We start from the raw sequence: 57,671 nt of genomic DNA on the forward strand, positions 1-57,671 counted from the left end.
CAAACCCGGCCGTCGGGATGCAGAAGGTCAGCAGCAGGCGGATGTTGCCATCCTGGCTCTTGATCAGCAGGAAGTGACCCACGATGGCCAGCAACATACCAAACGCGATGCCGCCCAGGGCGTCCGTCAGGAACAGATCCGCGACGTTGCCAAATGTGGGTTCCGCCGTAGTGAAGGCCACCGCAAAAATGGTGGTGAAAACCACCAGGCCGACGCCGTCATTGAACAGGGATTCCCCTTCGACCTGAATGGAAATGGACGGCGGCGCTTTCATCTGCTTGATGATGGCCAGTACGGCGATCGGGTCGGTCGGGCTGATCAGGGCGCCGAAAAGCAGGCAGTAGACCAGCGGGACGTCCCAGCCCATCATGTCCATGATCCAGGAGATGAAGTAGCCCACCAAGAACGTCGACGCCAGGGTGCCAAACAGGACCAGGATCGTGATTTCCCAGCGATGCCGGCGCATGCTGCGCAGGTCGATTTCCAGCGCCCCGGCAAACAGCAATGGCCCCAGCATCCCGTCCAGCAGCAGCGATTTGAAATCAATGGTGCCGAGCATTCTGGACACCGCCACGGCGGTCTGATTGCCAAGGACTTTAACCGCCAGGATCAGCAGCAGCGAAATGACCACTGCCCCGGAGGTAATGGCGATGGTCGTCTGCATGTTCAGGAAGAACTGATTGGCGAAGGCGACCAGCACCGCGGTCGCGGAAAGGAAACACAGCAGATACCACGTATCCATTGATTCTCCCGGATAAGACATCGGTTTATTGTGGGACGGTTCCGTCCGGTTATTCGCGTGATCCACAACTCGATATGAACAGGCTGGCAGGGCGGGACAAGGCGACCGCATGATCAGGTCGCTCTGGCGTGTGCCAACGTCTGGTTCAATAACGTGCAGAACGCCGGGTCACCAGCGAGACAAGGGCGTGCTCGCTAACGCAATAGGGCCCGGCAGCCGCCATGATAGCGAATATCGTGTTGTTTGCGTTCGTCAATCATGACCTGGCTGAACATTTCCATCCGAAAATGGGTAAGGCCATTTCCCTGAACAGGAATACCGAAAAGAGCTGGTCCGAGCCTGCCGGTCTCGCGTAGTCCTTCGGACGACGAATTGAGGAGAGGAGATCCATGCCCGAGGGCCCCGAAATACGCCGCATGGTCGATGAGATCGGCAGCGCGGTTGCAGGACGGACTGCGGAGACCGTGATGTTCGCCTTTGAGCGCTTCAAGTCGTTCGAGCCGTTGCTGGCAGGGCGTCAGGTGACGAGCGTTGAAGCTCGGGGCAAGGCCGTCCTGGTGTTTCTGGCCGCCACCGACGAGGACGGTCCCTGGTGTGTGTACAGTCACAACCAGCTGTATGGGAAATGGATGATCGGCCCGTCTGATCGGGAACCGGCGACCAACCGGCAGCTTCGGTTCGCGATCCTCGGTGCGGAAAAAGCGGCCCGGCTGTACAGTGCGTCGGATATCCGGCTGGTGCGTCCGGATGAACTGGATCAGGTGGACTATCTGGTACGACTGGGACCGGACCCGTTGAACCAGGTCGTCAGCGTGGACGACCTGCTGGCTGTGTTTGAAGACCGGCGATTCCGCGGCCGGAATCTGAGTGGCCTGCTGCTGGATCAGGCCTTTATCGCGGGCATCGGAAACTACCTGCGCTCGGAGATCCTGTTTGAGGCCCGGCTGGCGCCCGACACGCGCCCCCGGGATCTGGACGACGTCGAACGCCGGCGCCTGGCCGAGGCCATCCTGAGGATGCTCCAGCGCGCGTATACCCTGAAGGGCGTTACCAACGACCCGGAGCGGGCCGAACGGCTCAAGCGCCACGGCTGGACCTTCGGCCAACGCCGCCACATGGTGTTCAATCGTGAAAGTCAGGTCTGCCACGAGTGCGATGGGCCGATCGTGAAAACCGCCATGGCGAGTCGTCGATTGTATTTCTGCCCTTCATGCCAACAAAGAGGCCATGTGAAGAGGTAGGGCGATGCGGGGCACACCTGACTTGGGTCACGACCGTGCGCCGGGCTTCGGAGGACCCGCATTCTCAAAGTCGAATCCAGCGGTCATAATTCGGCCTCTTGTTGAACCCGGACCGTTGCCTAGCTTCGACGCGTCGCCGGTTTCTTATTCCTTGCCCGATGAACATAAGGCCAGTGATGTCCAAATCAATTCATGAACCCGGTGCCCACGCGCTGAAAGGCGGGAAAGGAATAACCCGAATCCTGAATTCAACCCGCTATTCCATGCAGGGTCTCAAGGCGGCGTTTCTCAATGAGGCGGCGTTTCGTCAACTGGTGTTGATCAACGTCATCCTGATTCCCATTGCCTGTTGGGTCGATGTCACCCGCGCCGAACGGGCAGTCCTGATCGCCGCGCCGTTGCTTTCCCTCGCCATCGAGTTGCTGAACTCGGCCATTGAAAACATCGTTGACCGGGTGTCGATGGAACTTCACCCGCTCTCCAAACAGGCCAAGGATATGGGCAGCGCCGCCCAGTTTGTGGGGCTGGTGATCATTTCGGTTTGCTGGGGCGTCATTCTGCTGTAGAGGCGTGTTCCGATTTTTGCTCGCCGCAGAACGGCTTACACCGATGCCACCGGGGAAGGGGCCGTGTTCGTTTCTGTGCGGTGGTTTTCGGTAAAGGGCTCCTCTGAAATCCACCCGTGTCGATAAATGTGACAGTCCCTTGAACGCCTGCTCCGCCGTTCCTCGCGGGTGATAGGCTGCGGCATAAGCCTACTCGGTCCTTCCCTCTGGGGGCAGCCTGCTCTGACGACTTTTTACCTGTCGATTTTCTTTACGGTAGGTCGCTTTCTTCCGATCGAATCTTGCTCATTGTCTTAAAAGACAGTGAGTTACGGATATGGCGCGGCAATTGCTCGTTGTTACATGGGGCTCAAAGCCATGCTGTTGTTTCCTTGGCTCATGAGGTTCGTCGTGAAAGGTATTGGAGTATTTACAATGGGCCTTAAACATCTGTTCATCGGAGCTGCGCTGATTCTTGGGATTAGCCCGGTCTCCTATGGTTACCTGCTTGCTGACAACACTGACGTGGGCGGTCTCGATACCTTCGTCGCTGCTACGACCAAGTCCGTTTTGGGCAATGCCAACCCGACAACGGAAGAAAACTGGGTCGAAAGCGTGTTGGGCTACCAGGTCACCTACGCCGACAAGACGGATCCTGTCGATCTCTTCGTGACCAAGGAATCCAGCACCGTTGTCGCTTTCGCGCTGACGTCGATGCCAGGTTTCTATGTCGTCAAGGACGGACAAAACTTCATGCTGTTCAGTAACAACAGCAGCATGGATTGGGGGGTTCTGGATCTGGCCCAATATTTCGGCGTCAAAAAACTGGATGGGCTGACATTCAGCCATGTCACCGAATTTAATGGGCACTCCGTTTCCGTGCCGGAACCGGGATCCAGCGCGCTGCTGGGCCTGGGGTTGCTGGCGTTGGTCATGCTGCGCTTGCGTAGCCGGTCTGCCTCGGTCTGATCGACCTGACCAAGCCAGAGTCTGCGGACAGCATGGACGATTGAATCAGACACGCCAGAGAAAGCCGGCCAGACCTAGGCCGGCTTTTTTGTGTCTCGTCAATGATCGTTTGTCATGACAGCTGGCTCACAGGAGTCGGTCAGCGCTGTGGAAGCAACAGACCGATCCCCTTAATCCAGAATAAATCCCAAACGCCTTGCCTTCAGCACGACCTGCGTCCGATTATCACACTCGAACCGCATCAGCAGATCGGACACGTATTCCCGGACTGTGGCCGGAGCGATGTTGAGTTGCGAGGCGATTTCCTTGTTGGGCAGGCCCAGCGCCAACTGTTCGAGCGTTGCAATCTGGCGCGGAGAGAGGCTGATGGCTTCGGCGGGATCCTGGCCACTGATGATGACTTCTTCGCCGTCCATGATGGCCTGGAAGGCCTGAATCATAACGGCCCTGGAGCTGGTTTTGGCAACAAACCCATCGGCGCCCAGTTGCAACATCTGCTGGATGCTGGCGTGATGATCGACGGTGGAGACCACCACCAGTGGCAGTGCCGGGTGGTTGGCTTTGAGGGTCTTCAGGCCATCGAGTCCCACGGTGCCCGGGATGTGGATGTCCAGCAGTACCAGATCCGTATCCGGATGTTCCGCGAGCCGGGATCGGGCGCTTGCGAAGTCGCCTGCTTCCAGGACGGTCGTACCCGGGAGCGCCTCCAGGACGAGCAGTCGGAGTCCATCGCGATACAGTTCATGGTCCTCGATGATCAGCACTTTCAGGGTCATGAGAACAGCTCACTCCGGTTGCAACGATTCTTTTGCATCGTCGAATAATGGCGCGTCCGGGGCGGCTCCCGTCAATCGGGCCTGTCGGCGCCGCACGGCGATGTTAAGCAGGGCTCGCAGCTGGGACGGTCGGACAACCGGCGTCAATGCAATCCAGTCGCCGGGCAGGGCGGTGTCGGGTTTGCTGGTGCAGGCTGCTACGGTCCCTTGGGCGAACTGTCGTAAGGCTTCCTGAGACAGCGCCGCCTCGCTCAGGCGGGGCGGGTCGCAGAGCAGTACCGACGGTGCCGGGGTGGCGGACTGCGCCGCCTCGATGGACCCGAAGGTCTGCACCGGGCAATGCCATTTCCGGAATCGTTCGCTCAGGTCATCCTGCAGTGTCCGGTCCTGGAAAACCAGTGCCACGATGGGGTTGTCCTCCGGGAAAGTCGTCGTGATTTGCCGTGGCGAGCGTTCCGTCAGGCGGGGGATGCTGATGGTGAAACGGCTTCCACGGCCCGGCTCAGACCTTATCGTGACCGGATGATCCAGCAACTCCGAGATGTGCCGGACGATGGACAGACCGATCCCTGAGCCTTCCGATTGTTCCGATACCGTTGCTGAGCGTTGATAGATGTCGAAAATGTGCTCGTGCGCGGCCAGTTCGATGCCGGATCCGGTATCCAGAACCTGGATATCAATCCGTGAGCCTCGTCGTCGACAGCCGACAACCACCCGGCCGGATGCCGTGTATTTGATGGCGTTGGAGATCAGGTTGCGCAGCATGCGCTCCAGCAACAGCGGGTCACTGAAGGCCGTCAGCGAACAGTCATGAAACGTCAGTCGAAGACCTTTCTCCGCGGCGTGTACCCCGTATTCATGCTGCAAACGTGAAAACAGATCGGCGAGGTGGATGGGCTTGAATTGCGGTTGGATGCCTCCGGCTTCCAGCTTGCTCAGATCCATGATGGCCTTGAAAGAGTCGCGCATCTGCCGATGCGTGTTCTTGAGACGAAAGAAGATTTTCTGGCCGTCCAGCCCCTGGACGTGCGGTTTGAGGTGATCCAGGAAAAGACTCATCGAGTGCAGTGGCTGGTTCAGGTCGTGACTGCTCTGGGCGATGAAGCGGGATTTGGCCTGGCTGATAAACTCGGTTTTCAGCTTTTCCTCCCCCATCTTTTTGATCCGCAATATCAACGCGATCGTGTGCAGGAACATGTGCAGGACCAGCCCGTAAAGGACGAGGATACTTCTATAGGAAGGCCCGATTTCTTCGGTTGGCTGCTGGGAGCTGTGTATCGACAGGAGGACATGGGCCACGGAAAGCATGGGGACGATCCAACCCAGGAGATAAATAATATAGTAACGACCTTCGGTTCGAACCTTGGCAATACCGGAGGCGATAATGACGATCCAGACAACCGCGTAGTTCACGGATATGAGGATCACATTCGTGCGTGCAGAAACGAACATGTTGGCCACACACATCAGCAAGGTAATGACCCCCGCCCCGACAAAGAAGGGGTACCACCCTGCCGATGTCCGTTTGATACGAAGAAACCCGGCCGCGAACAGGAGTTGGGTGATCAGTGTCGATGCCAACAGGATCCAGTAGATGTTCGTTCTTTCGTGGTTCGATGGCCAAAAGAGGGTGGGGGCACCGCTGTGCCACAGATAATAGACCAGCAGCAGTAGCGACGATAAGGCCGCCCACAGGAACACGTTTCCCAGCGTCAGCAACCAGCAGGTGAGACCGACGAGGGTGAGCCCAAGAGCGATACCAATGGCCAGCTTGAAGGCGTAATCCATCTGGGCCGTCCACAGCTTGTAATGGCCGAGGCTCATCAACCCGATATAAGGCTGAATAGCAACAAATCCGGCCTCCAGCTCGATAATGATCTGGTACGACTCTCCCGGACTTAGCGTCAAAGGGATCGCCCGGCCCGTTGTGTTGGTCGCCGTGGTGTCCTTAGTGCGCCCCTGTTCGTCAAACGTCCTGTATTCCTGACTGTGAGGACCGCGGATCAGTACCCTGGGCTGCACATTCCCGAAGTTACTGATGTGTAGCATCCACTGGTCGTTTTCCGTGAGGTTTGTGACATGGGTGTAGAGCCAATAGCGGTGGTGCTGCCTGAAATCGGGTGTCAGTCCGAACGGGTGGGCGTCAGGGGAGCGTTCGGGCGCATTCTCCAACCGTTGCCCGGTTGGTGCCGGAATGAAACCGGACGAGTGCTTCAGGGACTCCAGAGGATACTGGGCGTCCAGTTGACTCAATTTCAACGGGGAGAAAACGCTGCCGGCAGACTGTGTGGGGGCATCGAACGATGTCGCCTGCACGCAAAAACACGCCAGCAGCAACAGCGCCAGACACCCGATCAGGGGTAAACAGCTTGTGGAAAACCGGCCAGTGCGGCGCGAGGCGTGTCGAGTCATGCCACTTCCCAGGGGCCTTCTGGAAAAGTCAGTGGTAGCAACGGATTATCGGGTGGGCTGTGAGTGAAAACGGGCCGGAGTCACCACAGCCGATCGTCGCGAAAGCCGCACACGTTTCGTACTTTACCCGATATCCGTCAGGTACTCACTCTTCTCTTTGGCCTGAAAGGTGCCGCGGTTTCATCGCCACAGGGTGGGATAGGGGCATGTGCCGTCCGGTAAAAGCGCTTCATGAACGGCGCGAGTGTGGGCTTCGCTCAGTGACCTTTGCCGGCACTTTCACCGACCGTTTGCTGCAACGCCCAGCGACAGAACTCTTTCACCGGCATCGGTTTGGCAAACAGGTAGCCCTGAACGCGGTGGCAACCCAGTTCGCTGAGGCGTGTCAGGGTGGCCTTATCCTCTACACCCTCGGCCACAGTCTCCAGATTGAGGGTGCGGGCCAGGGTCAGCGTGTTCTTGACGATCTCCTGATCGTTGCGATTCAAGCACATCTGGCTGATAAAGCTGCGATCAATCTTTAATTCATGGATGGGCAGGCGACTCAGGTAGGCCAGGGACGAGTAGCCCGTTCCGAAATCATCCAGGGCAATCCGGCAGCCTTCATTGGCAATGAGCAGCAGGGAATCGATGACCGATTCCATGTTGTGCATCATCGCCGTTTCCGTCATCTCGAAAATGACGCGGTCCGTCGGGATACCGTGTTGTCTGATGCCCTCAAGGGCATCCGGCACGAAGTGGCGGTCGGTCAGGTTCTCGACCGACAGGTTGATGCTGCAGGTGATGTCCAGATGCTGTGCCCGTAAAGTCTGCATGATTCTCCAGGCCTGGGCGACCACATAACGGGAGAGCAGATCCATCAGCCCCGCATTTTCCGCGATCTCGATGACCTCCCAGGTAGGCACTGGCCCAAACCGGGAACTGTGCCAGCGCAGCAACACTTCGGCGCCGACCAGTTCCTGGCCGGTGCCGTTCATTTGCGGCTGCAGGTAGAGTTCGATCTCGTCATCTTCAATAGCCTGGGGCAGGGCTGTCAGCAGTTCCAGTCGTCGCCGGGCGAACTCGGATATTTCCTCACTGTAGACCTGCACCGGCACCTTTCTCGATTCGCTACGGTCCCGGGCTGCCGACGCGTGCTGATAGAGGATGTCCGTGCTCTTGCCATGTTCCGGGGCGAGCGCCACGCCACAATGCAGGTTCATGAGCACCGGCAGTCGGACCGAATGAAAGGTCACCTCATGGTGCCCGACCACCTGCTCTACGAACGGCTTCAGGTTGCCCTGCAACTGGTTGAGGTCGACCAGGAACGCGGCAGAACCGAACTCCGGAATGGCGATGTAGGCGGGCTGTTTCGCTTCCAGGCAGATACCGCCACCGAGCATCGCCAGCGTATGGTTCAGTTTTTTCATCAGCTGGCAAAACATGTCCTCGGCCAGGTTGTGCCCCATGCTGGATGCAATCTCCTTGACCTGGGGGTAGTGGACCAACGCGAGTGCGACCCGTTGTCCCTGGGCAATCACCGTTTGCAGTTGCTGATTGAGCAGCGCGCCGTTAGGCAGTTTGGTGGCGGAATCGTGCATCGCCTGTTCGAGCGACTGCATTTCCATGTCGCGGACCTGTCGCTCAGCCAGTTGCTGGCGATGCAATGCGGCCAGTTTGCGGGTGCGCTCGTCCTTGATGCGATGGGCCAGGGCGAAGGACAGCAACAGGACCTCGGCTGCGGAGCCGGCCTGCATGGCATGGTTGGTGAGAAAATTCACCGGCAGCAGGTTGAACACGTTCATCAGGTAGAGGGAGGCTCCCAGCGCGAAGGCGGCCCAGGCCAGCACGAAATAACGGGCACTGGCGACACCGGCGGTGAGGGCGGCCAATCCCACAGAGATGACCAGCACGATCACCAGGGTGCCCAACAGACCGGCGAACAGGGCACCGTGTATCGGATCGACCCAGGTGTAGACAATCAACACCCCGGCCAGGCCCGCGGTGATGTTCAGACCGCGTTCCCAGCGATAGGAAATCTCCTGCCATTTCAAAAAACTGCGCGCAAACATCAGGGCACTGAGTGAGACCAGTGCCGTGCTTGTAGGCAAGGCGTATCGGGTCAGTAGCGGCTGGCCGCTCCAGATCCAGGCGCTGCCCACGCCGGAGATGCAGAGCATCAAGAGGCTGATCGCGCCGATGTACAGCACATAGTAGCCGTAGGCCGGATCCCGGATGGAGAGAAACAGGAACAGGTTGTAAGTGGCCATCGCCCCGAGGATGCCGAAATAGATGCCCCAGTAGAGGCTTTCCCGGGAAAAGTCGTCCAGCAGGCGATCCTGGCTCCAAAGTTCCACCGGCACCTGCAGCGAGGAGGCGGACTGGGCCCGCAGGACAAGATTCACGTTGCCACTGAGATCCTGAGGCAGAGGCAGGGCGATCTGATAGCTTTGGGCCTGCTCCCTCTGGGTTTCGGTTTCCTCGCGACTGGTGTGGTAGAACGCCGGCAGCTGGCCGTCGCGCAGGAGATAGAGATCCACCTGCTCCAGCAGGGGGTAGGGAATCACCAGATACCAGGGCTGGTCCAGGGCGTGAGGGATATTCAGATTTGTTTTAAGCCAGACGGACTGATCCGTGAACCCGAGATTCAGTACGTTGCGATCCCGTTTTACCTGCCAATGTGACGGTTGCACAACCTGCTCAAGTGTCTGGCCGCTGCTGAGCTGATAGTCGATGCGATCGTTCAGGCTGTGATGGCCCGTCTCCCCATCGAGAATCACTTCTCCGGCGTTGACGGAAAAGGCGCACAACAGCAGGGCGGCCATCAGTGCTGCTGCCCATTTGCAGAGAGTCACCATAAGGCGTTCCCGTTATCGCTATTCATCCAGCGGTCGGATCAGGCGGCCGGTAAAGCCGAGAAATTCCGCTTCCTGACAGAATCTGTGAAAGCCGCCTTCGGCCACATCCGGCTGTCGAAGCAGGACGAGGGCCTCCACCAGACATCCCGGGATATCCCGGTTGTTCCAGTCCGGCATGCGCGGCCACATCATAAATTGGTCGTGAGACAGTACGATCTTTTCCACCTCAATCTGACTCTCCCGCAGGCGTTCCCGCACTTTCAAACTAATGCAGGGATGAGTGTCATCGGCAATCAGGGCGCCGTTGGGCATGTGCTGATAGAGATCCAGTACCGCGTCGCCCTGATGAGTGAGCGCGATATACAGCGTTTCGTCGTTCAGACGCTCGAGGGAGGCGGTTTGCAGGACCGTCCCCTGATCGGTTTTGATTTCGTTGTCTTCCTCGTAGCGGGGATCAAGGCCAATCACCCTGTCGTACAGGCTGGTGAGATCGTGGCATACAGCATTGCCGATGCGCCCGGCCCCGCCCAGCACGACAATGCTGTTCTGGTTGCGATACTGCGGCCGCTCCCGCATTTGTCGCGCGATGTCCCAGATCATATAGCGCGTGCCAAGACTGCCCTCCACCAGCGGTCGCTTTATATCGATGCCTGCTTTCTTTACGAAGTTGGGCAGTCGTCCGACCAGTGCAATCCGCTGCACATTCGGAAAATCCTCCTGCAGACGCTCCATGTACAGGCGGACTTTGTCGGAGTCTTCCTGCAACTCATGCTCCAGGAATTGCGGGGCGACCATCAAGCCGCGCATGTTTTCGTTGCGGATGACCCCCAGTATCAGGTTGAAGGGCAGGCGCCGCGCCATATCGTCGGAGACATAGGAGCGAACCTGCTTTTCGTTGCCATACACCGCGAACAGGAACTGGGGCCGGACCAGGGCGAGGAGCAGCGAGCGCAGGTAAGTGTTGGCGAGAAAAACCGCCAGACGACGGCTCTTCTTCCAGAGTGTGCGTTTGCTGGTGGCGCTGAGGCGTTGCCAGAGAGGGGCGACGTCGTAGAGGGCCTTCAGCTCATTGCCGGAGAAGCGCCGATCATAGAACTGTAAGCCGATGTGGGTTTTGCCGGAGTGCATCACGGTCGCAGCGACCCTGGTGCCGGTTCGGTCACGGAACTCGATGTCGATGGTTTCGCCGGCACGAATATGCACGTGCTCCGGTCTTTTCAGACGCAGACCACTGGCGGAAATGTCGAGTGTTGTCGTTTCGAAGGTGCGGCCGGCGTGGCTGAAAACGACCGGAATCCGAATCCCTGACCGCAGGTGCCTGCGGTATTCCCCATGCATCCTTATCATGGCTTTTCCCTGATTGACTGAAAAACGGGTCAAATGTCCTGTTTACAGCATGGTTCAAACTGCGAAAGGTCGCCATTTTTAAAGACGAATCAGCCCGTTAAATGCGAGGGAATGTGAAGAGCGCTACCGCGGGGCGCCGGGGCTGGGCTGCCTATGGGTTGAGTTCGCGTTGCAGCCAGGCGGCAAGCTGTTCGCCACGCCGGTGCGACACATAGTGCGGCAACAGCAGGCACAGCCGACCGCTGGTCTCGACCGAGCCCCAGGGGGCGATCAGGCGCCCGGAGGCCAGATCGTCCTTCACCAGCAAGCGAGGGGCAATGGCCACACCCAGACCAGCCAGAGCCCCTTCAATCAGGTAGTAGAGGTGGTCGAAGCCCTGGCCCGCTTCCACGGCTTGAGCCAGGCGCGCCTCATCGAGTCCGTGCGCCTGGGCCCATTGCGGCCAGGCTTGGGGGCGCGAGCGGGTGTGGAGCAGGGGCCTCGTGAATATCGTGGCGGGGTCCTGGCTATCGAACCGTTCGGCCTGATCGGGCCTGGCTACGGCGCAGATGTTTTCCGGGGCGAGTTCGATGACGCCCAGTTCTGCGGGATAAGGCGGCTCGGAAAAAAGGAGCGTGGCGCCGGCTTCGCTGTGGCGAGGGTCGAGTTCACTGTCGCTGTCACCGACTTGCAGTCTGATATCCGGCAGTTCCCGGTGAAGCCGCTCCAGCCGGGGAATGAACCAGCGGGCCAGGAGGCTGCCGGGGCAGTTCAGGACAAAGGGCCCTTCCTCGGAACTGCGTTTGAGCTCGGCGCAACTCTCGCGCAGGCGGGAAAAGGCATCCCCGACACCCCGCTGAAGCTGCTCGCCCTGATGGGTGAGTCGGATGCCCCGGCCCGCCTTGGTAAACAGAGGCGTGCCGAAGTGCTCGTCGAGGCTGCGCAACTGGCGGCTGACGGCGCCGTGGGTGACGTGCAGTTCACCCGCGGCAGCGGTCACGCTGCCCAGTCGGGCGGTGGCCTCAAACGCCCGAAGGGCGCTGAGAGGGGGCATGTCCTGGCTCATAAAGTGTGACTCCAGCTCACATGTTTGTGCAATTCTATCGATTTTTTCCAGCACTTGCCTTCGTTAATCTCATTTCAGTTCACTCAATCAATGAGCAGGCAGGTTCGTTATGAATCCCTATTCCATGCAGCCAGACGTTAACGGCTTTTTTGGCCAGTTCGGCGGTAGCTTTGTGGCGGAAACGCTGATGCCGCTGATCCAGGAACTCCAGACCTGTTACGCAAAGGCACAGGACGATCCGGATTTCCAGGCGCAGCTGGCGTATTTCCAGCGCGACTATGTGGGGCGTCCGAGCCCGCTGTACCGGGCGGATCGGCTCACTGAGCATTTCGGCGGCGCCACGATTTACTTCAAGCGCGAAGAGCTCAATCACACCGGCGCGCACAAGATCAACAACTGCATCGGCCAGGTCCTGTTGGCGCAGCGTATGGGCAAGACCCGCATCATTGCCGAGACCGGGGCCGGGATGCACGGTGTGGCTACGGCGGCGGTCGCGGCCCGGTTGGGCATGCAGTGCGTGGTTTATATGGGCAAGACGGATATGGAGCGCCAACAACCTAACGTGTTCCGTATGCAACTGCTTGGCGCCGAGATCATCCCGGTCAGCAGCGGCACCGGCACCCTCAAGGATGCCATGAACGAGGCGCTGCGCGACTGGGTGACCAACATCGACGACACCTTCTATGTGATCGGTACCGTGGCCGGGCCGCACCCGTATCCAGCCATGGTGCGGGACTTCCAGTCGGTCATCGGCCGCGAAACCCGAGAGCAGATACTGGATCAGGAAGGGCGGCTGCCCGACTCGCTGGTGGCGTGCATCGGCGGCGGCTCCAACGCGATGGGCCTGTTCCATCCGTTCCTGGCGGATGACGGGGTGCAGATGATTGGCGTTGAAGCCGGCGGGCATGGGGTTGAGAGCGGCAAGCACGCAGCCAGCCTGAGCGGTGGTACGCCGGGTGTGTTGCACGGCAATCGCACCTACCTGCTGCAGGACGAGGACGGCCAGATCACCGACGCCCACTCCATCTCGGCGGGCCTGGATTATCCGGGCATTGGCCCCGAGCACGCCTGGTTGCACGAGCAGGGGCGGGTGGACTATGTGTCGATCACGGACCAGGAAGCCATGGAGGCTTTCCAGCTGTGTTGCCGGCAGGAAGGCATCATCCCCGCACTGGAAACGGCCCACGCGCTGGCGGAAGTGGCCCGGCGGGCACCGACACTGCCGAAAGACCACCTGATGGTCGTGAACCTGAGCGGCCGGGGCGACAAGGATATGGCCAGCGTCGCCGAGTACCTTGGCGGTTCGAACCCATCACACGCAGCGGAGATGGCATCATGACACCCACTTCCCGACTCGACCGGCGGCTTGCAGGCACCCAGGCCGAGAATCGCCCGGCGCTCGTGACCTATGTTACGGCCGGTGATCCGGATCTCGACACATCGCTGGATATCCTCAAGGGGCTGCCCGCCGCTGGCGCGGACATTATCGAATTGGGTATGCCGTTTACCGATCCCATGGCGGACGGTCCGGCGATCCAGAAGTCGTCGTTGCGAGCGCTTAACGGCGGGCAGACCCAGAAAAAGACACTGGCGATGGTGCAACAGTTTCGCGAACAGGACCGGGAAACCCCCCTGGTGTTGATGGGCTACTACAACCCCATCTATCGCTACGGCGCTGACCGGTTCCTGCGGGACGCGGTCGAGGCCGGGGTCGATGGCCTCATCATCGTGGACCTGCCACCCGATCACGACGGAGCGTTTTTCCAGGCGGCCCGGGATGCGGGAATCCACATTATTCGACTCGTCACCCCCACCACGAAAGGCGAGCGGCTGAAGCAGGTGCTGCGTGAGGCGTCCGGATTTGTCTACTACGTTTCCGTGGCCGGCGTGACGGGTGCCGCATCGCCCACCCAGGAGAGCGTGGAAACCACCCTGGCCGACATCCGCAAACACACGGATCTGCCCATCGGCGTGGGTTTTGGTATCCGCACGGCCGAAGACGCAGCTGCGATTGGCCGGTTCAGTGAGGCGGTGATCGTGGGGTCAGCATTGGTAAGCTGTGTGGAACATGCCCCATCGCCCGGTGCGGCCAGGGACGCGCTCCACGACCTGACACGCGACCTGGCCGCCGGTGTTCGTCGGGCCCGGTAAATCCTACGGCGCCATGCGCCTATTGTGGTAGCGTGAACCGGCCTCACGGACGGCGGACGACATCGCCACGGCGTACATCAGTGCGCCAATCACGGCGCCCAGTAGCCAGGCGTAACCGGAGAGCTGGCTCATCTCCTCGACCCAGACACTGGAGACCGAAAACAGGGCACCGATCAGGAAGGCGAAGAGGGCTTTCTGGTTCCAGCCGGCCTCGTAGGCGTAGGCGCCTGCCGGATCGCTGCTGTAGAGGTCTTTCAGCTTGAGCTGCTGCTTCTTCACGATGAAGTAGTCCATCACCATGATGCCGTACAGCGGGGCGAGGGTCGCGCCAAGTGTGTTAACGAAGCCGCTGATGCCAATCCGGCTGATAAAGCTGACCCAGAAGCCGCCGATCACCAGAGCAAACAGCGACGTGATCCAGCCGGCCCGTTTGAAGTTGAGCCGGGCCGGGGCCATGTTGGCAATGCCGTTGACGGCGGGAATGAAGTTGGCCACCAGATTGATGCCCACCGTGGCGGCAAAGAACGTCACGGCAGCGATGACGCTGAGCAGGGCGCTGTCGGTGCGCTCCACGATCTGCGACGGGTTGACGATTTTCTCGCCGTAAAGCACGGCAGCGCCGGCGGTGATCAGCAGGGCCAGCGCGGAGAACAGCACCATGTTCAGGGGCAGGCCGATCAGGTTGCCGAGCATCATGGAACGGTGGCTGCGGGAGTAGCGGGAGAAGTCGCTGAAGTTGATCATTACCGCCGCAAAGTACGCCACCATGGTGCCCACGATGGCGATAAAGCCGGTGAATTCACTTTGCCAGGTCGGATGTTCCGGCGCGAAGATGGTCTGGGCGGCGTCCCACAGCTGGCCATCCGACTTCTGCCACAACACCACCAGCAAGCCCAGCATCACCAGATAAACAAAAGGTCCGGCTAAATTGAGGAAGGTGCCGACCCACTGCATGCCGCGAGAGAAGATGGCGATCTGCAGGCACCACACCAGCAGGAACGAAATCCAGCCCAGCAGCGACAGGCCCATCCATTCCGACTCGCTGTGATAGCCCGTGATCGTGACCAGCAGCAGATAGAGCGCCGTTGAAGCGAAGTACGTCTGTGCGCCGTACCAGAACACGGCTACCGTGGCCCGCAGAATGGACGGCAGGCGAGCGCCACGGGTACCCATGCTGGCCCGGGCCAGCACCGGATAGGGAATGCCGTGCTCGACGCCCGGCTTGCCAGAGATATTGACCAGAAACATCACCAGGACACTGGCCGTCAGCAGCGCCAGAAACGCCGTCCAGCCCGTCACCCCGTAGGAAATGAACAGGGAGGCCACCAGGGAATAGCCGAACAGGCTCTGGATATCATTGGCCCAGACGTTAAAGATCTCAAACCAGCCCCACTTCTTTTCCTCCGCGGGCAGCGGAGTGAGTGAGTCGTTGTGGAGTTCATCGGTGACACTTCCGGTGTGTTCGCTGGCAGCGGCCATCGTGCATTCCTCGGGGTAGTTGATGGAGGACATCGGACTGGCACGTACCCAGCATGGAATATGCCAGCCTTGAGCCCTCAAAGGCCGTGTCCGTAGCCTCAGAGCGCCACAAAGCGAGGCAGAGTCGCCAGGTGACGTCCCGAATGTGCACGATCATGGTGCTTCGGCCAGGTTCGCGCCGGTCCACGAATGGCTGGACCGGCTATGGCGATTCCGATAGATTCCGTCCTTTCATTCGCGATAAAGGGAGTTTGCGAATATGAGCCGGCGCTTGAGGGAGAAGTACGAGGACGTCGATCTGACACCGGGGCAGGGCAAGGGCAGTGCCACCGTGTCCATATTCTTTGGGGCGATGGCGTTGTTGGGTGCTCTTTGTTTCCTGATGCCGGAGCTGCTCACCATGCCCGAATTCCGAGCCGCCTATAATCCAGAGGTGTTGCGCTATGCGTTGCAGGTGAGCATCGCCATCAGCGCCGGCTTCGGGCTCTACGCCATGGCTCGCCACGAGTCCCCCGGCTATGGGCTTACCGGTATGGTGCTGGCGCTGACCGCGGCGTTGCTCGCGTCCGGTCGCATTGAAGCGCCGGACATTGACAGTCGTGGCCTGTATGTCGGGCTGGATTATTTCGTGCTGACACTGGTGGTCCTGGCCCTGGTGTTCATTCCACTGGAACGGGCTTTTCCCAAGGACCGCCAGCAGAGCATCCTGCGCAAGGGCTGGATCACGGATCTGAAGTATTTCATGCTGAGCCACATGGGCGTCCAGTTGATCAGTTTCTTCACGGTGATTCCCATCCAGGTGTTCCTGCACAGCGTCACCACCTGGGAGTTCCAGCTCTGGATTGCCAGCCAGCCGTTGTGGCTCCAGTTCATCGAAATCCTGTTGGTGGTGGACCTGGGCACCTACTGGATCCACCGGGCCATGCACGAAGTGCCGGCGCTCTGGAAATTCCATGCCATTCACCACTCCACCGAACAGATGAACTGGCTGGCGTCGTCCCGCCTGCACCTGCTGGAAATCCTGGTGAACCGCTTTGCCGGCTACCTGCCCATCTTCGTTCTGGGCTTCGCGCCGTCGGCAGTGTATGCCTACCTGATCTTCATTTCCTTTCACGCCATCTTCATCCACGCCAACGTGCGCTTCCGCTTTCCGGTCCTGCGCTGGATCCTGGCGACGCCGGAATACCATCATTGGCACCACTCATCGGAAGATGCCGCGATCGACCGGAACTACGCCGGTTTCCTGCCCATCTACGATGTGCTTTTCCGGACGGCGTATTTGCCCAAGCATCTGGCGAGCCGTTACGGCACGGTGTCTGATGATATTCCGGAGGGCATTGTGGGGCAGTTCCTGTTCCCGTTTCGGGATTGGTTTCGCCGCCACTGAGCGCAACCGGTTTCGCGGTGGCGTTTCCTTCTGGATGGACCCCGAGGGGAATGTAAGAGATGTCTTACGTTACGGCGGGAGTCGGGCTCCCTTCCTGAAGATTAACTTTCTGTTAGGATCTGGCGCCTGAACCGTCACCGTGAGGCCTCCTGGCCCACGCCATAAACTCAAGATATCTCAAGGATGAACATGCAGTCTGAGGCTTTTTCCGATTCGTCGACGTCGATCTCGGTACGCAAAATAGAGGCGGGACCACCCCTGAGCTGGGTGGTCGATTCTTTCAGGCTCCTGCGTAGCCACTGGAAAACGTTGATTCCCGCCTACCTGATCGTGACCCTGGCGTCCGGTCTGCTGCAGTGGGGACTCGCATCACAGGCCCATCGCCCGGGTGTCGGGTTTTTTCTCATGATGCTGATTGGGCTGTTCGTTGCCATCGTGCTGCAGGCCGGTATGTCAGCGGTCTTTCATGGCGCGGCGGAGAAGCAACCGCGCATGGGTGATGTATTCCGGGGTTTCCGTGGCCGCATTCTCCTGGGCATGGCCCTGCTGCTCATCGCAATGATTCTGGTGACTCTGGCAATCGCCCTGGTGGTATACCTGTGTATCAGCCTTCTTGGATCCGGCGATTCGTTGTCAGGTCTGATGGGGCCGCAGCCGGGTTACGGCAGCATCATGGGGGCGTTGATGGGCGGCAGCAGCCTGATCCTTGCGGTTGGCCTGGCGGGGATGGCCGTGTTGATGGCGTTGTTTTGCTACGCGATGCCGCTGATTATTATCTCGGGTGAAGGGGTTCTCTCGGCGATGAGCAACAGTTTCCGAGCCAGTTTCAAGAACCTGTTCGTGCTCTGTATCTTCGGGATGAACGTTACAGCGGTCTATTTCCTGACGATGATTGCTCCAATGATCGGTGGTGCGCTCAGCACGTCATTGATCGTCTTTTTCATCGTGATGGGTCTGGTCTCATGGTTGTTCGGCCTGGTGGCCAATGGGGCCTATTACCTCTCGTTTCGGGATGTGCTGCTGGTCGACAGGTCTGGAGAGACTGCGTCCGTGAAGTGAATGCCCCGGGCGGATAAAGAAAAAGCCGTGCGTCGAGACGCACGGCTTTTTCGTGGACGGGGAAAGGCAAAAGCGGTGGAGGCTCTGCCCTTGCACCGAACGGTGTTCAGAGACCGTAGGCCCGGGAAATCGCTTCCTTCTCGCCGGACTCAACCAGCTTCCGGTAGGCCTCATTGAGGGCGTTCAGAATGTCCGGATCGGAGTCCTTGTTGACTGCCAGGTACATGGGCGTCTCTTTGAAGACCAATACGCGTTTGAGATTGGTGACATCCGCCGCATCCGCCGCCAGGTAGGGGCCGGCCAGGCCATCCGCAACCCACAGGTCGATCTGATCTTCCACCAGACGACGGGCGTTCAGGCCGTTGTTACTGATGGCCAGCACATCAAAGCCCTTTTCCTTCAGGTAGTTCGTCATGACGTCGCCTTTGTAGCCGCCGATGCGGTACTTGCGCGCGTCGTCCAGGTCATCGAGTTCAATGGACGATCCCGGTTTGGCGAACAGGGTCCACTTGATGGATGACAGGGGGCCGACCCAATTAAAGAAAGGCTCGCGCTCATCGGTCTTGGAGACGCAGTAGATCCCGTGGTTGGGATGCTCTTCCGTCCGGTTCAGGCCGTAACTGAGGTCGCGTAGCTTGATGCTGTGCTTCAGGTCGGTCTTGGCCAGCAAAGCCTTCAGGACATCGGTACACAGCCCGGTGATGTCGTCGGCCGAATGGGCAAACGGCATGCCGTTGTTGGTCATGTTGTAGGGCGGGTATTGCTCGGTGTAGACCCGCAGTTCCTCGGTGGCGGTGGCGCAGCCGGTCATCAGCAGCAGACCCAGTATCAGCCCGACTCTTCCTTTCATGAACTCGCTCCAATAATGAAATGACGGTAATGAGAGCACGGCATCATAGTGAACGGGCGTTCAGTCGGATAGGCCGGTTTCTGCTTCTTTACATTTTCACAACATGCTGAAACGCAAAGGGAAAGTGGCCCATGGAGTGGGTTGCAGGTCAATTCGTAGAAACCGGAATGAGTCGGGTTCTGAAGAGCGGGGACGGGCTAATCCCGTGGATCAGCCCGTTTCATGGACTAGGCCAGGTGGTGCACCGCTTCCATCCCGTAAACCGGTGTCTTCAGCCCTTCCTTGCGAGCCTTCAACTGCAGGGCGAGGTACAGGGAATAGTGGCGTGACTGGTGCAGGTTGCCGCCGTGAAACCACAGTGCCTCCTGCCGGGTCGGTTTCCACATGTTGCGCAGCTCGCCTTCCCAGGGGCCCGGATCCTTGGTGGTGTCCGATCCCATTCCCCAGCATTTGCCGACCTTGTCGGCCACATCCTGGTTGATGATCCGGGCGGCCCAGCCGTTCATGGAGCCGAAGCCGGTGGCGTAGACGATCAGGTCCGCCGGCAATTCAGTGCCGTCAGTGAGGGTGACCGAGCGAGGGTTAATGCGCTCGATACTGACGCCGCTCTTGAGCTTGATGTCACCAGAGGCCACCAGCTCGGAGGCGCCCACATCGATGTAATAGCCCGAACCCCGGCGCAGGTATTTCATGAACAGACCGGAGCCGTCGTCACCGAAGTCGAGCATGAAGCCGGCCTCTTCCAGGCGTCGGTAAAAGTCGGCGTCCTGTTCAGCCACCTGCTGGTAAACGGGAATGTGGAAATCCGGCATGATCCGGAATGGAATGGAGGCAAAGGTGAGGTCTGCCTTCTCGGTGGTCATGCCGCCTTGAACGGCTTCCTCGGAGTACAGGCCGCCCAGGACCCGGTCCATCAGCGTGTCGGACTTGATGATGTGGGTCGAGGATCGCTGGATCATGGTGACGTCGGCGTCGTTTTCCCAGAGTGCCGCGCAAATGTCGTGGGCCGAGTTGTTAGCACCGAGCACCACGCACTTCTTGCCCCGATAGGCCTCGCCGCCCGGGTGCTTGCTGGAGTGGTGCTGCTCGCCCTCAAAGCTTTCCATTCCCGGGATGTCGGGGATGTTCGGGATGCCGGACATGCCGGTGGCCAGCACCAGCTGTTTAGGGTGCAGGGTTATCCTTTCGCCGTCCCGAACCACATCGACCACCCACTCCTGGCGATCGTCGTCGAAGCGGGCGCCGGTGCATTCCGTCGAGCTCCAGTAATTGATCTCCATGATCCGGGTGTACATCTCCAGCCAGTCGCCGATCTTGTCCTTGGGCGCGAACACCGGCCAGTGCTCCGGGAAGGGCAGGTAGGGCATGTGGTCGTACCAGACCGGGTCGTGCAGGCACAGTGACTTGTAGCGGTTGCGCCAGGAATCGCCGGCCCTGGGATTGCGCTCGATGACGATGGTGGGCACATCGAGCTGGCGCAACCGGGCCGCCAGACCGATGCCGCCCTGACCACCGCCGATGATGACGCAGTAGGGTTGGCGGCTGTAACCCAGTTCACGCTCTTCTTCCTCGCGCGCTTCCAGCCAGGTCTGGCGGGACTTGCTGGCACCGTGCTGGGCGCCCTTGGGCCGCAGGAAGTTGCGTTTCTCGGGAAACGCTTTCAGTTCCTGCATGGTGGTTAACAGGGTCCAGGCCTGGCCGTCGCGCAGGCGGAGATGGCCTTTGCACAGGGCGTCTTCGGTCTCGAAGGTCATCCACGCCTCGATCACGCCGTCCTGCTCGGTGGCTTCCTCGGACACGCGCCACTGGCAGGGGCGGGTCCGCCTGGCGGTGTGTTCAAGCATTTCCCGGATGGCTGTCCGACCTTCCAGGGTTTTGATGTTCCAGGTCATGGCGACCAGGTCGCGCCAGAAGCCGTTCTCTTCGAACAGGTTGGCGGCCTGTGCCGGCTCGTCGGATTGAAGGACTTCCTCGAAGGCATCCAGCCATTGCTGGGCGACCTGGGTCGGGGTTCGTGCTGTTTCTGTCATGACGGTTCTCCAGGGTTGTCTTGTTGTTGTGAACCCGGTCCGATCGGGATTTGGGAATGACCGGTGTCGACAGGGCTTCAGCAGTTGGCGTGCCAAACCGTCACTGGGTGCCGTCCCTGGGCGGCAGCTCCTTGATTATGCGGAGGAAATTTGAAATCCATTGACGCAGGGGCGGGAAGCGGGCTGGTCGCGGGGCCCCTCCGGGCGTTACACCTGTAATGCCCGTGGGGGAAACGGAATAACACCTGTAAAACCGTGACCGGTACCAAGGAAGGATGTCGCACTCCCGGCCAGCCGGCGTATGCTGGTCAAGTGTTGGAGCAGTATCTCTCGTGGACAACAACAACACCGGAGTGATGCAGGAGCCCGCATGACAACCCAGCAGCTTGAACAGCGGCGTCACATCGACACCGTCCTGAACGTCGCCGGCGATATCGCCCCGGCCGACTGGCCCACCGGCATGGAGCTGATCGGCCGTTCCTGGAAACGCTGTATCGAAGAATACGGCCTCGATCCCGCGCGTCCCCGCAGTGCGCGCATTGTGACGCAGCAGACGCTGCGGGAGCATCAGGACTCGGTGGACGAGTTCCTGAACGTGGCGCGGGCCGGCGTGGAGCAGCTCTATGGGGCGATTGCCAAACTGGGTTACGTCCTGCTGCTGACCGATCACCGGGGAATTACCGTGCAGTACCTGGGGGACAATCGCTACGACCGGCTCCTGCGCAAGGCCGGCCTTTACCTGGGGGCCGACTGGAGCGAGCAATACGCCGGCACCTGCGCCGTGGGCACTTGCATCCAGGAACAGCAGGCGCTGACCTGTCATCGCGTGGACCACTTCGACGCCACCCACATCAACCTGACCTGCACGTCGGCGCCCATTCGCGATCCGGCCGGCAACCTGCTTGCCGTGCTCGACATCTCGGCGCTGGACTCGCCCCATGCCCGCAGCAGCCAGAACTTCGCGTTACACCTGACCCAGCTATACGCCCGCATGATCGAGGACGCCTACTTCCTGCGGCGTTATCGCCATCAAATGATCTTCCGCTGCGATACTTCCCGGGAGTTCGTGCAGGTCAACGGGCAGTATCTGTTTGCGATTTCCGAAGAAGGGGAGATCGAGGCCACCAACTCGGCCGCCCGGGGGGTGATGGCCAAGCCGCAAGCATCAGCGGATGGGCCCTCCAACGTGACGACCGTGTTCGAATGCGACCTCCAGGACATCTGGAGCATTCCGTACGACCACGACGACCAGGTCAAGGCGTTTCGCCATGCCGCCAGTGGCGAGACTGTCTTTGCGGCCCTGATCCAGCCGCGCCATCGCAATGCGGTTTCCGTGTCAGCGGTAAGCCGGGCAACGGAAGAGAGCGTGCCTGAGCTGGACGCACTGGCGGCGGATGATCCGGTGATGCGCCGCACGCTTGGGCTGGCCAAGCGGTTGCGCAACCGGGACGTGGGGCTGCTGATCCTGGGTGAGACCGGCACGGGCAAGGAAGTGCTGGCCCGGGCGGTGCATGAAACCAGCCGTCGTGCCCGGCACGCGTTCGTTGCTGTGAACTGCGCCGCGATACCGGAATCCCTGATCGAAAGTGAACTGTTCGGCTATGCACCCGGAGCGTTTACGGGCGCGCGCGCCCGGGGCATGCGGGGGCTGATCCAGCAGGCCGACGGCGGGACGCTGTTCCTGGATGAGATCGGCGACATGCCGTTGCCGCTGCAGACCCGGTTGCTGCGGGTTCTTGCCGAGGGGGAGATCCTGCCGGTAGGTGCGGACAGCCCGGTGAAAGTGAATTGCCGCGTCATTGCCGCCACCCACCAGAACCTGGAGCAACGGATCGAGCGTGGCGACTTCCGGGCGGACCTGTTCTACCGACTCAATGGCGCCACGCTCCGTCTGCCTTCCCTGCAGCAACGGGCGGACCGACAGCACGTCATCCAGCGGGTGCTTGCCCGGCTTGTCGATCAGGGCCAGCTGCCGGCGGTGCGTCTGCGGGCGGATGCGATGAGTGCGCTGCTGGCCTACCATTGGCCCGGCAATATCCGCCAGTTGGTGAACGCGCTGACGTTCGCCGAGGCCACCTGTGACAACGGCGAAATCACCGTCAACGACCTGCCCGAGGAGTGCCTGCGGGACAAGTCTTCCGCCGGGTCGTCGGTGGACAGCGCCGGCCCGGGTGTAGACAGTCCGTTGCGCGCTGCCTTGCAGGCTGCCGACTGGAACATTTCCGAGGTGGCCCGGGAATATCGGGTGTCCCGGCCCACCATCTATCGTTGGATGCAGCAACAGGGCATTGTCCAGCCACGCTACGCCGGCAAGTAGGGCAACGCTACCGCGCATCTTCCGTCAACGCGCGGACCGCTTGATCACGGCGTGCCAATCCGGCAATACCGGCAACCTGAAGGTTTCCCGCAGTGCGGTCTCGATACCCCGGGCATCCGTTTAATGCAGTTTGAACTTCGTAACCAGTCCATCCAGCGTCTGGGAGAGTTGCTGCAACTCGCCGCTGGACTCGGTGAGCTGATCGGCGATCTGCGCCGTTTCCACGGTCAACTGGTTGATGTCGTGGATGTTCTGGTTGATCTCGCCAACCACGGCGGACTGTTCTTCTGTGGCTGTGGCCACCTGGACGTTCATGTCGCTGATCTGGCCGATGTGCGAGGTAATCTGCTGCAGGGCCCGGTTGGCTTCTTCGGTCTGGCTGACCACCGACCGGCTCTGTTCCTGACCCCGGTGGATGGCGGCGACGGTCCGTGCCGACTGCTCCTGGAGCTGGTCGATCATCTTCTGGATTTCATCGGTTGAACTCGCTGACCGGCTGGCGAGGTTGCGCACCTCGTCAGCGACGACGGCAAAACCGCGACCCTGCTCGCCGGCCCGTGCTGCTTCGATGGCCGCGTTCAGGGCCAGCAGGTTGGTCTGCTCGGAAATGCCGCGAATGGTGTCCAGGATGCTGCCAATGGAATCGGTCTGGGTGGCCAGGGAACTGACGTCCTGGCTGACCTGGTCGATTTCGTCGGACAGTGTCGCCACACCTCGGCTAGCCAGTTCCACGAGCTTCGCACCCTCATGGGAGGTCTCATCCGCTTCCTTGGCGGCCTGTGCCGCCTCGGAGGCATTACCGGCAATGCTCTCGACGGTCGAGCCCATCTCGTTGATCGCCGTGGCAATCTGCGTGGAACGGTCCTGTTCGTGGATGCAGTTGCGGTGCGTCGATTCCGCCTTGCTGGCGACCGCATTGGCGGTGGCCGCCAGTTGGCGTGAGTTGTCGGCAACCGCCTCGATGGCCGAGCGGATCTGGCCGACGAACTGATTAAAGTTGGCTGCAATATCGCTCAGTTCGTCGCGGCCGCTCAATTCGATCGACGATCCCAGGTCCAGCGTATCGGCTGCGGTGCTGATATGACGCTGGAGCCGGTCCACACGGCGGTTGAGGCGGCGCAGGAACAGCAGGGCCATTGCGATGGACGCCGCCAGGGCAATGGCGATCAGGACCATCATCTGGTTACGGCTGTTCTGGTAATTCACCTTGCTGGCCTCATAGCTGGCGTTGCCCTGGGCGAGCAGCCGGTCCAGCAGGTCGTTCACGATCTTGCGCATCTCGCCGTAGCTGGCGGCGTAGTCGTCCTGGTAGATGCGGTAGGCCGAAGCCATGTCGTTGCTCTCGATGGCTTTGAGCATCGGCGTTAGTTCGTCGCGTTTGACGGCGGTGAAGGTGTCGATCAGCCTCTGTACCTCGGCCCGGATCTCCGGATTGACCTGGGCATCCAGGGCCTGTTGCAGGGCACCGTCCATTTCCGGGATGTCCTCGGTGCGGGTTTCCTTGACGCGGGTCATCACGCCTTTCTGGTCCTGCAGGGCCGGCACGGCCTGCAGCAGGATCATATCGAGCCCCACGCGCATCCGCGGGATCCGTGAATTGACTTCCGCCAGGGCCCGCAGCGGAGCGCTGGTATTCTCGGCCAGACGCTCGGTCTGGTCCTGCATACCGGACAAGCCCCGCAGCCCTGCCCAACTGACCAGCAGTAACACCAGGCAGGGGAGGGCCACGACGGCGACGAATTGGGTCTTCAGGGTCATTTTGTCGAAGATCAAAGCACGCTTCCTCGAAAGAGGGTTGCCGTTTCGGGCAACCGACGAACAGACATCGCCCGCTCACCGGATGACCGGGGATCGGGCATGGAAAAAGGTTGGATTGCTGGCGGTGTCTGAAGCGGATGGTTTGTCCCGTTCTGTCCGCCTCTTATGTCTGGGGCCAGCACTGATGTGCGGAATAAGCTAACCGGTTGTTTGGTGCGATTATGTAGGTGATTTGTTAACGCTTCTGGTCGGCACGCGGGAGCCCGCTAGAATAAGAAGACGGTAATAGCATGTGATGGCTGGGGATTGGCGATCTTCCGGCTAATGATTTTGCGTGTGGTGATAAGTAGTATTACGAACTTTAAGGGGCGCTGATTCACGCGGAATCGGCGCCGCCTCGAGCCGGCGTCCATGGAGATTCGTCACGGATCAGGTAGGGTGCGGAACCTGCAAGGGATGTCAGGCGCACTGTAAGGTATCCCGCGAGAGATCACGCTATGAAGATCAAGTCGAAGCTGCTGACGGCGCTTCTTGGTACAACCCTCCTCCCTGTTCTGATTGTTTCCTCGCTCACTGTCCGCAATGCCGTTGACCGGGCCGAGAGGGATTTTGTCGAGAACAGTACGACCAATATTTCCATCGTCGAGGATTCCTTTCGCAATTTTTTCGATGTAATGGGATACCAGGTGTCGTTCCTGGCGGATTCCCCGGCGGTCAGGAATGTACAGCAGGGCTCGCTGTCAAAGTACTTTGGTGAAAAGCAGCGACCCGCTGAGGTGGCTCGCCAGAATGGTGGTCGGGAAAAGGCTATTTTCGACCTGTTCAGTGGCATTGGCGACAACAACCCCATGCTTGGGTACGTCTACATGGGCGACAAGGATGGGGGGTATCTGGAATGGCCTGGTACGGCGGGTTACGGCGATTGGGATCCCCGCAAAAGGCCCTGGTTCGATATGGGTAAGGATGGCAACTATAAGCTCGTCCGCCGCGATGGTTATTACTGGGAGCCTGATGACGCAGTCTATGTGTCCGTGATCAAGGGCTTCAAGAACACGGCGGGAGAGTTTGAAGGGGTCGTTGCCATGGACGTGTCCCTCAAGTCTCTGACCAACATGGTTCAGAAGGTCAAACTCGGAAAAACCGGCTATCTGATGATGATCCAGGGCGACGGCAAGATCCTGGTGGATGGCGGTAATCCCGACAACAATTTCAAGGCCCTGTCCGATATGGATGCGGACTATTTCTCCCGGATTGCCCAAACCGACTCCGGCGTTATCGATGTCAGCATCGATGGTGTGGACTATGAGGCCAACGTCTACCAGTCTCCATCCCTGGGTTGGAAGATTGTTGGCCTGAAGCAGTCCAGCGAGATCTTTGCCAGCGCCTGGGAAGTCGGGCGCAACACCGCCATCATCAGCGCCGTTCTGGTGGTCCTTTTCGGCCTGCTCGGGCTCTACATCGCCCGTCGTATCGTCACTCCGATCAACGAGGTCAAGGACAACCTGAAGACAATCGCCCAGGGCGAAGGGGATCTGACAACGCGCATCAGCGTCGAATCCCGGGATGAAGTGGGTGAGTTGGCCGATTGGTTCAACCAGTACATCGAGTCGACTCGCAAGATGATTGAAGACATCAAGACCACCTCCCGAGAGATGGAGGGTGTCTCGACCCAGACCAATTCAAAATCCGTTGAGTTGTCCGAGAGCGTGTCCACCCAGCGGTCCTCGATTGAACAGATTGTGACGGCCGTCACCGAGATGGCCGCGTCCGCCAATGAGGTGGCGACCAATTGCGTCGATACAGCCACGATATCGGAACAGGGCCTGGCGTCGACGCTCTCTGGCAAGGACATCATCAAGCGGAGCGCGGCCAGTGTGGAAACGCTGGGCGGGCGGATTCGTTCTTCCAACGAGATGATCGTGGAGCTGGAGAAGGAGACCGGCAACATCAACAGCATCCTCTCGGCGATCCAGGACATTGCCGAGCAGACGAACCTGTTGGCACTCAACGCGGCGATCGAGGCCGCACGGGCTGGCGAACAGGGTCGCGGCTTTGCCGTCGTTGCCGACGAGGTCCGGAACCTGGCCAAGCGCACGCAGACGTCCACGGAAGAGGTCAACCAGATACTCGGCAACCTGGTGCGTCGGACCAGTGATGTGTCCTCCGCGATGACTCTGAGCGCCGAGGAATCGTCGACAGCGGTTACCCTGTCGGGCGAGGCGCTGGAGGCGTTCAATAGCATCGAGGACGCTGTCGAGCGGATCCGCGATGTCTCGACCCAGACCGCAAGCGCCGCGGAAGAGCAGCACTCGGTCACCGAGGAGATCAATCGCAACATCGTGGCCATCAACGATTCAGCGAATGAGGTGACCGACGTCTCGAAGAGCGTCGAAGGGCTCTGCTCGGACCAGGCAGACCTGAACCTTCGCCTGACCCAGCTGGTCTCGCGATTCAAGACCTGAGACAGGCTGTCAGTGGGCAGCGGCTTACAGAAACGTCCAGTTAGCCGCTGTCCCGCAACTGCGGTGTCGGCAAGTAGAAGCGACCCCGGGCCAAACCGGCTGATCGGTAATCGATGAATCCAACCGTAAGTCCGTAGTTCCTTTCTCGTTAATAGTAAGTGCACTCATTTTAGAGGTGGCCTTTTCTTCAGGTCGACACCACGACATGGCGTACTATTCGGTGGGATGGCCGAACCTATCGCGAAGCGGGCAGGGGATAGCAGGGCGGCTCCCACGTCGACGCTACGTCTTCCCGTTGGTGCCGTCAGGCGATACCCTGCACAGCCTGTTGCATGGGGGCGCTGTGCTTGAGTCTGTGTCCGGTACCGCCGGATGATCCCGCGCCATTTGTCGTAGACTGACTACTGCACCGAAAGAGTGAATGACCGGATGAAACGCGTTTGTGGGAGGCTTATGGCCGGCCGATGGTTGGGGCTGCTGGCGGCGGTGTTGTTTGTCACCACAACGCTCCCTGCCGGTGCCAGTCCGCTGGAGCGAAGCAAGCAGCCGATCGTGGTTGGTGGCGACCATTATCACCCACCCTATGAGTTCATCGACGAGAATGGCGAGCCCGCCGGTTATAACGTGGAGCTGACTCGAGCCATCGCCGAAGTGATGGGGATCGATGTCCGGATTGAGCTGGGGGAATGGTCCGAGATGCGGGCGAAACTGGCCAATGGCGACATCGATGTACTGCAGGGGATGTCGTACTCCGAGGAGCGTGCCAAGACGTTCGACTTCTCGCCGCCCCATGCCATCGTGAATCAGTCGATTTTTGCACGACGCGGCGATCCCGCTGTGGACGTCGACGGCTTGCGGGGGAAGACGGTGATCGTCCAGCGGGGCGATATCATGGAAGACTATCTCAAGGAACATCATGTCGGTGCCCACCTTGTCCCGGTCGACACCCATGCCGATGCGCTGCGTATGCTGGCTTCCGGAAAGGGGGATTATGCGCTGGTGGCGAACCTGCCGGCGCTTTATCTGACGCGCCAACTGGGACTCTCGAACATTGTGCCCGTCGCCAGGCCATTTTCGCTGTGGTACGGGTACGCCGTCCGCAAGGGTAATTCAGATCTTCTGGCCCAGTTCTCCGAGGGGCTGGCCATCCTCAAGAACACCGGGCGATACCAGGAGATCTACGATAAATGGCTCGGGCCGCTGGAAGACGCCGGTCAGTTCCCGTGGAAGCGCGTTGGTCTCATCGGGGCCGCCGTGTCCGGTGCGTTGCTGCTCATCCTCGGCACGATCGTGATCTGGAACAGAACGCTCCGGCGCGAGGTCGAAAGTCGTTCCCAGGCCCTGCGCGAGCAACAGCAGCAGCTCATCCAGGCTGACAAGATGGCCTCGCTGGGTATCCTGGTTTCGGGGGTCGCCCATGAGATCAACAACCCCAGCAGCCTGCTGTTGCTGAATCTGCCGGCCCTGCGTGATATCTATGCCGATTGTCTTGAAGTCCTTGATGCCCATTACCGCGAGCACGGTGATTTCACGGTGGGCGGGCTCGACTATTCCCGAGTGCGAGACGAGATCCCGCTGATGCTCGACGAGATGCTCGAAGGCAGTCAGCGTATAAAGCGGATCGTCGGCGATCTCAAGGATTTCTCTCGCCAGGGATCGGCCGAACTCGGGGAAGCGCTGGATCTCAACGCCGTGGTCCACACCGCGATACGGCTTGTGGAGAACTCGATTCGCAAGGCGACGGATCATTTTGAGACCGATTACGAAGCCGACCTGCCTTCGGTGACGGGCAACGCTCAGCGCATTGAGCAGGTGGTGATTAACCTGGTGCTCAATGCCTGCCAGGCGCTCGACCACCCGGAGCAGGGCATTCGCATCAGAACGTTCAGCCAGGTCGATGACGCCGGGCATTTGTGGGTTTGCCTGGCGGTCGAGGATCAGGGATGTGGCATCGGTTCCGATGTGATCGGACGGGTCACCGATCCTTTCTTCACCACGAAACGTGATCAGGGAGGCACTGGGTTGGGCCTGTCCGTGTCGGCCGGTATCGTACTGGAGCATCAGGGGAGCCTGACCTTTGACTCGACGCCGGGCGGCGGAACGACAGCCCGGGTGTCGCTGCCGGCCGCTGACCGGGGTGATCACGCTGCCGCGGTCCCACCGACACAGCCATAAATTTCCCGACTGGATAATACAGCACCGGAGCTGCACTCGATGACGAAGAACCTGTACCCCTCGTTCGGTATCCTGCTGGTGGACGATGAGCCGTCTTTCCTGCGTAGCCTGGGCATCGCACTGGAACGTGGGGGCGGTATCAACAATGTCTTTCGCTGCCAGGACAGCCGCGATGTGCTGGATATTCTCGATCGGGAGCGCATCGGCCTGGTGACCCTCGACCTGACGATGCCCCATGTGAGCGGTGAAAGGCTGCTGACGCGAATTGTCGAGGACCACCCCGATGTCGGCGTCATTGTCATCAGCGGACTCAACCAGGTGGAGACGGCGGTCCGGTGCATCAAGCAGGGAGCGTTCGACTATTTCGTCAAGACGGATGAGCAGGACCGTCTGATCGAGGGCATCCGGCGGGCCATTCGTCTACAGGAATTACGCGAGGAGAACCAGGCACTCCGACAGCGGGTGCTGTCAGATACCCTGGAACATCCCGAGGTGTTTGCACCGATCGTCACGGACGATAAGGGCATGCGGGCGTTGTTCAAGTACCTGGAGTCCGTGGCCTCGAGCAGCGAACCGGTCCTGATCTGTGGGGAGAGCGGTACCGGCAAGGAGCTCTTCGCGCAGGCGGTCCATACGCTGAGCCGTCGCAAGGGCCCGCTCGTCAGCGTCAATGTCGCCGGACTCGATGACAACATGTTTGCCGATACCCTGTTCGGCCACCAGCGAGGGGCTTTTACCGGAGCCGAGACATCGCGGGCAGGGATGATCGAGCAGGCCGCCGAAGGGACCCTGTTCCTGGATGAAATCGGGGACCTTAGCGTGGCGTCGCAGGTCAAGCTGTTACGACTGCTGCAGGAGGGAGAGTATTATCCGTTGGGCAGTGACCGGCCCAAGCGCCTGCGAGCCCGGGTCGTGGTTGCGACGCATCAGGATCTGGCGCAGAAACAGTCGAGGGGGGAATTTCGCAAGGACCTCTACTATCGTCTGCGCACCCACCCGGTCTATGTGCCACCGTTGCGGCAGCGTAAACGGGATATCCCCTTACTGTTGGAGCATTTTCTGGAGGAAGCCGCCGAAGCCCTGGGGAAGGTCAAACCCACCGTGCCCCGCCAACTGCCCGTGCTGTTGGCGAACTATGATTTCCCGGGGAATGTCCGGGAGTTACGGGCGATCGTTTATGACGCCATGAGCGTCCACCAATCCCGGATGCTGTCGATGGAGGTGTTCAAACGGGCAATTCACTTCAACAGCGAGGAGTCGGAATCCGGTGCCATGGAGCCCCGCCCCGTCTTCGTGGCCGATGCGCCCCTGCCAACGCTCGACAGCGTAGCCGATTTGCTGGTGGATGAAGCGATGGCCCGGGCCGAAGGCAACCAGTCGATCGCCTCGCAACTGCTTGGCATCTCACAGCCGGCCCTGAGCAAACGTCTCCGCAAACGGCGTTCGTGATTCCGGCTTCACGAACCCCTATAACCTCGCCAACACCTATAACGGCCGTTGCTTTTTTAAGTCATTGAATATTAAAGGTAAAGTTGAGGTAGGGCAGTGGTCGTCGACCACAGGTTATAGCTCTTCCATTCTCATCACGACGGACTTCGTCTTTCACTTCTCTTTTAAAAACAGCAAGTTGAAATCTCCCAGTCCAGGTGGCACCGCACTTGCTACCCAAGCCGGACTCTCCGACAGCCGCCGCCGGCGGGGCCGATGCCCTGTATCCGGTCTTCCCGCTGCCGGGGAGCACACGCTGACAACAACAAAACGTGGAGACTCCTGATGTTGGAACTGCTCAACGATATTCTTTGGGGCAAGGTGCTCATTGCCATGCTGATCGCCGTTGGTATTGGCTTTACGGTTGAATCGCGCTTCGTACAGTTTCGCTACTTTGGACGAATGTTTCGTATTCTCGGGTCGGGCCAGGCCTTCAGTCGGGAAAAGGACGGCCACCTCAGTTCATTCCAGGCGCTGCTGCTTTCTGTCGCCGGCCGCGTGGGCGGTGGCAATATTGCCGGTGTCGCCGTTGCCATCACCCTGGGCGGCCCCGGGGCGGTCTTCTGGATGTGGCTCGTGGGTCTGATGGGCATGGCCACCAGCTTTCTCGAATGCACACTGGCCCAGACCTATAAACAGACGGAGCCGGATGGCTCGTATCGCGGTGGGCCGGCCTATTACATCGTCAAGGGCATGGGCAAACGCTGGACCTGGCTCGCCGTTCTGTATTCCATCCTGCTGCTGGTGACGTTCGGCTTTGGCTTCACCGCACTGCAGTCCTATTCGATCGCCGTATCTTTCGAGGATGCGTTTGGCATACCGGCACTGGCTACCGGTATCGGTATGGCAATCCTGGTCGGCCTCATTATCTTTGGCGGGGTCAAGCGCATTGCCCGGGTTGCTGAGGTACTGGTTCCGGTGATGGCCCTCGGTTACCTGATGATTGCCGTGGTCGTGCTGGCCATGAACATCGCCGACGTACCGGCCATGCTGCTGCTGATCGTCAAGAGTGCGTTCGGGTTACAGCCGGCTGTTGGCGGCGGCATCGGTGCCGCCATTCTGATGGGCGTCAAGCGCGGTCTGTTCTCCAACGAGGCCGGCCTGGGGAGTGCGCCGAACGTGGCGGCTGTGGCCCATGTCCCGCACCCGGCGAACCAGGGTGGGGTCCAGGCTTTCTCGGTGTTCATCGACACCCTGGTCCTGTGCACCTGCACCGCATTGATCATCCTGCTGGGCACGACTTATGACCCGGCACATGGCGCCGATATCGGCGGCGTGGCGTTGACTCAGGCCTCCCTGGCCAGTCATGTGGGGGAATGGGGGCGTGATTTCGTCAGCATCGCACTGCTGTTGTTCGGCTTCAGCACCATCCTCTACAACTATTACCTGGGCGAGAACAGCCTGAATTTCTTCAGTCCCGAGAACCGGAAGCTCTTCAACGTGTTCCGGGTGGCTGTCATCGTGCTGTGCGGCTGGGGGGCCACCACGGACCTGCACACTGTATTCGGCTTTGCCGACGTCACCATGGGGCTGCTGGCCCTGGTTAACCTGTTCGCCCTGATCATGCTGATGCGCCCCGGTTTGCGCATCATGCGGGACTACGATCGTCAGATAAGCGCGGGCGAACCGCAACCGGTTTTCGACACCACTCAATTTGCGGATCTGGACCTGGATCCCGAAGCCTGGCCGGCCGACCGCGACCGGGGGCATCGGTCCGCATCCGGCTACGCCCCTGGCGAAGCCGCTGCAGTGGACTATCGATAAGGGCGATGCTGCCCCGCTGTTCGGCGGGGCAGTCATCCGCCGTGGCGCGAGCGGAAAGGTTGCATGGGTTGGACGGAATGGATGGGTGATGACGGGAACATCTGACAACGTGCAGGGATGGCTGGACGAGATCAATCAGGCGGCCCGGACCCGTCTCGGTCAGGGACAGGTGGCGGATTATATCCCTGCATTGGCCGAGCGTGATGCCAATCGTTTCGGTATTGCAGTCTGCACCAACGATGGCCAGGTATTTGCGGCGGGCGACGCGCAGATGCCCTTTTCGGTCCAGAGCATATCGAAGATCTTCCTGTTGACCCTGTCCTTGCAGGTCTACGGCAACCGGCTCTGGGAACGGGTGGGGATGAATCCATCCGGCATGCCTTTTAACTCACTGACGCAACTGGAAGCGGAAAGAGGGATTCCCCGTAACCCCTTTATCAATGCCGGGGCCCTGGTCGTTGCGGATCACTTTGTCAGTGCCTATGCCACACCCGCACAGCATATCCAGGATGTGGCCCGGAGCCTTTCGGGCAACGCCAGCATCCTGATCGACCAGCATGTGCTGGCGTCCGAGTGGAAGCACCGGTCCCGGAATGCCGCAACCGCCTACCTGATGAAGTCGTTCGGCAACATCGCCAACGAGGTGGACGATGTCCTCCGGGCCTACTTCGCGTGCTGTGCGCTTGAGATGAGCTGCGTGGACCTGGCGAGGGCATTGAACTACCTGGCGACAGGCGGCTACGCCCACTGCCAGAACCAGCAACTGATCTCTTCGGATCTGGCCCGCAGGATGAATTCCCTGCTCTTCACGTCGGGTATGTACGACGCTGCCGGCGAGTTTGCCTATCGCGTCGGGCTGCCTGCCAAGAGCGGCGTGGGGGGCGGCATTGTGGCTGTGGTACCAGGGCGGTTTTCCGTCTGTGCCTGGTCCCCGGCGCTCGACCGGAACGGCAATTCGTTTGCGGCGCAGTATGCGTTGGAACGTCTTTCCGATTATCTTCCATCATCTCCGTTCGTTGCAGGTGCGCCGCTGGCGGTGTGAGCTAATCACATGCCTTGAGCCGCGCATGCCAGAGGGCCCCGCCTGGACAGGATCGATGGCTTGGCTAGGGTCTCAGCCTTCCGTCACCGCTTGCGAAACGATCGCTATAGACGGTAACCAGCCAGTCCACGAAAACACGCACCCGCGGAGAAAGCTGGCGGCGATGGGGATAAACCGCATAGATGGGCATCGTCGGCTTTTCCCAATCGGCCAGCACCTCGACCAGTTCTCCGCTATCCAGGAATGGCTGGACGTGGAAGCGCGGCAGCTGAATCAGCCCGCACCCACGTCGGCCGCTCACCACGTAATTTTCTGCCTCATTGACGGCGAGCCAGCCGTCCGTATCGAAGGACACCGTTTGCCCGTCGATGACCAGGTCCAGCGCCGCATCCGGCGCGGAGTACCCGGAGACGAAATGCACGCTTTGATGCGCGCTCAGATCCTCTGGCGTTTTCGGAGTGCCCATACGGGCGAGGTAGTCCGGACTGGCGCAGATGACCTGAGACAGAACCGTCAGACGTCGGGCAACCAGCGTTGAGTCACCGGGTACGCCGCCGCGGACGGCACAATCCACGCCTTCGCCGACCAGATCCACGCGACGATCGCCACTGGTCACGATCAGGTCCAGTCGGGGATAGCGTGCGCGGAATTCGTCGATGCGCGGTAACACGATGTGGCTGGCGTGAGTGCCATGCAGCTCGACGCGGAGAACGCCGCGCGGGTTGCTGGCGACCGGGCGCAGCTCGGCCTCGGCCTCCTCCAGGTCGGCAAGCAGGCCGAGGCAGCGTTCGTAGAAGGCCTGGCCCTCTGCCGTGGGGCGTACCTGGCGCGTCGTACGCTCCAGCAGCCTCACGCCGAGACGGCTTTCCAGTTGCTGTATCGCCAGCGTAGCCGTCGCACGCGGAATGTCGAGGGCATTGGCCGCACGGGTGAAGCTGCGGCTCTCCACAATGCGGGTAAAGAGCGCCATTGCGTCAAATCGGTCCATAACGATTGTTTGTTTTGAGTGAATAGTCATGACAGATTAGCTGATTTATCCGCATACCTGGAATGCCAATAATGGACTCATCCATTCAACAGCAGGAGTCCATGACATGACAAACACCCAACCTGTCGCGCTGGTTACCGGCGCATCCCGCGGTATCGGCCGCGCTGTGGCGATCCAACTGGCTGACGATGGCTTTGCCGTGGTGGTCAATTACGCCGGTAATGTCCGGCTGGCTGAACAAGTCGTGGTTGACATTGAATCCCGCGGTGGTCGGGCGATGGCCGTCCGGGGCGACGTGGCGGATGCAGCTGACGTCGATCGACTCTTCAGCCAGGCGTTGGAAGCGTTTGGGCGCATTGACGTGGTGGTCAACAACGCCGGTGTGATGACACCAGCCACCATGATCACCCAGAACGTTGAGGTGCTTGACCGCATGGTGGCGGTCAACCTGCGCGGTAGCTGGCTGGTGATGGCCAAGGCGGCTGAAACCCTCGGCGAGGGCGGTCGCATCATCGCCTTCTCATCCAGCGTATTGGCCAAGTCCTTTCCGGCCTATGGCGCCTACATTGCCAGTAAAGCCGGTGTGGAAGGACTGGTTCGGGTCCTGGCCAACGAGCTTCGTGGACGGGGAATTACCGTCAACGCGGTGGCACCCGGCCCCGTGGCGACGGAATTGTTCTTCGAAGGCAAAAGTCAGGAACAGATCGACTCGATTGCGGCTATGTCCCCCATGGAGCGCCTGGGTGAGCCGGAGGAAATCGCCGATGTGGTGTCCTTCCTCGCCGGACCCCAGGGACGTTGGATCAACGCACAGGTCCTGCGCGCCAACGGTGGCATGGCCTGATATTCCGGTCTGTTGGACCACCACAATCTAAATGGAAGGAGATAACCATGCCGTTTGCCAATTATAAATTCCCCGAAGGTATTCTGGATCACGCCCGCAAGGAAGAGATCATCCATCGCACGACCGAGATGTTTGTCGAGTATTTCGGCGAGGAGGTTCGACCCTACACGATGGTGCTCGTGGAAGAGGTCAATGACGGCGGCTGGGGCCGCGCCGACGAGACCCTGACGCTTGAGAAAATGGGGATGGGGCCGCCGGCATCCTGACCCGATAGCGGTAATCCGGAGGCAGGCGTAGGCCTGCCTCCGGCCGGGTCAGCTTCGATGTCGGCTGCTTCTGTGGCCATGACGAGGCTTGGAACCCAGTAACGGCGCATTGGCCGATTCGCGCAACTGCACCAGCGGAATCAACGCTATCCCGGCGGCGATCATCAGGTAGAACGCCGGGATGTAATTGTTGTCGGTGACTGAAATCAGCCAGGTAATGAGAAACGGGGCGGTGCCACCGAACAGGGCCGTCGACAGGTTATAGGAAATGGTGAAGCCCCCGTTGCGGACGTTGGTCCGGAAGATCGCGGGCAGCGTTGAAGGCATGACGCCTGACAGGAACACCACGAAGAAGCCCACAATGGCGAGGCCGGCGAAAGCCAGCCAGAGGCTATTCAGAGACATCAGGTAGAATGCCGGTATCGCGAACACGATCAGGCCTCCGCAAGCCACATAGAGCAGCGGTTTGCGTCCGATTCGGTCAGACAGGCGACCGAGTGGTGTCACCAATAGCAGCATGCCCAGCAGGATCCCCAGGGACAGCAAAACGGAATTGAATTCGCTGATGCCCAACTGCGAGGTGAAGTAGCTCGGCATGTACTTGAGGACCGTGTAGTAAGCCACGTTGAGTACGACGACCAGGCCCAGACACAGCAGCATCGTCCGCCAATGGAACTTGAAGAGTGATCTGAACGGGGCTGTTTCGACTTCCCCGGAATCCTGCAATTCCTTGAACGCCGGGCTGTCCTCCAGTTTCAGGCGCAGCCACACCCCGAAGATACCCAGTGGCGCAGCCATCAGGAAAGGAACCCGCCAACCCCAGCTTTGCATGGCGTCCTCCCCCAGGGTTCCGTCAAGCACAAGGGCAAGAATTGCCGCGAAGGAATAGCCCGTCAGGGTGCCAAACTCCAGGAAACTGGCCAGGAAGCCGCGTCGATCATCGGGTGCATACTCGACAATAAAGGTCGCGGCACTGCCGTATTCACCGCCCGTGGAGAAGCCCTGGAGCATGCGCAGGGCAACCAGCAGCACCGGCGACCAGATACCGATCTCATCGTAGCTGGGCAATACACCGACCAGGGCTGTGCCCACTGACATGAGAAGAATGGTGGTAATCAGGACTCCGCTGCGCCCGATGCGATCCCCGAGCGGGCCGAAGAACAGGCTGCCGAAGGGGCGGGCCAGGAAAGCCGAGGCAAACACGGCAAACGAGGACAACAAGGCTGCCGTTGAACTCTCGGTGGGAAAGAAGACATGGCCAATCGTCGTCGCAAAATAGCCGTAGACGCCGAAATCAAACCACTCCAGTGCGTTCCCGGTGGCGGCACCGGCGATGGCTCGGCGCATCACCGAGTCATCAATTTCGCTGCTTAGGTCTTCCTCCAGAATCTCTGACTCACTCATGCGGATTCCCTCCCATAATGTGGCACTGTCTCCAGCGCAGCATATCCATTTGGGAGGCGCAAATTACCATCCGCAGCGAGAGTTCACTTCGGTCAACTTGAGTTTAATAACCTGTCGTTTGGGGCGTCTTATGCTCGACTGTTGCCCACCGAGCGAGTGGACAATTGGATATGCCGAGGACATGTCGCCGGGTCGTTCTATCATCCGGTCCGGATAAAGTGATAGCTTAAAGGCTTTGGAGGATGGCTGCCGGACGGGCGGCCGTCATAATCGAAAGAGGCCGTTATGGACGTCACTTCCATCGCCAGTTTCAGTACCCAGCTCAGCCAGAGCCGATTGCAGGAGCAGGTGCAGATCAGTGTGCTGAAGTCCGCCCAGGACCTGGCCCAGGCGGGCGCGCTTCAGTTACTGGAAAGCGTCACGGCCAATGCGCCTGTGTCGGCGACGAGTGCCAATCCGAACATCGGTGGGCAGGTCGATATTCGCGTCTAGGACGTCGGTTTCGTTTGGCCGGACATAAAAAGCCCCATGGCGCTTGCGCACCATGGGGCTTTTTTTCGCCGCTATTATCGGCTTTCGAGGGGCCGGAATTCGCCGTCGGACTGGGTGGCCAGGCTGACCACGTAGATGGCAATCCAGGCGGCAATGAAGCCCGGAATGATCTCGTAGACGCCGGGGCCGCCCATAAAGCTGCCGTTCAGACCCAGCGAAATCCAGATGATGACGGTGAGGGCGCCGACGATCAGGCCGGCTACCGCGCCAGCACCCGACATGCGCTTCCAGGTCAGCGACAGGATCATCAGTGGCCCGAAGGCGGCACCGAAACCGGCCCAGGCGTTACTGACCAGCCCCAACACCTTGGAGTTCGGGTCGCTGGCTATGAAGGCCGCGACGATCCCCACCAGCAACACGCAGACCCGGCCGACCAGCACGCTTTCCTTGTCGGTGGCTTCCTTGTTCAGGAACAGGCGGTAGAAGTCCTCGGTGAGGGAGGATGAGGACACCAACAGCTGACTGGAAATGGTACTCATGATGGCAGCCAGCAGGGCCGCGTAGAGGAAACCGGTGATCAGCGGGTGGAACAGCAGGTCGGCCAGCACGATGAAGATCGTTTCCGAGTCACCCACATCCAGGCCGTTACGGACCGCGTAGGCTCGACCGAAGATGCCCAGGCTGATGGCGCCGATCAGGGAAATGGCCATCCAGGTCATGCCGATGTTCCGGGCCTTGGGGACGTCTTCAACCGTTCGGACCGCCATGAACCGCACGATGATGTGGGGCTGGCCAAAGTAACCCAGCCCCCAGGTCACCGCCGACAGGAAGCCGACGAACGTGAGCCCGTTCGTCCAGGACAGGAAATTGGGATCGACCGTCGCCAGCGTTTCCGAGGCCTGGTCAAAACCACCGCCGCCGCTGCCAAACAGCACCACCGCCGGCATGATGATCAGTGCCAGCATCATGATGCAGCCCTGCACGAAGTCGGTCAGGCTGACCGCCAGGAAGCCACCGATGACGGTGTAGGTCAAGACGATACCCAAGGTCAGCCAGACCCCGATGGAGTAGTCGCTGATGACCGAGGAGTCGATGAGGGACCCGAAGGCGCTCATGAAGAGCTTGCCACCGGCGACCAGGCCGGAAGCGGTATACACCGCAAAGAACACCACGATCACGATGGCCGATACGGTGCGCAGCGCCATGGCTTTCGTCGGGAAGCGATTCGCGAGGAACTCGGGGATGGTCAGGCTGTTGTCGTAGCGTTCGGTCTGTTCACGCAGACGGGGTGCCACCACAATCCAGTTGATGAAAGCCCCGACAAACAGGCCGATACCGATCCAGGCTTCAACCAGCCCCGTGGCATACAGGGCCCCGGGCAGGCCCAGGAGCAGCCAGCCACTCATGTCCGAGGCACCGGCAGACAGGGCCGCTACCGCAGGGCTGAGCTGCCGTCCGCCCAGCATGTATTCTTCGGATGATGACGTGGATTTGCGCCAGGCGTAAAAGCCGATGGCGAGCATAAGGACAAAGTAGAGTAGCAAGCTGATCCAGACACCTATTGCCATGAGTTCCTCCAGTTATTATTAGGCCGGTCCGCCCCGGCCCCTTAATGCGCCAGCTCTTCAGTGCACGCTTGGTCGTCCCATTCGAGAGGCCCGCAGAACGACGACTGACAATCCGTTTGGTCAGCGAGTTCATCCCGATAAACGATGAAGCGACATCCTCGGCGAGCGTTCGTAAATGGTTGTGTCCTCTATAGTTGTAGTCGCAAGAGGCCATTTGCTCAATGCCAACGGGTTGGCAAATATGATCTAAGTTGTCTTGGGGCGGGTTGTTTTAAGGCCCGTTGACATGGATTCGCGAGACTCTTGAAGTCTGAAAGCGTGTCTCTGACGTCAGTCGTCGATGTTCTCCCAGTGGCTAGAACAAGCCCATCTGGGGCTGTTTGCCGTCCAGGTTGAGCGCCTCCAGTTGGGGCAGGCGAGCCTGCAGCAACTCACTCCAGAGCGCGGCCAGCGACAGCGCATCGCCGTTGTCCGGCATGTGCATGAAGACGTAGGGCCGCTGACCGCCTTCGATCCAACTGGCGACCTTTTCCACCCAGGGCTGCAGGAACGGGCGGTTGGCCTCCAGGACCGGATGACCGACGAAGCGGATTACCGGCGGCGCCTCGACCGGCAGCACATGAACCGGCACCTTCGGCTTCTTGCGCTGGGCATCCACGATGATGTCGTTCTCCGGTTGGGCGCTGAACAGCGCCCGGCTGTCGAGACAGACCCGGGCAATCCGTCGGTCCCGGAGGCCCCGGTTCAGGCTCTTTTCGGCGTCCCCTTTGCTGAAGAACGCCGCATGACGAACTTCGACCGCGCAGGTCAGCGGCTCGGGAAGCGCGTCGATAAAACGCCACAACCGATCCAGGTGCTCCGGCCCGAAGGCGGCGGGCAGCTGCAGGAGGAACGGGCCCAGCACGTCCTCCAGTGGCGCAATGATGCCCAGGAACTGGTTGATCTCGGAAGTTGGTCCGGCCAGCAACTGGTCGTGGCTGATCGCCCGCGGGAATTTGAACAGGAACCGGAAATCGTCCGGCACCTGCGTTCGCCACTGGGCACACTGAGCCAGGCTGGGCGTGGCGTAGAAGGTGGTGTTGCCTTCCACGGTATTGAGAACCTGGCTGTATCGCTCAAGCGGATTGCCTCCGGCGGGAAGCTGGGTGTTCCACTTGGGATCGGACCATTGGGGGCTGCCGAGGTAATACGGGTGTGTCATGGAAGCGTCGAGACGGTGGCCAGGTTGGCGGACTATTCTACCGATATGGCCGGCAGGATCGACCCGGGAAGGGGCTCATGGTGGGTAGAACGCATGCTCACTCAAGGCGCCGCGGATCTGCTCCACTACCGCGTTGCTGAGCTGGCGGTAATCCGGGTAGGGCGTTAGCAGGAGCTTCCTGTCGGGATCAACGGCCACTTCCGGGCAATCAGCGAGCGGTTCGGCGTTGTGGGCCAGTGTCCTGAATCGCTGCAGGTTGTCCTTCCCGCCAATCCAGTGCCAGGTCGGGCCGCCGATCAGCTCGGGGGCGAAGCACAGCGCGGTTTGCCGGAACAGGCCAGTGTCCCGGAACGCTCGCCAGTCTCCGGCGGCAGGACTGGCAATTTTGGCCAGCAGGGTGACGATCTTGCGCCAGTGGTTGGAGTTGGCGTCGATGAGGTCGCCCGCATTCGGATCAACGGCCAGCTGCGCCAGCCTGTTCGGTCGATGAGGCAAGTAGAGGACCAGGCGCGGTTGGGCTGTTCCCAGAAAATCAGCGTTGGTCATGTTGCGTCCAGTCCTTCGATAAACCGATGCAGGCAGGGATTGGGGTTGTCGGCGTTCCAGTAGACCCCCTGTTCCACCTGCGGGGATTCGACCAACGGCAGGAAGACCGCCCCCGCCAGTTGCATGCGGCGCATGGAGTTGGGCACCAGTGCCACGCCCAGTCCCTTCGCCACCAGGTTGACGATGGTCTGCTGAAGGTGAGCCTCCACCCGTATAGAAGGCTCGAAATCGTACAGCCGGCAGCAGGCAGTGACGGCTTCGTGCAGGGCCGGCGCGGTAGTGCCCGGGAACGTGATGAACGGATCCGGCGCGAGGTCACCCACCGATACGATCGTTTCTCCCGCCAGTCGATGCGTCTCCGGCAGGACCGCGCACAACGGCTCGTGGAACAGCGGACGGTACTGAAGCGTGTGGGCAAAACGCAGCGGAAAGCTGATGCCCACATCGGCGCTGCCGTTCACCAGCGCGGCGTGCAGGTCCCGGGGCAGGGTTTCGTCGAGGGCCAGTGCCACGTCGGGATAGGCGTCGGAAAAGGAGGCGACCAGTTCCGGCAGGATGTTCCAGGCGGCGTACATGGTGAACGCGATCGTCAGTGTGCCGCGCTCGCCTTCGGCGGCCGACCGGGCGGATTGGACCGCGACGTCCAGGTCGTCCAGCAGCCGGCTGACATCCGTCCGGAATTGCTCGCCGGCCGGCGTCAGGCCCACCGAACGGGAGTGCCGCCAGAACAACGGCGTGCCGACACTCTCTTCCAGCGCGGCGATCTGCCGACTCAATGGTGGCTGGGTGATGTTGAGACGCTCGGCGGCCCGGCGAAAATTGAGCGTGTCCGCAAGGGTCAGGAAGCTGCGAAGCTGGCGGATATCCATAGTTGATGCAAATTAAGTATCAATGGATGGATTATATAGCATTAGACGGTATCAAAGGCCAGGTGGGACACTGGCGCTCTCTTGTCGAACCCGCCGAGTGAGCCTGTCGATGACCGCTGTTGTAAACGTGTTGCTGCCCATTTTCGGGTTGATCCTGGCCGGCTACGTCTGCCGACGAACCGGCTGCCTGGGCGAAACGGCGGCTTCGGAGCTCAATCGTTTCGTGGTCTGGCTCTGCCTGCCGGCGCTGCTCTTCACCGCCACGGCGACCGCCTCACTGGAGGCCATCTGGCACCCCGGTTTTATCGCGGTGGTGTGTATCGGCACCCTGTTTGTTTTCGTGATCACGTTGCTCTATCGGTGGCGTGGTGAACGGCACCTGGCCGATGCCAGCATCGACGGGTTGAGTGCCTCCTACGCCAATACCGGCTATATCGGCATTCCCCTGTGCGTGCTGGTGCTCGGGGATGAGGGGCTGGAGCCGGCGCTCGTGGCCACGTTGATCGTGGTCTGTGTGCTGTTTTCTATTGCCATCGTCTGTGTGGAGGTGGGGCTGCAGAGCGAAGGGTCGGCCTATCACGCCGTGCGCAAGGTGCTCGTCGCGCTGGCCAAGAACCCGCTGGTGGTGTCGCCGATCCTGGGTGCCGGTTGGGCGGCTTCGGGACTGGCTCTGCCGGAGGCCGCCAGTCGCTTCCTGGATATGTTGGGTGCAGCGACGACACCCTGTGCCCTGGTGTCCCTGGGCGCCTTCCTGGCCCAGCGCGAGCGGGGGCGGGCGCAGGGGGCCGCGGGTCTGGTGGGGATCAAGTTGATCGTGCACCCACTGCTGGTCTGGCTCCTGGCCAGCTACGTCTTCCCGTTGCCGGCGCTCTGGGCCAAGGCCGCGCTGTTGCTGAGTGCGCTGCCCACTGGAACCGGCCCGTTCATGCTGGCGGAATATTACCGCCGTGAAGCCTCGGTGGTGGCCAGCAGCGTCCTGCTGTCGACGGTGGGTTCGGTGGTCACCCTGTCAGTCTGTCTGTACTGGCTGGGGTGACCGGGCGGCCGCCAGGTGGTCGATCAGCGCCTGGGCAAACGGCGAGGGTGCGGCACGCGGATTGGTGCAGATCTTCAGATCCCTTTGGGCCCAGTCTTCCTTCACTTCGATGAGTGAGAGCGGTTGGTGGCCAAACGGCTTCACCGCTTCCCGCGGCACCAGCCCGATCCCCACGCCGGCTGCCACCATGCGACATACCGCCTCGAAACTCTTCACCTGCACCCGGACGTTCAGGTGCGCCCCCAGGCTCGACGCCATGTTCATGGTGAACGTATGGATGGCCGACCCGGCGTGCAGCATGACGAACGGTTCGGACAGTACGTCCGCGAATGACAGGGCACGGGCGCCGGCCAGTGTGTGTCCATGCGCCGTGATCAGCACCAACCGGTCTTCCCGGTAGGGCACCAGGGTGACGTCCTGATGATCGTCGTGCTCCGCCACGATGCCTATTTCCGCATCACCCCGGGCGACGCCGGCGAGGATGTCGCCGCTGGTCTGCTCCTCCAGGTTCACGCTGATCTGCGGGTGTCGGCTGAGAAACGCGGCCAGATCGTTGGGCAGGTAGCTGTGGATGGCATGGGTGTTGGCCCACAGCCGCACATGTCCCTGGATGCCTTCAGCATAGGGCGCCAGGTCGGAGTGCATCTGCTCGAGCTTGGCGAACACCTGCCGCGCGTGGCGCAGGAAGATCTCGCCGGCCCGTGTCAGTTGCACGCCCCGAGCCTTGCGTTGCAGCAGGGAGGTGCCTAGCGAGCCCTCCAGAATCTTGATCCGGTGGCTTGCCGACGAAGGCGCCAGGAACACCCGCTCGGCACCGTGGGTCAGGTTCCGGCATTCGGCCACCGCGATGAACAGTCGTAAATCCGTCAGGTTGTATTTCATGAGAAGGATTCGAAATAAACGAAGGCTCGTGTGCTGAAAACGCAATTCTATCAGTGTTTCTTGAGTCATATGATTCAATTTCTTGAATCTTTGAAGGGCGAGTGGTTTTGATGCGTAGGCAGGTTTCTCCCCGGCAACTGGGTGTCGGATTGGCGGTGCTGGCGGCTTTTGGTTTTTCGTTCAAGGCGATTTTCGTCAAACTCGCCTATCAGGCGGCGCCCGTCGACGCGGTGACGTTGCTGTCGTTGCGGATGATCTTCTCGTTGCCACTGTTCCTGGTCAGCGGCTGGGCCTACCTGCGAAACGGTCCGACGCTGGGTGCCCGGGATTGGATGCTGCTGATCTTTTTAGGGCTGGCCGGCTATTACGGTGCCTCGATCCTGGACTTCCTGGGGCTGCAGTACATTTCGGCCGGGCTGGAGCGGGTCATCCTGTTTACCTACCCGACCATCACCATCCTGATCGGTCTGCTGTTCCTGAACAAACCCGTCAGCGCGAAACTGGTCGCCGCCCTGGTGCTGTGCTATGCCGGCGTCAGTCTGGTGTTTGTCAGCGACACGCAATTGGCGGAGGACAGCCGTGCGCCCTGGATCGGCGCGGGTCTGGTGTTCGCCTCGGCGGTGTCTTACGCCTGCTACAACGCCTTTGCGGAGGTGTCCATCGCCAAACTGGGGGCGGCCCGGTTTTCGGTGTTGGCGCTGGTGGTGTCGATCGTCGCGGCGCAGATCCATTTCCTGGCCACGAACCCGGTGAGCGATCTGGTCCAGCCTTGGTCCATCTACGGCTACTGTGCCGCGATGGCGGTTTTCTCGACGGTCATGCCGATTTTTTTCCAGTCCGGGGCGATCCAGCGCATCGGAGCCGGGCCCACGGTCCTGGTGGGTATGCTGGGACCGATCATGACGATCTTCTTCAGTTGGTTGCTGCTGGCTGAGCCCATCACCGGGGTGCAGATGGCCGGGACGGCTCTGGTGCTGCTGGGCGTGTACCTGATCCGACGGGCATAGGTCCGCCGTATTCAGGGCCTTGCGGTTTACCCTATCGGGCGTATCCCTCAGAATCAGGGCGTGCCAGGGATGCCGCCGTCCGACTATCCATCCACTCATGATCGGAGACCCGAATGAGAGCCTTGTTGAACGCTTACCTGACCTCCTCCCTGATTCTTCGCGTCAGTATCGCGCTTGTGCTGGGGATTGTGGTCGGACTGGTCGGCGGTCAGCCGGTGGCCGAGTGGCTGGCACCGGTGGGCGAGTTGCTGCTGCGCCTGTTGAAGTTCCTGATCGTGCCGATCGTCCTGTTTACGCTGATGGTGGGCATCAACCAGGCCAGTATCGGCAGCATGGGTCGGGTGGGCCGCAAGCTGCTGGTCTACTATGTGGCGACCTCGGCGCTGGCCATCGTGGTCGGATTGGTCGTGGCTTCGATCCTGGCGCCCGGCAGTGGCATGACCCTGGACGACAACGCCAGTGTGGATGTCCCCGAGAACCCCGGTGTCGTCAATGTCCTGCTGGGTATCGTCCCCACCAACATCGTAAGCGCCTTCAGCGAGCCGAACCTGCTGGGCATTATCTTTACCGCCATCGTCTTCGGCATCGCCTTGCTGAAACTCCGCGAAAGCACGGATCAGGCGGGCCTCGCTGAACAGCTCTACCGGGTGATCGAAGGGCTCAATGCGGTGACCCTGAAGGTCATGGCCGGCGTGCTCCAGTTCGTGCCCATCGGTGTCTTCGCCATCGTGGCCAAGACGGCGGGCGCGCAGGGCATGAACACCATCCTGGCGCTGGGGGATATGGTGCTGGTGCTGTACATCGCGTTGGCGGTCCATCTTGTATTCTATTGCGGCCTGATGCGCGTATTCGGTGTGCGCCTGGGCGGCTTTTTCCGCGAGGCCCGCACGCCCATGGCGACGGCGTTTGCCACCCAGAGCAGTTCCGGTACCTTGCCCCTGACCCTCGATGCGGCCCGCCGGATGGGTATTCCCCAGAACATTTACGGGTTCAGCCTACCGCTCGGTGCCACCATCAATATGGACGGCGCCGCGATCCGGATCGCCATTTCCGCCGTGTTTGCGGCCAATGTGGTCGGCGTGCCCCTGGACCTGATGACCATGATCGAGATCGTGTTGATCGGCACCCTGACGTCCATCGGGACGGCCGGTGTCCCGGGCGCGGGGATTGTCATGATTGCGACGGTGTTCTCCCAGGTCGGATTGCCGATTGAAACCGTTGCCCTGCTGGCCTCGATCGACGCGCTGGTGGGCATGGGGGCCACCGGGCTCAACGTCACGGGTGACCTGGTGGGCTCGGCTATCATTGCGCGAACGGAGCGCAAGCATGAACCCGCGCCCTCGGCAGCGGAAGTCGAGGCCGTCTCGTAACCCCGACCGGAGTCGTTTATGGAGCCGGACAGCCTGAGGTCGTTGGTCAGGGCGTGAGCCTGACGGCACTGGCGCTGTGCGTAGTTGCCTTTGCCAGCAAGCGGTACTCCCTCTAGTGGGCTGTCGTTGTCAGGTCCTTTACGGTGGCCGCGTCGATCGAACGAGCCTGGCCGCCCCAGGTCTGGCGCAGGTAGTTCACCAGTTCGGCCATCTCGGCATCACTGAGCTGGTCGGCAAAGCCGGGCATCGCCTGCATACGCTCGAAACCGTTGAACGACTGGGCGCCGATGCCGTCGTGGATCACCTTCACCAGATTGCGGGCGCTGTCCAGGCGTAGGGTGGTGTTGCCTTTCATGGCGACCGCCACATGGGGAATGCCCTCGCCGTCGGCACCGTGGCAGCCGGCGCAGACGTTCAGGTAGTGCCGGCGCCCCGCGCTGTCGGTCTGTTGGGTGTCGTTGGCCTTCACCACCGTCGCTTCGGGCGGGGTGTCTCCCATCAGGTAGACGGACATGGCCTTCAGGTCTTCATCGTGCAGGTGGCGGGTGCTGTGATGGAACACCGGGTACATCTCGCTGAACATGGAACCCTGCTCACTCATGCCTTCGCGCAGGAAGGTGCGCAGAGCCTGCGGAGTCCAGCCGCGCTCCGCGAGTGGTTTGGCGTTCAGGTTGGGGGCCTCGTAACCACCGATGACGGCCCCCTGCAGATGTTTGTCCCGGTTCACGGCGCCCAGGCTGTTGCGCGGGGTGTGGCACTCGCCGCAATGACCCAGCACGTCCACCAGGTACTGGCCGCGTTTCCAGGTGTCGGACTGCCCGTCACTGTCCCGGGCGTCTTTACCGGCGAACATGACGTTCCAGAAGTTTAGCGTCCAGCGCATGCTGAACGGCCAACTGAGTTCGGTTTCCGGCGCCTGGATGTTCACCGGCTTGAGGCTCATCAGGTAGGCGTACATGGCGTCCGAGTCCTCGCGGGGAATCGTATGGTACGCCGTGTAAGGCATGGCCGGGTAGAGCTGGGTGCCGTCGGGCAGCTCGCCTTCGGTCAGCGCGTGATAGAACGCGTCGGCACTGTAGTCGCCGATGCCGAACTCCTTGTCCGGGGTGATGTTGGTGCCGTAGACGGTCCCGAACGGTGTCTCGATCGGGCGACCGCCGGCGTAGGGGGTGCCGTCTTTACGGGTGTGGCAGGCGGCGCAGTCGGCGGCACGCACCAGGTACTGGCCCCGCTCCAGGGTGTCCTTGTCGGCGTCGGCCGCCCAGGCCGGGGTCGTGCCCAGGCACAGGGCGAACAACGTTGTGAGGGCGCTGCGATAACGCATGATCAGCTCCTCCCCGTGGTGGTGCCGGGTGTCTTCAGTACGGCGTCGCGGACGGCTTCGAAATAGCGTACATAGCCGGTACAGCGGCAGATGTGGGATTCCAGCGCTTCGCTGATGGTGTCCTCCAGTTGTGATCGGGGCACCGGCTCCCGCTGCAGGCGCTCCACCAGCACCGTCGCGGCATTGACGAACCCGGGTGCGCAGTAGCTGCACTGGAAAGAGAAGTGCTCCAGGAACTGCTGCTGGACAGTGGACAGCGCCTTGACCTCGCCTGCGTCGTCCCGTTGGGCGTGTCCTTCGACGGTACGGATGGTCTTGCCGTCGAAGAAGTGGGCGCCGGTGATGCAGGTGCGCACCTCCTCGCTGCTGCCGTCCGGGTTGTCGACGATCACGGTGCAGGCCCGGCACATGCCCTGGCCGCAGCCGAAGCGGGTGCCGGTGAGGTTGCGGTACTCGTGCAGGTAGTCGAGCATCATCAGCTCTTCGGGGATGTCTTCCACCGGCTGGGCCTGGCCGTTGATGGTCACCTTCAGCGGCCGCGTCGAAATCGTCATGGTGTTGGGCTCCTCCGGTGTCATAGGACCTCCCGGATCTTGTCCGGCGTGATGGGCAGGCTGCGGAAATGGTGGCCGGTCGCGTGGGCGATGCCGTTACCGATGGCGCCGACGATGGGAATCATCACCACCTCGGCGATGCCCTTGGGCGGATCGGTGCGCGACAGGGGGGGCAGGATTTCCGAGGTCTGCTGCCAGACGGCGACCTCGCTGGCCCGGGGTACGTGATAGCGGTTGATGTTCCAGGTGCCGTTGCCGGGACCGTCCTCGTACAGTGGCATTTCCTCGTAGAGCGCATGGCCGATGCCCATGGCCGCGCCGCCCTGGATCTGGCCGGACACCAGTTGTTCGACGATGGCGTTGCCGCATTCCAGGAACGTGTGGTGGTTGAGCAGCGAAACCTTGCCCGTGCCCTTGTGCACCGCCAGTTCCACCAGTGCCCCGCAGGCGCTGTAGTAGGTGACGCCCGCGTTATTGCGCTGGGTCGGCGGGATGTAGAGATTCTTGCGGGTCAGCAGGTGATAGCCGCGCTTGCTGGACATCAGCGCCTTCTTCTCGTCGGACGCGCCCTGGCCATACTGGACGGCGAGGCCATCCAGCGGCAGGTTCTCGGTGCGGCCGTTGATGTCGTAGTCGGCCCGGGACCACTCCCAGCGGTTGAAGGCGTGGGTGATGGCGCCGGTCACCAGCCCCATCTCGTGGGCGCGCTTGGCGAGGAATTCCAGCGACAGCGGCTCCATGCCCCGAGCGGTGAGGTGGCCACCTTCCCAACGGGCGTTCTCTTCCCGAACGACATAGGGCGCTGACTGACCGCCGCCAATGCCGCGTTGCCAGTAGTCGACGGCGGCAGGCCACAGGCCGTGGCGGAAGATTACCCTGGCCGCCTCCAGCGTCGGGAACGAGAAATAGTAGGCGGAGTTACTGGCGCTCGAGGCCTGCAACAGCAACGGCGTCCAGCGGGGATCCTGGGCGGCCTTGTCCTGTTCGTCCTGGGAGATGAAATAGGGGCTGGCGGTCTCGTACATCTGCATGTCGTCCCATTCCATTTCCGCGGTGCGCACCTGATCCGCCGCGCGGCCCAGCCAGGTGGCGACCACCGCAGCCTGACCGGTGGAATAGCCGGTGCCCATTTCGGCGCCGGTGTTGCGCAGCTCGATGCGGCCTTCCGGGGTCAGGCGGACTTCGGAGAACGCGGATTCGGCACCGTGACCAAAATCCTTCTGCACGCAGGCAAAACCCACCCCGTAGTGTTCCTCGGGATTCTGGGCTTCGTAGGTCCGCTTGCGCTCTTCCCGGCCGGTCCAGATGGTGTGCTGCCGGGCCTTGTGCAGGATCTCCTCGCCACGCAGGTGGCCGGCCGGAATCGCCCCCTGGGTGTTCTTCATACCGCTCTTGAACACGTTGCGCAGGCGCAGCTCGATCGGGTCCATCTTCAGTTGCCCGGCGATTTCATCCACCATCAGTTCGGTAGCGGACATGCTCTGGATGGTGCCGTAGCCCCGGAACGAGCCGGCCTCCGGCATGCGGGAATAGATCGCGGTGGCCGTCAGGTCGCTGTTGGGCATGTAGTAGATGGACTGCGCCGCCGTGGTGCCGACGAAGGCCACGGAGTTGGAGAAGTTGGCGCGCCCGCCGCCGTTGGCGGTCAGGTCCTGCTTGAAGATCTGGAACTTGCCGGTTTTGCGGTCCACCGCCAGCCGGTTTTTCATGGTAAAGGGATGGCGCTTCATGGTGGCCTGGAACTGCTCGTAGCGGTCGTTGGCCAGGCGCACCGGCTTGCCGTCGGCATACAGGGCGGCAATCAGCCCGTAATAGGGGAAAATGGTGGCGTCCTTGGAGCCATAACCCACCGTGTAGGCCGGATGCAGGAAGAAGCGCTGGCTGTTGAAGCGGCTCTTGGACAGCAGCTCCGGCATCCAGTTGACCAGTTCCTGTGGGGACTGGGTGCCACAGACCACGTGCATGTCGCCCTTATCCCGGTCGAACCAGCAGTTGGCGTTGTCCGCCTCCATCGCAAAATGGTCGGTGTACTGGGAATGGTATTCGCCCTCGAACACCAGCCAGTCGTCGGGGGCATTGTCCAGTCTGTCCTGCAGCTGGTTGGCATAGAACATCGCCTTTTCAGTGTCCTTGCCGTTTTCCAGGGCCTCGGGCCAGACCGGGTGGCGCTTGCGGAAATCCGGATAGAGCACGGTTTCCTGCAGGGCGGAGAAGGTGTCCTCGGCAAACGGCGTGTCGCCGCCGACGCGGATGTAACGGAACGCACCGTAAGGGGATTTTTCCGGTAGCGGCGTCTTGTCGCCGTAGACCACCACATCGTCGGCAAAGCGGATGCGGTTCTTGGCCAGCCGGTAGCGGGGAAAATCGTGGTAGATGAGCATGGCCACCGGGTAGCCCAGGTACAGCGGCGTCTCGCCCTTGGGCAGGAAGAATTCAGGGCCGAAGAAGCGCGGTACTTCGATCTGGTCGCGGGCCATGTCCTCGGCGGTCACGATTCGGTCCGGCATCAGTCCGGCGTTTTCCAGGCGGCTGAGGTCGATGTCCTCGAAGCGGTGATCGCAGCGGGTGGCGCGGATGATAAACGCATGGGACTGCTGGTCCGGCCAGTGCGGCATGTCCTTCGCCCGGATGTCCCGGGCAAACACCTTGCTGCCGGTGACTTTGGCGATGCCGTCGAGGCGGAAGCGCATGGTGCTCTCCGCCAGTTGCCAGTCTTCCCGGGTCGGTGACAGGACCCGCTCCTCGAACAGGGCGCCAAAGGCGTCGCTGCCAAAGGGTGCGAGGTAGGCTGTCACACCGGCGATGGCGCTGCCCTTGAGAAAGGCGCGCCGGGATATGTGCGATCTGGACATACCGAGATCCTTCATCGGTGCAAATGATAGGAGACCACTATAGTTAAAACCTGACCGTCTGCACAGGTTTGTGCGGCCGCCTTTGGAGAATGCAAAGCAAGCGGGCCCTTGGATAAGGGTAGTGCACGCAGGGGGAGAAGACCGTTGAAAAATCCGGATGGGCGGGTTGGGCCATGGCTGGCAACCCGCCGCTTCACAGGGTAGACGTTAGCTGAACGCTTCTTCCCGGACACGGGCGTTCGATTTGGCAGGACGTTTGGTCGGTCGGGTGCCTGTGTCCTGACGATAAGCCAGGTCGTAGTCCTTCAGCTCGAACACGTTCAGTCGCCGCTTCAGTGTTTTCAAAGACCAGGGCCAGGCGGCGAAGTTGCGGCCGTTCTGGTCCAGGTAGTAACTGCTGCAACCGCCGGCGTTAAAGACAGTGGTCTGCAGGTTTTTCTGGACCTTCCGGTTGTGCTTTTTCAGCACCTTCCGCTTGATCGTCAGCTTGCTGATGGATCGGCGCTTGATCTTCCAGAGCCCGTCGATGATGTAGTCCAGTTGGGCCTCGGCCAGGCGGATGAACGAATCGTAGACCAGCACGTTGGGTCCCAGGATCAGGAAGGCATTGGGCACGTTCTCGATGGTCGCGCCCAGGTAGGCCTCCGGCGAGCTGTCCCTCCACAGGTCCGCCAGGCGTTCGCCCCTGTCGTTGAAGACCCGGTTGCCGATGGGCGGATGCGACACGTCAAAGCCCGTCCCCCAGATGATCACGTCCACCTGCCGGCGCTCACCGTTGGCGGCGATCACCGTGTTGCCGTCGACGGCCACCAGGCCGCTTGGGATCAGCGACGTGTTATCTGCCTGCAGGGCGGGGTAGTAGTCATTGGCGAACAGGATGCGCTTGCAGCCGAGCAGGAAGTCCGGCGTGACCGCCTTGCGCAGGGCCGGGTCGCTGATCTGGAGTTTCAGCAGTTGTTTGGCGGCCTCGTTGACCGGCTTGAGGACCTTCGGGTTGCGCAATCCGAAGTTGATGGCGTTGAGTGAGCCGGCCACCGCCTTGCGCCAGCCCTGCTGGATCGCCGGGAACCGCTCGACCGCCTGTTTGGCGGCCTCACCTAACGGCAGGTCCGGTTTGGGCAGCACCCAGGGTGCAGTGCGCTGGAACACATGCAGTTCCCTGGCCTTCGGCTGGATCCGGGGCACGAACTGGATGGCCGAGGCGCCGGTGCCGATCACGGCGATGCGCTTGCCGGTCAGGTCGTAGTCGTGATCCCACCGGGCGGAGTGGAACATCTTGCCGGTGAACGTCTCCAGTCCCGGGATCGGCGGCGTCTGCGGCTCGGTGATGGGGCCGGTGGCAAACACCACCGTTCTGGCGAGGTACTGGCCGCTGCTGGTGTCCAGGCACCAGAGGTGACGATCTTCATCCCATACCGCCTGTTCCAGCTCGCAGTTGAACTCGATCAGGGGCGTGATCCCGAAGTCGTCGCTGACGGTTTCCAGGTAGTCGAGGATCTCGGGTTGCTTGGCAAACAGACGACTCCAGCGACTGCTCGGCGCAAAGGAATAGGAATAGAGCGAGGACGGGACGTCGCAGCCGCAGCCCGGATAGGTGTTCTCCCGCCAGGTGCCGCCGACTCGGTCGGCCTTCTCGATGATCTTGAAATTGTGGTAGCCGGTTTTCTTGAGCTTGATCGCGGCTGCGAGCCCGGAAATGCCGGCGCCCACGATAAAGGTGTCGTAAACAGAGGGTGTATTCATCGCTATTGGCTATCGCTTTTTGTGGGGACCGTCGGTTGCCCGTCGCATCAGGCGCGGACGGGCGGAACCACCTCTTTGACGAGATAGGGGGCCAGCAGCCCGGTCTCGGGATTCAGCAGGCGCTCCTTGTAATAGGCCAGGTATTCGGACGTGTCGTGGTCGTTGGGGTGGAATCCCGGGCGCAGGTAGTCGAACACGTGGCCGAGGGTGCTGCCGTAGATGCCGTCCTTGCGGCCCATGATCAGCCCGACGCTGCGCCGTGCATCCTTCCAGAAGCGACGGCTGAACAGGTTGCGTGGCCGGCGCAGTACGGGAATGCCGACGCCGCCCAGGGCCACCAGGAACCAGATGGTGAACAGCGCCATGGCAAAGCCGCTGACCCGCAGGGCGTAGTTGCCGTTCAGGGTCTCGTAGACGTCGAAGGCGATGTCCTTATGTTCCGACTCTTCCAGCATGTGCCACATCCACAAGGCCCGCTGCTTCTCGTCGTCGGACTCGAAGAAGTAGTCCTCGTGCTTCATGAAGAATTCCGCGAGAACGGCGGTGAAGTGCTCGATGCCGGCCATCAACGAGAGCTTCAGCGGCTGTGGGAAGCGGCGGAAGCCGTAGTCGAAGACGTTCTGCGCCAGGAACCGGTAGAAGGACACCGGATAGCGATGCATCTTGAGAATGTCGTTCCATTCCTCGTGCACTTTCGAGTGCAGGGCTTCCTGGCCAATCAGCGCCGTCACCCGCTGCCTGAGTACCGGGTCCTTCAGGAAGTCCCGGTGGTAACGGGCGGTCTCGATGACCAGGTCTTCGCCATAAGTCAGGAAGATCGACAGCGCCGAGAAATAACCGCTGGCCAATTCGGCGTTGAGGTAGAAGTCGATGTCCACGCCCTGACCGTCGAACCCGAAGTTCATGTGGCGAATGGGGATGGCGGGCTGCTCGGCGGCGTTCCCGGCCTGGGCGCTATTCGGCATTTTGAGTGCTGCGGCTGTCATCGGAATAACCTGTCTTTGATGCAATGAGAATGGGGTGGTCGCCTTGCCAGAAAAGGCTCATTAGGCAGCTAACCCCTTGCTAACAGGTTAGTTTTGTCATTTGTTCGGATTCAATTCGGACCACCGGACGGGAAAGGGAGGGGGTTGGCGGCCGTCCGGGGTGGTTAGTTGAGCGCTTGTTCGGATTCTGTGAGCCCCGCGCCGACGGGATGCTTTCGCTCACCGGGTTCATGGGTTAGTTTTGCAATACATGGTTCTCGGATACCGGTCATGCTGAAAGCTCTGGAAACTGGTCTGCAGGCATGGCTCTTGCCGGGCCTGACCGCGTTGGCGGCGGTGGCAGCCACCTATGTGGTCTATCGCCTGTCGCTCGCACTGATTCGCCACTTTACCGATTCCCGAACCGTTCCCCGCCTGTTCCTCGACGCCGCCGCCCGGGCGCTGGGTGTCGTGTCCTGCCTGCTGGTGCTCAACGGGATGCTCAACGCCGTTCCCGACGATCTTCCGTTGCTGGACGGCTTCCAGCAAATGGCCACGCTGCTGTTGATCCTGGCACTGACCTGGGCGGCGGTGCGTCTGACGTCGGCTATCGGCGAAGTCATCGTTCACCTGAATCCGGTGCTGGAAGGGCAGTGGAAGCGCGCCCGGAAGGTGGAGACGCAAACCCGCTTCCTGGTGCGCTGCCTGAACGTGTTGATCGTGATTCTGGGGCTGGGCGCGGCGCTGATGACGTTTGAATCCGTCCGACAGCTCGGCGCCAGCCTGCTGGCCTCAGCGGGTGTGGGTGGCATCATCCTCGGCTTTGCCGCGCGGCCGGTGCTCAGCAATCTGCTGGCGGGGATGCAGATCGCTTTAACCCAGCCCTTTCGGATCGATGACGTGCTGTACGTTCAGGGCGAATGGTGCTGGGTGGAGGAGGTAACCGCCACCTATGTGGTGTTGCGGGTCTGGGATCTGCGGCGCCTGATCGTGCCCCTGCAATGGTTTATCGAAAACCCGTTCCAGAACTGGTCCCGCAACACGGCCGACATGCTCGGCACGGTTTTTATCTGGGTGGACTACACCATGCCGGTTGAACCCTTGCGAACCGAGTTTGGTCGTCTGCTGCGGGCGTCCAGGCAGTGGGACGGCAACGTGGAACTGGTCCAGGTAACCGATTCGAGCGACCAGGCCATGCAGATCCGCTTCCTGATGAGCGCGCCGGATTCCAGCCAGAGCTGGGAGTTGCGCTGCGCCATTCGCGAGGGACTGGTGACGTATATCCAGCAGCACTATCCAGAGCAGCTGCCTCGGGTCCGGGCGAGGCTTGTAGAACCTGGGAGCGGGACGGAGTCCGGTGATGGATCGGATGCCAATGACCGATTTGAGGCGGGTAGCCGGTAAATAAGTACTCACGTCAACTTTAATTGACATTATTTCGACAAGCCTCTTTAACGGGTCTAAATTCTGGGGGATGTGTCTTTAGCTAGGGAGGCTGAGACCATGACACGTTCCATTCCATCCATATCTGCTGTTTCTTTTTTGGCAGTCCCTCTTCTGTTCCTCTCCGGTGTGGCGTACGCGGGCAGTGATAGCGGTGTTTACGTGGGAGCTTCCGTGGGCTCGGCCCAGCTCAATTACGATGAAGACGACCCGGATTACGGCAAGATCGACTTTGACGACGATGATGCCGGTTACAAGATCTTTGCCGGTTACAACTTCGGTCTGGTGCCCCTGGTCGATCTGGCGGTGGAAGGGGCCTATGTCGACTTCGGCAACTTCAGTGGGGATATCGGCGGTGTCGGTGGTAACGACATCGATGTGACCGGCTGGACCGGTGCCGGTCTGGCGGGGTTCAAGCTGGGCCCGGTCGGGCTGTTTGGCAAGGTTGGCGTGATCAACTGGGACAGCGACGCGGACATCATCGGCGACGATGACGGAACCGACCCGCTCTACGGCGTGGGCGCCCGTATTACGCTGTTTTCTTTCCAGGTGCGTGCTGAATACGAACGCTACGATCTGGACAATTTCGATATCGATTACTTCTCGGTAGGCGCCGCCTACACATTCTGATCCCGCACGTCTGATGCCGGGCGGCGCTTCGGTCGCCGGTGGTCCCGGTTTCTCTCCCTTCTTTCCTATCTCCCGAAGGTCGCCAGAAACGCGTCGACCGCCTGTTGCTCGGGAATGGCTGCGGCGGCTCCGGGTTGGGTGACGCACAGGGCGGCCGCGGCGCTGCCCCGACGTAAGGCAACGTCCGGCGTTTCGCCGGCGGCCAGTGCAGCCAGGCAGTAGCCGATAAACGTGTCGCCGGCCGCGGTGGTATCGACGGCATCGACAGGGAAGGCCGGCGCCTGCTGCCGTCCGTCCGGGCCAATGTAGACGACACCGGCCCGGCCCAGGGTCAGCAGGATCTGTAAGTGTGGATACTCGCTCTGCAGCCGGGTTTCGGCGGCGTCGACACGGGTACAGTCCGCGAGGTCCATCGCTTCGACTTCATTGACGATCAGCAGGTCCACCTTGTCCAGCAGCGGTCCGACCGCTTCGCTGACCATCGGTGCCGGGTTAAACGCAACGCGCATCCCGCGACTTGCCGCCACGTCCATGGCCTCTGCCAGGCCGTTGGTTTCATTCTGCAGCAACAGCCAGTCTCCATCCTCGCAGCCGGCCAGCGCCTTTTCGATATGAGACAGGCTCAGGCTACGATTGGCACCGGGGTAGATCAGGATCGCGTTCTCCCCGTCGCCCGTCACCTGGATGATGGCGTGGCCGCTGGCCTGGTTCAGTCGGGCCACGGCGGTTGTGTCGACGCCGGCATCGGCCAACTGGTCAATGACCCACGAATCGGCCTCGCCAATGGCGCCAAGGTGTTTTACGTCAGCACCGGCCCGGGCCAGGGCGATGGACTGGTTGGCTCCCTTGCCACCGAGCAGGACCTGATAATCGGCTGACGATAAAGTCTCTCCCGGCCTGACGAAATGCTTAACCCGGTAGACATGGTCCAGATTGATCGAGCCCAGGTTGTAGATGGTCATGACAGCGTGTCCTTATGGCTGGCCGGAAAGCCCGATGGTGGGGTGTTTGCCGCGCAGAGGCAATGGCCGGTTTTGATGTCATCCGGATGCCCTGATGCAGTGGAAGCACTCGCGCACGGCCGGCCGTCATGGTATATCGGCAGCGCACATTTCTTTTTTACGGAACCGACCCATGCCAAGAGCCAGTGAGATCAAGAAGAATTCCGCCGTTGAATACCAGGGCAACGTCTATTTCGTGAAGGACATCGAGCGCTCCGTCCCTCAGGGGCGGGCCGGTGGCAGCCTCTACCGGATGCGCATGTACGATGTGGTCACCGGCAACAAAATTGACGAGACCTTCAAGGACTCGGACATGCTGAACCTGGCCGACCTGGTCCGTCGTCCGGCGACTTTTTCCTACGCCGACGGCGAGGAGTACGTCTTCATGGATTCGGAGGACTTCACCCAGTACAGCCTGAATCGCGAAGCCATCGCCGACGAGCTGCTGTTCATCAGCGAAGAGACGCAGGGCCTGATGGTAATCCTGGTCAGCGACGCGCCGGTGTCACTGGCATTGCCGCCGACCGTGGAACTGGTCATTGAGGAAACCGATCCGTCGGTCAAGGGCGGCTCCGCGACGGCCCGGACCAAGCCCGCCCGCCTGACCACCGGCCTGGTGGTGCAGGTGCCCGAGCATATCTCCACCGGAGACCGGATCAAGATCAACGTGGAAGAGCGCAAGTTCCTCAGCCGGGCGTGACGCCGCTGGCCCTGCTTTTCAGGCCCCGGTTCTGGCCGGGGCCACTCCCTCCTGTTTGCTCGCTCGCCTCTTTGAGCGTCTGATTTTTCGACAAAATCTGTCCAGGCAAG

At 60.9% G+C, this 57,671-nt stretch carries 45 protein-coding genes (1 of these 45 only partly in view); 22 read left to right on the top strand and 23 right to left on the bottom strand.

The window, feature by feature from the left end; all coding sequences use genetic code 11:
- A protein-coding gene (locus tag JL474_RS06260; protein WP_123636666.1) for a cation:proton antiporter crosses the window boundary here: on the bottom strand, positions 1 to 742 show its 5' portion. 539 nt of this gene lie to the left of the window's left edge; only the first 742 of its 1,281 coding nucleotides appear in the window; its start codon is at positions 740 to 742; its stop codon lies beyond the left edge, outside the window.
- 389 nt (positions 743 to 1,131) lie between these two features.
- On the opposite strand from JL474_RS06260, the gene nei reads away from it, so the two are divergent.
- The 3 genes from nei to JL474_RS06275 all read left to right on the top strand — a co-directional run bounded on the left by nei (position 1,132) and on the right by JL474_RS06275 (position 3,497).
- On the top strand, positions 1,132 to 1,983 hold the full coding sequence (nei, locus tag JL474_RS06265; RefSeq protein ID WP_203141370.1) for an endonuclease VIII: 852 nt from the start codon (positions 1,132 to 1,134) through the stop codon (positions 1,981 to 1,983).
- A gap of 176 nt (positions 1,984 to 2,159) precedes the next feature.
- On the top strand, positions 2,160 to 2,549 hold the full coding sequence (locus JL474_RS06270) for a diacylglycerol kinase (protein ID WP_203141371.1): 390 nt from the start codon (positions 2,160 to 2,162) through the stop codon (positions 2,547 to 2,549).
- A gap of 414 nt (positions 2,550 to 2,963) precedes the next feature.
- Positions 2,964 to 3,497: a PEP-CTERM sorting domain-containing protein gene (locus tag JL474_RS06275; RefSeq protein ID WP_203141372.1), complete on the top strand. Its 534-nt coding sequence runs from the start codon at positions 2,964 to 2,966 to the stop codon at positions 3,495 to 3,497.
- Positions 3,498 to 3,667: 170 nt separating this feature from the next.
- Here the strand turns inward: JL474_RS06275 and JL474_RS06280 are convergent, their stop codons facing one another.
- The 5 genes from JL474_RS06280 to JL474_RS06300 all read right to left on the bottom strand — a co-directional run bounded on the left by JL474_RS06280 (position 3,668) and on the right by JL474_RS06300 (position 11,914).
- Positions 3,668 to 4,273, bottom strand: coding sequence for a response regulator transcription factor (locus tag JL474_RS06280; protein WP_203141373.1), 606 nt, complete (start codon positions 4,271 to 4,273; stop codon positions 3,668 to 3,670).
- Positions 4,274 to 4,282: 9 nt separating this feature from the next.
- A complete protein-coding gene (locus tag JL474_RS06285; RefSeq protein WP_203141374.1) occupies positions 4,283 to 6,685 on the bottom strand; it encodes an ATP-binding protein in 2,403 nt (800 codons plus the stop codon).
- A gap of 257 nt (positions 6,686 to 6,942) precedes the next feature.
- Complete coding sequence (locus tag JL474_RS06290; protein WP_203141375.1) at positions 6,943 to 9,522, bottom strand: EAL domain-containing protein; 2,580 nt, start codon at positions 9,520 to 9,522, stop codon at positions 6,943 to 6,945.
- A gap of 18 nt (positions 9,523 to 9,540) precedes the next feature.
- On the bottom strand, positions 9,541 to 10,869 hold the full coding sequence (locus JL474_RS06295) for a PilZ domain-containing protein (protein WP_123635708.1): 1,329 nt from the start codon (positions 10,867 to 10,869) through the stop codon (positions 9,541 to 9,543).
- A 151-nt stretch (positions 10,870 to 11,020) separates the two neighbouring features.
- A complete protein-coding gene (locus tag JL474_RS06300; RefSeq protein WP_203141376.1) occupies positions 11,021 to 11,914 on the bottom strand; it encodes a LysR family transcriptional regulator in 894 nt (297 codons plus the stop codon).
- Between the two features lie 109 nt (positions 11,915 to 12,023).
- Here JL474_RS06300 and trpB point away from each other — a divergent pair, with 109 nt between their 5' ends.
- Both trpB and trpA read left to right on the top strand, forming a co-directional pair.
- Positions 12,024 to 13,253, top strand: coding sequence for a tryptophan synthase subunit beta (trpB, locus tag JL474_RS06305; protein WP_203141377.1), 1,230 nt, complete (start codon positions 12,024 to 12,026; stop codon positions 13,251 to 13,253).
- A complete protein-coding gene (gene trpA / locus JL474_RS06310) occupies positions 13,250 to 14,065 on the top strand; it encodes a tryptophan synthase subunit alpha (protein ID WP_203141378.1) in 816 nt (271 codons plus the stop codon). Before trpB ends, trpA begins: the two co-directional genes overlap by 4 nt.
- A gap of 3 nt (positions 14,066 to 14,068) precedes the next feature.
- On the opposite strand, the gene JL474_RS06315 is transcribed toward trpA, so the two are convergent.
- Positions 14,069 to 15,544, bottom strand: a complete 1,476-nt coding sequence (locus JL474_RS06315) for an NCS1 family nucleobase:cation symporter-1 (RefSeq protein ID WP_203141379.1) — start codon at positions 15,542 to 15,544, stop codon at positions 14,069 to 14,071.
- A 259-nt stretch (positions 15,545 to 15,803) separates the two neighbouring features.
- On the opposite strand from JL474_RS06315, the gene JL474_RS06320 reads away from it, so the two are divergent.
- On the top strand, positions 15,804 to 16,931 hold the full coding sequence (locus JL474_RS06320; RefSeq protein WP_203141380.1) for a sterol desaturase family protein: 1,128 nt from the start codon (positions 15,804 to 15,806) through the stop codon (positions 16,929 to 16,931).
- 189 nt (positions 16,932 to 17,120) lie between these two features.
- Positions 17,121 to 17,990 (top strand): hypothetical protein, encoded by an 870-nt coding sequence (locus JL474_RS06325; RefSeq protein ID WP_203141381.1) that lies wholly within the window; start codon positions 17,121 to 17,123, stop codon positions 17,988 to 17,990.
- A gap of 106 nt (positions 17,991 to 18,096) precedes the next feature.
- On the opposite strand, the gene JL474_RS06330 is transcribed toward JL474_RS06325, so the two are convergent.
- Positions 18,097 to 18,840 carry a substrate-binding periplasmic protein gene (locus tag JL474_RS06330; RefSeq protein WP_203141382.1) on the bottom strand — a complete coding sequence of 248 codons (744 nt, stop codon included), beginning with the start codon at positions 18,838 to 18,840 and terminating at the stop codon, positions 18,097 to 18,099.
- A gap of 227 nt (positions 18,841 to 19,067) precedes the next feature.
- Positions 19,068 to 20,870: a flavin-containing monooxygenase gene (locus JL474_RS06335; RefSeq protein ID WP_203141383.1), complete on the bottom strand. Its 1,803-nt coding sequence runs from the start codon at positions 20,868 to 20,870 to the stop codon at positions 19,068 to 19,070.
- 370 nt (positions 20,871 to 21,240) lie between these two features.
- On the opposite strand from JL474_RS06335, the gene JL474_RS06340 reads away from it, so the two are divergent.
- Positions 21,241 to 23,187, top strand: coding sequence for a sigma-54-dependent Fis family transcriptional regulator (locus JL474_RS06340; protein ID WP_203141384.1), 1,947 nt, complete (start codon positions 21,241 to 21,243; stop codon positions 23,185 to 23,187).
- A 120-nt stretch (positions 23,188 to 23,307) separates the two neighbouring features.
- Here the strand turns inward: JL474_RS06340 and JL474_RS06345 are convergent, their stop codons facing one another.
- The gene (locus JL474_RS06345; RefSeq protein ID WP_236012094.1) at positions 23,308 to 24,960 is read right to left on the bottom strand and encodes a methyl-accepting chemotaxis protein; all 1,653 of its coding nucleotides are present in this window, start codon (positions 24,958 to 24,960) and stop codon (positions 23,308 to 23,310) included.
- A 482-nt stretch (positions 24,961 to 25,442) separates the two neighbouring features.
- Between JL474_RS06345 and JL474_RS06350 the strand changes: the two genes are divergently transcribed.
- The 5 genes from JL474_RS06350 (at position 25,443) to glsB (ending at position 33,876) form a co-directional block, all read left to right on the top strand.
- Complete coding sequence (locus JL474_RS06350; RefSeq protein ID WP_203141385.1) at positions 25,443 to 27,407, top strand: methyl-accepting chemotaxis protein; 1,965 nt, start codon at positions 25,443 to 25,445, stop codon at positions 27,405 to 27,407.
- Positions 27,408 to 27,860: 453 nt separating this feature from the next.
- Positions 27,861 to 29,582, top strand: coding sequence for a transporter substrate-binding domain-containing protein (locus JL474_RS06355; protein WP_203141386.1), 1,722 nt, complete (start codon positions 27,861 to 27,863; stop codon positions 29,580 to 29,582).
- A 39-nt stretch (positions 29,583 to 29,621) separates the two neighbouring features.
- Positions 29,622 to 31,031 carry a sigma-54-dependent transcriptional regulator gene (locus JL474_RS06360; RefSeq protein WP_203141387.1) on the top strand — a complete coding sequence of 470 codons (1,410 nt, stop codon included), beginning with the start codon at positions 29,622 to 29,624 and terminating at the stop codon, positions 31,029 to 31,031.
- 324 nt (positions 31,032 to 31,355) lie between these two features.
- Complete coding sequence (locus JL474_RS06365) at positions 31,356 to 32,834, top strand: alanine/glycine:cation symporter family protein (RefSeq protein WP_203141388.1); 1,479 nt, start codon at positions 31,356 to 31,358, stop codon at positions 32,832 to 32,834.
- Between the two features lie 109 nt (positions 32,835 to 32,943).
- Positions 32,944 to 33,876 (top strand): glutaminase B, encoded by a 933-nt coding sequence (glsB, locus tag JL474_RS06370; protein WP_407944049.1) that lies wholly within the window; start codon positions 32,944 to 32,946, stop codon positions 33,874 to 33,876.
- A 64-nt stretch (positions 33,877 to 33,940) separates the two neighbouring features.
- Here the strand turns inward: glsB and JL474_RS06375 are convergent, their stop codons facing one another.
- Positions 33,941 to 34,846, bottom strand: coding sequence for a LysR family transcriptional regulator (locus JL474_RS06375; protein WP_328797789.1), 906 nt, complete (start codon positions 34,844 to 34,846; stop codon positions 33,941 to 33,943).
- Between the two features lie 124 nt (positions 34,847 to 34,970).
- Between JL474_RS06375 and JL474_RS06380 the strand changes: the two genes are divergently transcribed.
- Positions 34,971 to 35,708, top strand: coding sequence for an SDR family oxidoreductase (locus JL474_RS06380; protein WP_203141391.1), 738 nt, complete (start codon positions 34,971 to 34,973; stop codon positions 35,706 to 35,708).
- Between the two features lie 47 nt (positions 35,709 to 35,755).
- Complete coding sequence (locus tag JL474_RS06385) at positions 35,756 to 35,974, top strand: tautomerase family protein (protein WP_203141392.1); 219 nt, start codon at positions 35,756 to 35,758, stop codon at positions 35,972 to 35,974.
- A 48-nt stretch (positions 35,975 to 36,022) separates the two neighbouring features.
- Here the strand turns inward: JL474_RS06385 and JL474_RS06390 are convergent, their stop codons facing one another.
- Positions 36,023 to 37,378 (bottom strand): MFS transporter, encoded by a 1,356-nt coding sequence (locus JL474_RS06390; RefSeq protein WP_203141393.1) that lies wholly within the window; start codon positions 37,376 to 37,378, stop codon positions 36,023 to 36,025.
- 285 nt (positions 37,379 to 37,663) lie between these two features.
- On the opposite strand from JL474_RS06390, the gene JL474_RS06395 reads away from it, so the two are divergent.
- Positions 37,664 to 37,870 (top strand): YjfB family protein, encoded by a 207-nt coding sequence (locus JL474_RS06395; protein ID WP_203141394.1) that lies wholly within the window; start codon positions 37,664 to 37,666, stop codon positions 37,868 to 37,870.
- A gap of 74 nt (positions 37,871 to 37,944) precedes the next feature.
- On the opposite strand, the gene putP is transcribed toward JL474_RS06395, so the two are convergent.
- The 4 genes from putP to JL474_RS06415 form a co-directional block, all read right to left on the bottom strand.
- On the bottom strand, positions 37,945 to 39,438 hold the full coding sequence (putP, locus tag JL474_RS06400) for a sodium/proline symporter PutP (RefSeq protein WP_123635697.1): 1,494 nt from the start codon (positions 39,436 to 39,438) through the stop codon (positions 37,945 to 37,947).
- A gap of 355 nt (positions 39,439 to 39,793) precedes the next feature.
- Positions 39,794 to 40,639, bottom strand: coding sequence for a DUF72 domain-containing protein (locus JL474_RS06405; protein WP_203141395.1), 846 nt, complete (start codon positions 40,637 to 40,639; stop codon positions 39,794 to 39,796).
- A gap of 75 nt (positions 40,640 to 40,714) precedes the next feature.
- Positions 40,715 to 41,185 carry a DUF6942 family protein gene (locus JL474_RS06410; RefSeq protein ID WP_203141396.1) on the bottom strand — a complete coding sequence of 157 codons (471 nt, stop codon included), beginning with the start codon at positions 41,183 to 41,185 and terminating at the stop codon, positions 40,715 to 40,717.
- Entirely contained in the window at positions 41,182 to 42,054 is an 873-nt protein-coding gene (locus JL474_RS06415) for a LysR family transcriptional regulator (RefSeq protein ID WP_203141397.1), read from the bottom strand. The genes JL474_RS06410 and JL474_RS06415 overlap by 4 nt, the downstream gene beginning before the upstream one ends.
- Before the next feature lie 109 nt (positions 42,055 to 42,163).
- On the opposite strand from JL474_RS06415, the gene JL474_RS06420 reads away from it, so the two are divergent.
- The gene (locus tag JL474_RS06420; RefSeq protein WP_203141398.1) at positions 42,164 to 43,090 is read left to right on the top strand and encodes an AEC family transporter; all 927 of its coding nucleotides are present in this window, start codon (positions 42,164 to 42,166) and stop codon (positions 43,088 to 43,090) included.
- Here the strand turns inward: JL474_RS06420 and JL474_RS06425 are convergent.
- Entirely contained in the window at positions 43,064 to 43,972 is a 909-nt protein-coding gene (locus JL474_RS06425) for a LysR family transcriptional regulator (RefSeq protein ID WP_203141399.1), read from the bottom strand. The two genes, JL474_RS06420 and JL474_RS06425, sit on opposite strands and share 27 nt — an antisense overlap.
- Before the next feature lie 110 nt (positions 43,973 to 44,082).
- Here JL474_RS06425 and JL474_RS06430 point away from each other — a divergent pair, with 110 nt between their 5' ends.
- On the top strand, positions 44,083 to 44,979 hold the full coding sequence (locus JL474_RS06430) for a DMT family transporter (protein WP_203141400.1): 897 nt from the start codon (positions 44,083 to 44,085) through the stop codon (positions 44,977 to 44,979).
- Positions 44,980 to 45,092: 113 nt separating this feature from the next.
- Positions 45,093 to 46,349, top strand: coding sequence for a dicarboxylate/amino acid:cation symporter (locus JL474_RS06435; protein WP_123635690.1), 1,257 nt, complete (start codon positions 45,093 to 45,095; stop codon positions 46,347 to 46,349).
- A gap of 112 nt (positions 46,350 to 46,461) precedes the next feature.
- On the opposite strand, the gene JL474_RS06440 is transcribed toward JL474_RS06435, so the two are convergent.
- From JL474_RS06440 to JL474_RS06460, 5 genes are all read right to left on the bottom strand, one after another.
- Positions 46,462 to 47,673: a c-type cytochrome gene (locus JL474_RS06440; protein WP_203141401.1), complete on the bottom strand. Its 1,212-nt coding sequence runs from the start codon at positions 47,671 to 47,673 to the stop codon at positions 46,462 to 46,464.
- Between the two features lie 2 nt (positions 47,674 to 47,675).
- Complete coding sequence (locus JL474_RS06445; RefSeq protein WP_263316999.1) at positions 47,676 to 48,221, bottom strand: (2Fe-2S)-binding protein; 546 nt, start codon at positions 48,219 to 48,221, stop codon at positions 47,676 to 47,678.
- A 26-nt stretch (positions 48,222 to 48,247) separates the two neighbouring features.
- Positions 48,248 to 51,079: a xanthine dehydrogenase family protein molybdopterin-binding subunit gene (locus JL474_RS06450; protein ID WP_203141402.1), complete on the bottom strand. Its 2,832-nt coding sequence runs from the start codon at positions 51,077 to 51,079 to the stop codon at positions 48,248 to 48,250.
- Between the two features lie 207 nt (positions 51,080 to 51,286).
- Positions 51,287 to 52,822, bottom strand: a complete 1,536-nt coding sequence (locus tag JL474_RS06455) for a flavin-containing monooxygenase (RefSeq protein ID WP_203141403.1) — start codon at positions 52,820 to 52,822, stop codon at positions 51,287 to 51,289.
- 47 nt (positions 52,823 to 52,869) lie between these two features.
- Entirely contained in the window at positions 52,870 to 53,808 is a 939-nt protein-coding gene (locus JL474_RS06460) for a metal-dependent hydrolase (protein ID WP_236012095.1), read from the bottom strand.
- Between the two features lie 270 nt (positions 53,809 to 54,078).
- Between JL474_RS06460 and JL474_RS06465 the strand changes: the two genes are divergently transcribed.
- Both JL474_RS06465 and JL474_RS06470 read left to right on the top strand, forming a co-directional pair.
- Positions 54,079 to 55,191 carry a mechanosensitive ion channel family protein gene (locus JL474_RS06465; protein ID WP_123635684.1) on the top strand — a complete coding sequence of 371 codons (1,113 nt, stop codon included), beginning with the start codon at positions 54,079 to 54,081 and terminating at the stop codon, positions 55,189 to 55,191.
- A 201-nt stretch (positions 55,192 to 55,392) separates the two neighbouring features.
- Entirely contained in the window at positions 55,393 to 55,860 is a 468-nt protein-coding gene (locus JL474_RS06470; RefSeq protein WP_328797790.1) for a porin family protein, read from the top strand.
- 65 nt (positions 55,861 to 55,925) lie between these two features.
- Here JL474_RS06470 and JL474_RS06475 read toward each other — a convergent pair whose 3' ends face one another.
- Complete coding sequence (locus JL474_RS06475; protein WP_203141404.1) at positions 55,926 to 56,822, bottom strand: ribokinase; 897 nt, start codon at positions 56,820 to 56,822, stop codon at positions 55,926 to 55,928.
- A gap of 172 nt (positions 56,823 to 56,994) precedes the next feature.
- Here JL474_RS06475 and efpL point away from each other — a divergent pair, with 172 nt between their 5' ends.
- Complete coding sequence (gene efpL / locus JL474_RS06480) at positions 56,995 to 57,561, top strand: elongation factor P-like protein EfpL (protein WP_123635681.1); 567 nt, start codon at positions 56,995 to 56,997, stop codon at positions 57,559 to 57,561.
- The last annotated feature ends 110 nt before the right edge of the window (positions 57,562 to 57,671 follow it).

This window comes from Marinobacter mangrovi (assembly GCF_016798325.1).
Taxonomy (GTDB): Bacteria; Pseudomonadota; Gammaproteobacteria; order Pseudomonadales; family Oleiphilaceae; genus Marinobacter_A; species Marinobacter_A mangrovi.

Bases quoted from the DNA above. Each gene is read 5' to 3' on its own strand.
- JL474_RS06405 (WP_203141395.1), bottom strand. From the start codon at position 40,639: ATGACACACCCGTATTACCTCGGCAGCCCCCAATGGTCCGATCCCAAG.
- JL474_RS06450 (WP_203141402.1), bottom strand. From the start codon at position 51,079: ATGTCCAGATCGCACATATCCCGGCGCGCCTTTCTCAAGGGCAGCGCC.
- JL474_RS06295 (WP_123635708.1), bottom strand. From the start codon at position 10,869: ATGATAAGGATGCATGGGGAATACCGCAGGCACCTGCGGTCAGGGATT.
- JL474_RS06395 (WP_203141394.1), top strand. From the start codon at position 37,664: ATGGACGTCACTTCCATCGCCAGTTTCAGTACCCAGCTCAGCCAGAGC.
- JL474_RS06380 (WP_203141391.1), top strand. From the start codon at position 34,971: ATGACAAACACCCAACCTGTCGCGCTGGTTACCGGCGCATCCCGCGGT.
- JL474_RS06280 (WP_203141373.1), bottom strand. From the start codon at position 4,273: ATGACCCTGAAAGTGCTGATCATCGAGGACCATGAACTGTATCGCGAT.
- JL474_RS06455 (WP_203141403.1), bottom strand. From the start codon at position 52,822: ATGAATACACCCTCTGTTTACGACACCTTTATCGTGGGCGCCGGCATT.
- efpL (WP_123635681.1), top strand. From the start codon at position 56,995: ATGCCAAGAGCCAGTGAGATCAAGAAGAATTCCGCCGTTGAATACCAG.
- trpA (WP_203141378.1), top strand. From the start codon at position 13,250: ATGACACCCACTTCCCGACTCGACCGGCGGCTTGCAGGCACCCAGGCC.
- JL474_RS06440 (WP_203141401.1), bottom strand. From the start codon at position 47,673: ATGCGTTATCGCAGCGCCCTCACAACGTTGTTCGCCCTGTGCCTGGGC.
- JL474_RS06300 (WP_203141376.1), bottom strand. From the start codon at position 11,914: ATGAGCCAGGACATGCCCCCTCTCAGCGCCCTTCGGGCGTTTGAGGCC.
- JL474_RS06320 (WP_203141380.1), top strand. From the start codon at position 15,804: ATGAGCCGGCGCTTGAGGGAGAAGTACGAGGACGTCGATCTGACACCG.
- JL474_RS06390 (WP_203141393.1), bottom strand. From the start codon at position 37,378: ATGAGTGAGTCAGAGATTCTGGAGGAAGACCTAAGCAGCGAAATTGAT.
- JL474_RS06420 (WP_203141398.1), top strand. From the start codon at position 42,164: ATGACCGCTGTTGTAAACGTGTTGCTGCCCATTTTCGGGTTGATCCTG.
- putP (WP_123635697.1), bottom strand. From the start codon at position 39,438: ATGGCAATAGGTGTCTGGATCAGCTTGCTACTCTACTTTGTCCTTATG.
- JL474_RS06475 (WP_203141404.1), bottom strand. From the start codon at position 56,822: ATGACCATCTACAACCTGGGCTCGATCAATCTGGACCATGTCTACCGG.
- JL474_RS06325 (WP_203141381.1), top strand. From the start codon at position 17,121: ATGCAGTCTGAGGCTTTTTCCGATTCGTCGACGTCGATCTCGGTACGC.
- JL474_RS06435 (WP_123635690.1), top strand. From the start codon at position 45,093: ATGAGAGCCTTGTTGAACGCTTACCTGACCTCCTCCCTGATTCTTCGC.
- JL474_RS06385 (WP_203141392.1), top strand. From the start codon at position 35,756: ATGCCGTTTGCCAATTATAAATTCCCCGAAGGTATTCTGGATCACGCC.
- JL474_RS06335 (WP_203141383.1), bottom strand. From the start codon at position 20,870: ATGACAGAAACAGCACGAACCCCGACCCAGGTCGCCCAGCAATGGCTG.
- JL474_RS06360 (WP_203141387.1), top strand. From the start codon at position 29,622: ATGACGAAGAACCTGTACCCCTCGTTCGGTATCCTGCTGGTGGACGAT.
- JL474_RS06355 (WP_203141386.1), top strand. From the start codon at position 27,861: ATGGCCGGCCGATGGTTGGGGCTGCTGGCGGCGGTGTTGTTTGTCACC.
- JL474_RS06425 (WP_203141399.1), bottom strand. From the start codon at position 43,972: ATGAAATACAACCTGACGGATTTACGACTGTTCATCGCGGTGGCCGAA.
- JL474_RS06315 (WP_203141379.1), bottom strand. From the start codon at position 15,544: ATGGCCGCTGCCAGCGAACACACCGGAAGTGTCACCGATGAACTCCAC.
- JL474_RS06350 (WP_203141385.1), top strand. From the start codon at position 25,443: ATGAAGATCAAGTCGAAGCTGCTGACGGCGCTTCTTGGTACAACCCTC.
- JL474_RS06415 (WP_203141397.1), bottom strand. From the start codon at position 42,054: ATGGATATCCGCCAGCTTCGCAGCTTCCTGACCCTTGCGGACACGCTC.
- JL474_RS06285 (WP_203141374.1), bottom strand. From the start codon at position 6,685: ATGACTCGACACGCCTCGCGCCGCACTGGCCGGTTTTCCACAAGCTGT.
- JL474_RS06460 (WP_236012095.1), bottom strand. From the start codon at position 53,808: ATGACAGCCGCAGCACTCAAAATGCCGAATAGCGCCCAGGCCGGGAAC.
- trpB (WP_203141377.1), top strand. From the start codon at position 12,024: ATGAATCCCTATTCCATGCAGCCAGACGTTAACGGCTTTTTTGGCCAG.
- JL474_RS06275 (WP_203141372.1), top strand. From the start codon at position 2,964: ATGGGCCTTAAACATCTGTTCATCGGAGCTGCGCTGATTCTTGGGATT.
- JL474_RS06365 (WP_203141388.1), top strand. From the start codon at position 31,356: ATGTTGGAACTGCTCAACGATATTCTTTGGGGCAAGGTGCTCATTGCC.
- nei (WP_203141370.1), top strand. From the start codon at position 1,132: ATGCCCGAGGGCCCCGAAATACGCCGCATGGTCGATGAGATCGGCAGC.
- JL474_RS06270 (WP_203141371.1), top strand. From the start codon at position 2,160: ATGTCCAAATCAATTCATGAACCCGGTGCCCACGCGCTGAAAGGCGGG.
- JL474_RS06410 (WP_203141396.1), bottom strand. From the start codon at position 41,185: ATGACCAACGCTGATTTTCTGGGAACAGCCCAACCGCGCCTGGTCCTC.
- JL474_RS06290 (WP_203141375.1), bottom strand. From the start codon at position 9,522: ATGGTGACTCTCTGCAAATGGGCAGCAGCACTGATGGCCGCCCTGCTG.
- JL474_RS06375 (WP_328797789.1), bottom strand. From the start codon at position 34,846: ATGGCGCTCTTTACCCGCATTGTGGAGAGCCGCAGCTTCACCCGTGCG.
- JL474_RS06340 (WP_203141384.1), top strand. From the start codon at position 21,241: ATGACAACCCAGCAGCTTGAACAGCGGCGTCACATCGACACCGTCCTG.
- JL474_RS06430 (WP_203141400.1), top strand. From the start codon at position 44,083: ATGCGTAGGCAGGTTTCTCCCCGGCAACTGGGTGTCGGATTGGCGGTG.
- JL474_RS06330 (WP_203141382.1), bottom strand. From the start codon at position 18,840: ATGAAAGGAAGAGTCGGGCTGATACTGGGTCTGCTGCTGATGACCGGC.
- JL474_RS06465 (WP_123635684.1), top strand. From the start codon at position 54,079: ATGCTGAAAGCTCTGGAAACTGGTCTGCAGGCATGGCTCTTGCCGGGC.